The 55650-nt window shown below is 61.1% G+C and carries 54 protein-coding genes and 2 pseudogenes (1 of these 56 only partly in view); 34 read left to right on the forward strand and 22 right to left on the reverse strand.

Going from position 1 to position 55650, the window contains the following annotated elements:
- Positions 1 to 323: 323 nt before the first annotated feature.
- The 3 genes from Q8O29_RS05060 to Q8O29_RS05070 all read left to right on the forward strand — a co-directional run bounded on the left by Q8O29_RS05060 (position 324) and on the right by Q8O29_RS05070 (position 2760).
- Positions 324 to 842: a hypothetical protein gene (locus Q8O29_RS05060; RefSeq protein ID WP_371134157.1), complete on the forward strand. Its 519-nt coding sequence runs from the start codon at positions 324 to 326 to the stop codon at positions 840 to 842.
- Between the two features lie 5 nt (positions 843 to 847).
- Positions 848 to 2107, forward strand: a complete 1260-nt coding sequence (locus Q8O29_RS05065; RefSeq protein ID WP_305561091.1) for an Hsp70 family protein — start codon at positions 848 to 850, stop codon at positions 2105 to 2107.
- Positions 2108 to 2301: 194 nt separating this feature from the next.
- Complete coding sequence (locus Q8O29_RS05070) at positions 2302 to 2760, forward strand: Lrp/AsnC family transcriptional regulator (protein ID WP_305560971.1); 459 nt, start codon at positions 2302 to 2304, stop codon at positions 2758 to 2760.
- 18 nt (positions 2761 to 2778) lie between these two features.
- On the opposite strand, the gene Q8O29_RS05075 is transcribed toward Q8O29_RS05070, so the two are convergent.
- Both Q8O29_RS05075 and Q8O29_RS05080 read right to left on the reverse strand, forming a co-directional pair.
- Entirely contained in the window at positions 2779 to 3666 is an 888-nt protein-coding gene (locus tag Q8O29_RS05075) for a DMT family transporter (protein ID WP_305560972.1), read from the reverse strand.
- Positions 3667 to 3802: 136 nt separating this feature from the next.
- Positions 3803 to 4516: a hypothetical protein gene (locus Q8O29_RS05080; RefSeq protein WP_305560973.1), complete on the reverse strand. Its 714-nt coding sequence runs from the start codon at positions 4514 to 4516 to the stop codon at positions 3803 to 3805.
- A 303-nt stretch (positions 4517 to 4819) separates the two neighbouring features.
- Between Q8O29_RS05080 and Q8O29_RS05085 the strand changes: the two genes are divergently transcribed.
- Positions 4820 to 5284: a DUF2721 domain-containing protein gene (locus tag Q8O29_RS05085; RefSeq protein WP_305560974.1), complete on the forward strand. Its 465-nt coding sequence runs from the start codon at positions 4820 to 4822 to the stop codon at positions 5282 to 5284.
- A gap of 75 nt (positions 5285 to 5359) precedes the next feature.
- Here Q8O29_RS05085 and Q8O29_RS05090 read toward each other — a convergent pair whose 3' ends face one another.
- On the reverse strand, positions 5360 to 7006 hold the full coding sequence (locus Q8O29_RS05090) for a 4-hydroxyphenylacetate 3-hydroxylase family protein (RefSeq protein WP_305560975.1): 1647 nt from the start codon (positions 7004 to 7006) through the stop codon (positions 5360 to 5362).
- Between the two features lie 284 nt (positions 7007 to 7290).
- Between Q8O29_RS05090 and Q8O29_RS05095 the strand changes: the two genes are divergently transcribed.
- The 3 genes and pseudogenes from Q8O29_RS05095 to Q8O29_RS05105 form a co-directional block, all read left to right on the forward strand.
- Entirely contained in the window at positions 7291 to 7935 is a 645-nt protein-coding gene (locus Q8O29_RS05095) for an isochorismatase family protein (RefSeq protein ID WP_305560976.1), read from the forward strand.
- Positions 7936 to 8050: 115 nt separating this feature from the next.
- The gene (locus tag Q8O29_RS05100; protein ID WP_305560977.1) at positions 8051 to 12271 is read left to right on the forward strand and encodes an ATP-binding protein; all 4221 of its coding nucleotides are present in this window, start codon (positions 8051 to 8053) and stop codon (positions 12269 to 12271) included.
- A 22-nt stretch (positions 12272 to 12293) separates the two neighbouring features.
- Positions 12294 to 12441 (forward strand): annotated as a pseudogene (locus Q8O29_RS05105) (isochorismatase); the annotation flags it as partial.
- Between the two features lie 68 nt (positions 12442 to 12509).
- On the opposite strand, the pseudogene Q8O29_RS05110 reads toward Q8O29_RS05105, so the two are convergent.
- The 6 genes and pseudogenes from Q8O29_RS05110 to Q8O29_RS05135 all read right to left on the reverse strand — a co-directional run.
- Positions 12510 to 13106, reverse strand: a pseudogene (locus Q8O29_RS05110) (integron integrase); the annotation flags it as partial.
- 232 nt (positions 13107 to 13338) lie between these two features.
- Positions 13339 to 13839 carry a hypothetical protein gene (locus Q8O29_RS05115; protein WP_305560978.1) on the reverse strand — a complete coding sequence of 167 codons (501 nt, stop codon included), beginning with the start codon at positions 13837 to 13839 and terminating at the stop codon, positions 13339 to 13341.
- Positions 13840 to 13939: 100 nt separating this feature from the next.
- Positions 13940 to 14323, reverse strand: coding sequence for a RidA family protein (locus Q8O29_RS05120; RefSeq protein ID WP_305560979.1), 384 nt, complete (start codon positions 14321 to 14323; stop codon positions 13940 to 13942).
- 167 nt (positions 14324 to 14490) lie between these two features.
- Positions 14491 to 14871 (reverse strand): cation transporting ATPase C-terminal domain-containing protein, encoded by a 381-nt coding sequence (locus tag Q8O29_RS05125; protein WP_371134152.1) that lies wholly within the window; start codon positions 14869 to 14871, stop codon positions 14491 to 14493.
- Positions 14769 to 16874, reverse strand: a complete 2106-nt coding sequence (locus Q8O29_RS05130) for an HAD-IC family P-type ATPase (protein ID WP_305560981.1) — start codon at positions 16872 to 16874, stop codon at positions 14769 to 14771. Before Q8O29_RS05130 ends, Q8O29_RS05125 begins: the two co-directional genes overlap by 103 nt.
- Before the next feature lie 102 nt (positions 16875 to 16976).
- Positions 16977 to 17324 carry a diacylglycerol kinase gene (locus Q8O29_RS05135; protein WP_305560982.1) on the reverse strand — a complete coding sequence of 116 codons (348 nt, stop codon included), beginning with the start codon at positions 17322 to 17324 and terminating at the stop codon, positions 16977 to 16979.
- Positions 17325 to 17461: 137 nt separating this feature from the next.
- On the opposite strand from Q8O29_RS05135, the gene Q8O29_RS05140 reads away from it, so the two are divergent.
- The 9 genes from Q8O29_RS05140 (at position 17462) to Q8O29_RS05180 (ending at position 27628) form a co-directional block, all read left to right on the forward strand.
- On the forward strand, positions 17462 to 19081 hold the full coding sequence (locus Q8O29_RS05140) for an LssY C-terminal domain-containing protein (RefSeq protein WP_305560983.1): 1620 nt from the start codon (positions 17462 to 17464) through the stop codon (positions 19079 to 19081).
- Positions 19082 to 19193: 112 nt separating this feature from the next.
- A complete protein-coding gene (locus Q8O29_RS05145) occupies positions 19194 to 21077 on the forward strand; it encodes an acyl-CoA dehydrogenase (RefSeq protein ID WP_305560984.1) in 1884 nt (627 codons plus the stop codon).
- The gene (locus Q8O29_RS05150) at positions 21077 to 21307 is read left to right on the forward strand and encodes a hypothetical protein (RefSeq protein WP_305560985.1); all 231 of its coding nucleotides are present in this window, start codon (positions 21077 to 21079) and stop codon (positions 21305 to 21307) included. Before Q8O29_RS05145 ends, Q8O29_RS05150 begins: the two co-directional genes overlap by 1 nt.
- An 80-nt stretch (positions 21308 to 21387) precedes the next feature.
- Positions 21388 to 22179, forward strand: a complete 792-nt coding sequence (locus tag Q8O29_RS05155) for an SDR family oxidoreductase (protein WP_305560986.1) — start codon at positions 21388 to 21390, stop codon at positions 22177 to 22179.
- A 7-nt stretch (positions 22180 to 22186) separates the two neighbouring features.
- Positions 22187 to 22618 (forward strand): PaaI family thioesterase, encoded by a 432-nt coding sequence (locus Q8O29_RS05160; RefSeq protein ID WP_305560987.1) that lies wholly within the window; start codon positions 22187 to 22189, stop codon positions 22616 to 22618.
- An 87-nt stretch (positions 22619 to 22705) separates the two neighbouring features.
- Positions 22706 to 23722: an NADP-dependent oxidoreductase gene (locus Q8O29_RS05165; RefSeq protein WP_305560988.1), complete on the forward strand. Its 1017-nt coding sequence runs from the start codon at positions 22706 to 22708 to the stop codon at positions 23720 to 23722.
- A gap of 26 nt (positions 23723 to 23748) precedes the next feature.
- Positions 23749 to 25530, forward strand: a complete 1782-nt coding sequence (locus tag Q8O29_RS05170; RefSeq protein ID WP_305560989.1) for an acyl-CoA dehydrogenase family protein — start codon at positions 23749 to 23751, stop codon at positions 25528 to 25530.
- A 210-nt stretch (positions 25531 to 25740) separates the two neighbouring features.
- Positions 25741 to 26691, forward strand: a complete 951-nt coding sequence (locus Q8O29_RS05175; protein ID WP_305560990.1) for a glutathione S-transferase family protein — start codon at positions 25741 to 25743, stop codon at positions 26689 to 26691.
- Positions 26692 to 26722: 31 nt separating this feature from the next.
- Positions 26723 to 27628 (forward strand): SDR family oxidoreductase, encoded by a 906-nt coding sequence (locus tag Q8O29_RS05180; RefSeq protein WP_305560991.1) that lies wholly within the window; start codon positions 26723 to 26725, stop codon positions 27626 to 27628.
- A 14-nt stretch (positions 27629 to 27642) separates the two neighbouring features.
- Here Q8O29_RS05180 and Q8O29_RS05185 read toward each other — a convergent pair whose 3' ends face one another.
- Positions 27643 to 28161: a hypothetical protein gene (locus Q8O29_RS05185; protein ID WP_305560992.1), complete on the reverse strand. Its 519-nt coding sequence runs from the start codon at positions 28159 to 28161 to the stop codon at positions 27643 to 27645.
- Positions 28162 to 28303: 142 nt separating this feature from the next.
- On the opposite strand from Q8O29_RS05185, the gene Q8O29_RS05190 reads away from it, so the two are divergent.
- From Q8O29_RS05190 to Q8O29_RS05230, 9 genes are all read left to right on the forward strand, one after another.
- Positions 28304 to 30652: a Tex family protein gene (locus tag Q8O29_RS05190; protein WP_305560993.1), complete on the forward strand. Its 2349-nt coding sequence runs from the start codon at positions 28304 to 28306 to the stop codon at positions 30650 to 30652.
- 117 nt (positions 30653 to 30769) lie between these two features.
- Positions 30770 to 31897, forward strand: a complete 1128-nt coding sequence (locus tag Q8O29_RS05195) for a phospholipase (protein ID WP_305560994.1) — start codon at positions 30770 to 30772, stop codon at positions 31895 to 31897.
- Between the two features lie 82 nt (positions 31898 to 31979).
- Entirely contained in the window at positions 31980 to 32333 is a 354-nt protein-coding gene (locus tag Q8O29_RS05200) for a type II toxin-antitoxin system prevent-host-death family antitoxin (protein ID WP_305560995.1), read from the forward strand.
- Between the two features lie 9 nt (positions 32334 to 32342).
- Positions 32343 to 32831 (forward strand): DUF3368 domain-containing protein, encoded by a 489-nt coding sequence (locus Q8O29_RS05205; protein ID WP_305560996.1) that lies wholly within the window; start codon positions 32343 to 32345, stop codon positions 32829 to 32831.
- 86 nt (positions 32832 to 32917) lie between these two features.
- A complete protein-coding gene (locus tag Q8O29_RS05210; protein WP_305560997.1) occupies positions 32918 to 33190 on the forward strand; it encodes a BrnT family toxin in 273 nt (90 codons plus the stop codon).
- The gene (locus tag Q8O29_RS05215; RefSeq protein ID WP_305560998.1) at positions 33171 to 33479 is read left to right on the forward strand and encodes a BrnA antitoxin family protein; all 309 of its coding nucleotides are present in this window, start codon (positions 33171 to 33173) and stop codon (positions 33477 to 33479) included. Before Q8O29_RS05210 ends, Q8O29_RS05215 begins: the two co-directional genes overlap by 20 nt.
- A 281-nt stretch (positions 33480 to 33760) precedes the next feature.
- A complete protein-coding gene (locus Q8O29_RS05220) occupies positions 33761 to 34045 on the forward strand; it encodes a type II toxin-antitoxin system Phd/YefM family antitoxin (RefSeq protein ID WP_305560999.1) in 285 nt (94 codons plus the stop codon).
- Positions 34042 to 34464 carry a PIN domain-containing protein gene (locus tag Q8O29_RS05225; RefSeq protein ID WP_305561000.1) on the forward strand — a complete coding sequence of 141 codons (423 nt, stop codon included), beginning with the start codon at positions 34042 to 34044 and terminating at the stop codon, positions 34462 to 34464. Before Q8O29_RS05220 ends, Q8O29_RS05225 begins: the two co-directional genes overlap by 4 nt.
- A 271-nt stretch (positions 34465 to 34735) precedes the next feature.
- Positions 34736 to 35017, forward strand: coding sequence for a BrnT family toxin (locus tag Q8O29_RS05230; protein ID WP_305561001.1), 282 nt, complete (start codon positions 34736 to 34738; stop codon positions 35015 to 35017).
- 426 nt (positions 35018 to 35443) lie between these two features.
- On the opposite strand, the gene Q8O29_RS05235 is transcribed toward Q8O29_RS05230, so the two are convergent.
- A complete protein-coding gene (locus Q8O29_RS05235; RefSeq protein WP_305561002.1) occupies positions 35444 to 36580 on the reverse strand; it encodes an iron-containing alcohol dehydrogenase in 1137 nt (378 codons plus the stop codon).
- A gap of 211 nt (positions 36581 to 36791) precedes the next feature.
- Here Q8O29_RS05235 and Q8O29_RS05240 point away from each other — a divergent pair, with 211 nt between their 5' ends.
- Positions 36792 to 37658: a YbgC/FadM family acyl-CoA thioesterase gene (locus Q8O29_RS05240; RefSeq protein ID WP_305561003.1), complete on the forward strand. Its 867-nt coding sequence runs from the start codon at positions 36792 to 36794 to the stop codon at positions 37656 to 37658.
- On the opposite strand, the gene Q8O29_RS05245 is transcribed toward Q8O29_RS05240, so the two are convergent.
- Together Q8O29_RS05245 and Q8O29_RS05250 are read right to left on the reverse strand one after the other, a co-directional pair.
- Complete coding sequence (locus Q8O29_RS05245; RefSeq protein ID WP_305561004.1) at positions 37655 to 38455, reverse strand: NRDE family protein; 801 nt, start codon at positions 38453 to 38455, stop codon at positions 37655 to 37657. The two genes, Q8O29_RS05240 and Q8O29_RS05245, sit on opposite strands and share 4 nt — an antisense overlap.
- Before the next feature lie 6 nt (positions 38456 to 38461).
- Positions 38462 to 39415 carry a folate-binding protein YgfZ gene (locus Q8O29_RS05250; RefSeq protein ID WP_305561005.1) on the reverse strand — a complete coding sequence of 318 codons (954 nt, stop codon included), beginning with the start codon at positions 39413 to 39415 and terminating at the stop codon, positions 38462 to 38464.
- A gap of 47 nt (positions 39416 to 39462) precedes the next feature.
- On the opposite strand from Q8O29_RS05250, the gene mltG reads away from it, so the two are divergent.
- The 6 genes from mltG to Q8O29_RS05280 all read left to right on the forward strand — a co-directional run bounded on the left by mltG (position 39463) and on the right by Q8O29_RS05280 (position 44342).
- Positions 39463 to 40464: an endolytic transglycosylase MltG gene (gene mltG, locus Q8O29_RS05255; RefSeq protein WP_305561006.1), complete on the forward strand. Its 1002-nt coding sequence runs from the start codon at positions 39463 to 39465 to the stop codon at positions 40462 to 40464.
- 2 nt (positions 40465 to 40466) lie between these two features.
- Positions 40467 to 41279 carry a dTMP kinase gene (tmk, locus tag Q8O29_RS05260; RefSeq protein ID WP_305561007.1) on the forward strand — a complete coding sequence of 271 codons (813 nt, stop codon included), beginning with the start codon at positions 40467 to 40469 and terminating at the stop codon, positions 41277 to 41279.
- Positions 41276 to 42349 (forward strand): DNA polymerase III subunit delta', encoded by a 1074-nt coding sequence (locus tag Q8O29_RS05265; protein WP_305561008.1) that lies wholly within the window; start codon positions 41276 to 41278, stop codon positions 42347 to 42349. Before tmk ends, Q8O29_RS05265 begins: the two co-directional genes overlap by 4 nt.
- A gap of 47 nt (positions 42350 to 42396) precedes the next feature.
- Positions 42397 to 42777, forward strand: coding sequence for a PilZ domain-containing protein (locus tag Q8O29_RS05270; protein ID WP_305561009.1), 381 nt, complete (start codon positions 42397 to 42399; stop codon positions 42775 to 42777).
- 99 nt (positions 42778 to 42876) lie between these two features.
- Positions 42877 to 43674 carry a TatD family hydrolase gene (locus Q8O29_RS05275; RefSeq protein WP_305561010.1) on the forward strand — a complete coding sequence of 266 codons (798 nt, stop codon included), beginning with the start codon at positions 42877 to 42879 and terminating at the stop codon, positions 43672 to 43674.
- Positions 43671 to 44342 (forward strand): ankyrin repeat domain-containing protein, encoded by a 672-nt coding sequence (locus tag Q8O29_RS05280; RefSeq protein ID WP_305561011.1) that lies wholly within the window; start codon positions 43671 to 43673, stop codon positions 44340 to 44342. The genes Q8O29_RS05275 and Q8O29_RS05280 overlap by 4 nt, the downstream gene beginning before the upstream one ends.
- Before the next feature lie 361 nt (positions 44343 to 44703).
- Here Q8O29_RS05280 and Q8O29_RS05285 read toward each other — a convergent pair whose 3' ends face one another.
- The gene (locus Q8O29_RS05285; protein WP_305561012.1) at positions 44704 to 45033 is read right to left on the reverse strand and encodes a hypothetical protein; all 330 of its coding nucleotides are present in this window, start codon (positions 45031 to 45033) and stop codon (positions 44704 to 44706) included.
- A gap of 81 nt (positions 45034 to 45114) precedes the next feature.
- On the opposite strand from Q8O29_RS05285, the gene Q8O29_RS05290 reads away from it, so the two are divergent.
- On the forward strand, positions 45115 to 45579 hold the full coding sequence (locus Q8O29_RS05290; RefSeq protein ID WP_305561013.1) for a helix-turn-helix domain-containing protein: 465 nt from the start codon (positions 45115 to 45117) through the stop codon (positions 45577 to 45579).
- A 33-nt stretch (positions 45580 to 45612) separates the two neighbouring features.
- Positions 45613 to 46578 carry an arsenic resistance protein gene (locus tag Q8O29_RS05295; RefSeq protein ID WP_305561014.1) on the forward strand — a complete coding sequence of 322 codons (966 nt, stop codon included), beginning with the start codon at positions 45613 to 45615 and terminating at the stop codon, positions 46576 to 46578.
- An 81-nt stretch (positions 46579 to 46659) separates the two neighbouring features.
- Here Q8O29_RS05295 and Q8O29_RS05300 read toward each other — a convergent pair whose 3' ends face one another.
- The 8 genes from Q8O29_RS05300 to Q8O29_RS05335 form a co-directional block, all read right to left on the reverse strand.
- Positions 46660 to 49653, reverse strand: a complete 2994-nt coding sequence (locus tag Q8O29_RS05300; RefSeq protein ID WP_305561015.1) for a Tn3 family transposase — start codon at positions 49651 to 49653, stop codon at positions 46660 to 46662.
- A gap of 42 nt (positions 49654 to 49695) precedes the next feature.
- Positions 49696 to 50991, reverse strand: coding sequence for a site-specific integrase (locus tag Q8O29_RS05305; protein ID WP_305561016.1), 1296 nt, complete (start codon positions 50989 to 50991; stop codon positions 49696 to 49698).
- A gap of 149 nt (positions 50992 to 51140) precedes the next feature.
- Positions 51141 to 51557, reverse strand: a complete 417-nt coding sequence (locus Q8O29_RS05310) for a biopolymer transporter ExbD (RefSeq protein WP_305561017.1) — start codon at positions 51555 to 51557, stop codon at positions 51141 to 51143.
- Positions 51558 to 51582: 25 nt separating this feature from the next.
- Positions 51583 to 52296, reverse strand: coding sequence for a MotA/TolQ/ExbB proton channel family protein (locus Q8O29_RS05315; RefSeq protein WP_305561018.1), 714 nt, complete (start codon positions 52294 to 52296; stop codon positions 51583 to 51585).
- A 3-nt stretch (positions 52297 to 52299) separates the two neighbouring features.
- Positions 52300 to 53013 (reverse strand): energy transducer TonB, encoded by a 714-nt coding sequence (locus Q8O29_RS05320; RefSeq protein WP_305561019.1) that lies wholly within the window; start codon positions 53011 to 53013, stop codon positions 52300 to 52302.
- A gap of 106 nt (positions 53014 to 53119) precedes the next feature.
- Positions 53120 to 54133, reverse strand: coding sequence for a GTP-binding protein (locus tag Q8O29_RS05325; RefSeq protein WP_305561020.1), 1014 nt, complete (start codon positions 54131 to 54133; stop codon positions 53120 to 53122).
- Between the two features lie 20 nt (positions 54134 to 54153).
- The gene (locus Q8O29_RS05330) at positions 54154 to 54714 is read right to left on the reverse strand and encodes a carbonate dehydratase (RefSeq protein WP_305561021.1); all 561 of its coding nucleotides are present in this window, start codon (positions 54712 to 54714) and stop codon (positions 54154 to 54156) included.
- Positions 54715 to 55009: 295 nt separating this feature from the next.
- Positions 55010 to 55650 carry the 3' portion of a GTP-binding protein gene (locus Q8O29_RS05335; protein ID WP_305561022.1) on the reverse strand. It continues 592 nt past the right edge of the window, so only the last 641 of its 1233 coding nucleotides appear in the window; the start codon falls outside the window, past its right edge — the gene reads right to left on this strand; it ends in the stop codon at positions 55010 to 55012.

Genomic DNA, 55650 nt, shown 5'->3' on the forward strand with positions numbered 1-55650 from the left:
GGGCACTTTGATGCCGTATCCATCAGAGGATCCACCTCGATTACTCGAAGTCTCTCTTCCTGATCGACGGCTGTTCATGCCCTTGGCGTTCAACAGTCTCAATTCCTTGCCCGTGGGCAGGGAGGCATCCATAGCATCTCCAGGAAGGTGTTGCAGAACTGCATGCCCCAGCTTAGCCAGAGGCGGGCCGGCTGTCATCAAGGTTTACGCGGGGCGCAAATTCTGCACCGTGGAACCTGACCGGTTTGCCAGCGGGCGGACGTTAAAATCGATGACGCTCATCCGCAGTTTCCCTCCCCATTGAATTGACCCTTGTGACAGACATCGCTTCCTCTTTGCCTTCTTCTCCCGATTCTTCTTCCCCGCCTTTTTCAGCCGACGCCGACAGCCCGGTGCAGCAGCCCCGGCTGTGGTGCGGTGACGGCTGGACCGCCCGCGTGATCAAGAACGAAGATGACGACGGCTGGGCCGTTGCCATGGTCAAGGACGGCGAGCCCGAGCCGGCCCTGGTCGGGCCCTGGACCATGGGGCGCGACAAGAAAAACCCCAAGCCGCTGGACGGCACGGCCTTTATCACCCTGGTCAAGACCGCCTCGGAGTTTGTCCGGCGCCACGAGCAACAGCTGCATGCCACGCTGCACCAGAGCCTGGAGGTCGATTGCCGTGGTGCGCGCATCACGGTGTCGCTGGACATCGAGCCCGATGAAGATAACCCTTCTGCGCTGTTGAGCGCGCACGATGAAGCCGGCGATCAACTCGCGCAGGTGCGTGTGCCGCCGTCCTTCAAGCTGAGCCGGATCAGCGCGACAGCTTGGGCCGACAGCGGCTTTGCCAAACCTTGACGGCTTTGCCCGACGCCTGCGGCATTGACTTCGGCACTTCCAATTCCACGGCGACTTGCACCCGCGCGGACGCGCCCGGTCAGGTCGGACTGCTGGCGTTGGAGGGGGGCAAGGCCACCTTGCCCTCAGTGGTGTTTTTTCATGCCGAAGACGCACACATCAGCTACGGCCGCGCCGCGCTGGCCGACTACCTGGCGGGTGACGAAGGCCGGCTGATGCGTTCGCTCAAAAGCCTGCTCGGCACGGCGTTGGTCGACGAGCAGACCGAAGTGGCCGGCCGCGCGCTGCCGTTTCGCGAACTGCTGGCGCAGTTCATCGGCGAGCTCAAGCGCCGCGCCGAGCAGGCGGCCGGCCGCAGCTTTACGCGCGCGGTGCTGGGGTGCCCGGTATTTTTTATCGATGGCGACCCGGCGGCCGACCGGCAGGCGCAGGACACCCTGGCCGGTATCGCCCATGCGGTGGGCTTTGCGGAAGTTGCTTTTCAATACGAGCCGATTGCTGCGGCGTTCGACTACGAGTCGCAGGTCAGGCGCGAAGAGCTGGTGCTGGTGGTCGACATTGGCGGCGGCACCTCCGACTTTGCGCTGGTGCGACTGGCGCCCGAGCGCGCGGGCCGGGCCGACCGGCGCGACGACATCCTGGTCAGCGGAGGCGTGCACATAGGCGGGACCGACTTCGACAAATACCTGAGCCTGGCCAGCGTGATGCCCATGCTGGGGCTGGGCAGCCACCTGAAAAATGGATTGCTGATGCCGTCGGCGCCGTACTTCAATCTGGCTACCTGGCACACCATCAATTTTGCGTACACAAAAAAGGCGGCGGCCCAGCTTGCCGAACTGCGTCGTGAGGCTGCGGAACCGGACAAACTGGAGCGCCTGCAGGCCCTGGTGGCCCAACGCGCTGGTCACTGGCTGGCGATGCAGGTCGAGGAGGCCAAGATGGCCCTGTCGGGCGAGGCGGAAACATGCCTGGACCTGGAGCGCATCAGCGCCGGCGAAACGCTGCTGCTGAAGCGTGAAGATTTCGAGGGGGTCATCTCCGCGCTGGTGGACAACATTGCCGCGAGCGTCAATGGCCTGCTGCGCGATGCGGGTGTGTTGCCGGGTGCGGTGGACACGGTGTTTTTCACCGGCGGCTCCAGCAGCGTGCCGCTGCTGCGCGCGCGGATCGCCGCGCTGTTGCCGCATGCACGCCGCGTCGAGGGCGACCTGTTCGGCAGCATTGGCGCCGGCCTGGCGCTCGATGCGCTGCGCAAGTTCGGCTGATCCCACCATGCCCAAGCACACCTGCGGGCGGTAACCCGCGGGTGTATTTGCCTTGCAACACGGACCGGTAAGTCCGTTTGCCAGCAGCAAGTATCGGCTTCACAGCGAAGAAAGTGCTTCCGTATTTCCGGTCATTGCGCTTCATATCAGTAATAATTACTTCAAATTATTGTAAATAAAGGAAATATTTTTATATGGATAAAATTGATCGAAAAATTCTTCAAGTGCTGCAAGCCAATGCGCGCGCCAGCCTGCAGGAGATCGGCCAGGCGGTCTGCCTGAGCCACACGCCGTGCTGGAGCCGCATCAAGAAGATGGAAGAGTCGGGCGTGATTGAGGGCTACACCGTGCGCATCAATGCTGCGGCGCTGGACCTGGCCGACACCGTGCTGGTGCAGGTCACGCTGGACAGCCACTCTGACAACACGCTGGAAAAATTTGGCGAGATGCTGGCGAAGATCCCCGAAGTGATCGAGGCCTACCTGGTGTCGGGCGACTACGACTATTTGCTGCGCATTGCGGTCAGCGGCACCCAGGACTACGAACGGCTGCTGCGCGAGCGCCTCTATAAGATCAAGGGCATACGCCACAGCAAGTCCAGCTTTGTGCTGCGCACCCTGAAGAAGGCCGACTTGCCGCTGTTTCCCGCCTGAGAAGGCGCCGACGCCGGGTCAGCCGCGCTCGCGCAGGGCCCGCGTGCGCACCCAGGCCATGCGCGCCTCGGTCAGCGCCACACCGAGCCCGGCCAGGCAGATCAGCGCGATGCCAAGCGCCGTGGTTTGGCCCGGCACCTGGCCAAACACCAGCCAGCCCAGAATTGCGGCGCTGATGATCTGCAGGTAGCTGAAGGGTGCCAGCAGGGTTGCCGGGCTTTTGCTGAAGGCTGCCGCCTGCAGCCAATGGCCGAAGAAGCCGGTGACACCGGTGGAGACCAGCAGCACCCACGCCCAGAAGGACAAGTCGGGCGTGACCCAGAACCAGGGCAGCGCCAGGGAAAGCGCTGCCGTGCCGAACAGGCCGCCGTAGTAGTTGGTGGTCAGTGGGTCGTCATGGGCCACGCGCCGCGTGGAAATCTGGAACAGTGCAAATGTAAAGGCGGTCAGCAGGCCCAGCGCCACACCGACCGGGTCGAGCTGCGCGCCGGGCCGCACCACCACCAGCATGCCGGCAAAACCGAGCAGCACACCCAGCCAGCGGTGCAGGCGGTGCTCCTCTTTGAGCAGCCAGGGCGCCATCGCCATCACAAAAAGCGGGGCCATGAAGTTGATGGCGGTGGCTTCGGCCAGCGGCAGGCGCGCCAGCACCGAGAAAAACAGCACGGTGGTGGCAATCATCAAAAAGCCCCGGACCAGTTGGCGCGGCAGCGACTGTGTTTTAAAAATTGCCTTGCCGCGCCGAGGCAGCACCACGGCAGTCATCAGCGCGGTGTGCACGGCATACCGCATCCAGGACACCATCAGCACCGGCACACCAGCCAGCACCAGCCACTTGCCGGACGCGTCGAGCGCGGAGAGCAGCCACAGGCCAGCGATGTGAAGGAGGATTCCGCTCTTGTTCATGGGTGCATGGTGCGTCGGCGGCAGGAAGAGCCGGGCTGACCACGAAATTATAAGTAAAAATCCCCTCCGCCCCATGTCCGGAAAGGACTTCTAGCTATCAAATAAGTAGCATCGAAGGATCGACACAGCGTCCCGCTCAAACGGTGACGTCGGCATTCTCCGCTGCCATGAAGTGCATTTCCGCGCGGCCCGCCTCATGGCTCAGGCCGACCTGCTCGGCAGTGGCCAGGGCCTGCACATCGTCCCAGCCGAGTTTTCGGTAAGACGGCGGGTCTTCGGCGGCAACCGCGCCCGGCTCGCTGCTGACGCTGATCACCACGCCGAGCTGGCCGTCGGTCGCATGGCTGCTGATCACGATGCGGGCCGGTGTCAGCGCGGCGTCGGTCAGGGCAATCAGGGCGGCGGTGAAGACGCTGCGCAGCGCGAAGACCGAGGCCGCCATGTCGGAGGTGGCGATGGTGTTGGACACACTGAAACCGCGAAAAGCCAGGTCGGTGGTCAGCATGCCTAAGCATTCCTCTACGCTGGCATGAAGCGGCCCCACGCTGCTTTCTTTGGGCGCAAGCCAGGTCAGCAGGCCCATGCTGGCGCCGGCGGCCGAGCGCGTCAGGGTGCTGATGGACTTGCTGCTTTCGCGTATCGCCGTGAGATCAGGTTGCGCGGCCTGCAAGCGCCTGTCCATGATGGCCGCCACCATACCGATGGGCTGCAGCGTTCCCGCCAGATGATGGCGCAGCGCGGGGGCAACGCGGCGCAACAGCGCATAACGGGCGGCTTCTTCCGAGAGCACTTCCTGGGGTGTGCGTGCCGGTGCCGCAGCGGGAGCCTGTTGCAGGTCGCGAGCTGTCATACAGCCCTGCCGCAGTTCAACAGGGGCGCGTCGCATCGGGTGTCCGGAGAGTGGGTCGTTCGGTACAAATGCATGGTTGTCAAGAATGTTGAGAGCACGACTCGCTGCGGGAGGGGAGGCTGAATCATCGCACTAAGGCCATCGTCAAGCCAGATCAGCGCTGAAGGTCTGTTCGCACCCGTGACATTAACGCGAACAGATTGAGAGTGTGCCGGACCGGCTCTGGCCCGCGTGTCAGACGGCACCCACAGTTTACAGGCGCATGACAGAATGCGCGGGTCTTTGTTTTGATGTGGAGCCCGTATGAATTTTGCGCCCGACCTGTCCACCGTGACCCACGGCATCCAGTTGGCCGTGGCGCCGGTGTTTCTGCTGACCGCCGTCTCCGGAATGATCGCCGCCGTGGCGGGACGGCTGGCCCGCATCATCGACCGCGCGCGTTTTCTGGAAAACCGGCTCGAAAGCGGGGGGGTGGAGCCCGCCAAAGCCATCCGGATGTATGCCGAGCTGAGGGAGCTCAGGCAACGCGGCTGGCTGGTCAACAGTTGCATCGCGCTGCTGACTTTTTGCGCCATGCTGATTGGCACCACCATCATTTTGCTGTTTTTGGGCGAAACCAGCGCGCTGAACATCTTGCGCACCGCCACCGTGTGTTTTCTGGCTGGCGTGGTGTTCTTTTTGCTGGCGCTGCTGTGTTTTCTGGCCGAAACGCTGCTCGCGACGCGTCTGCTCAAATTTGCGGAGTTACCGGTTCGGCCCCCCAATTAGTGGTCAAAAAGGACTCCAGCCCATAGCGGGTGGGCGCGAGCAGCTATCAAAAAAGTAGCGTATCGAGGCCCGCCTTTATTCAGCGGTGCGCCGCGACGGCAGCCTGGCCTGCACCGTTGGCAGGTCGATCATGACCGGCTGGCCCGGTGTGGTGCAGCCGGTATCGCAGCATTTGCCAGGTTGGCGGTTTTTGGTGATGGCGCGGTCCGGGTTGTGCGGCACACCTTCGCCACTGCCGTCGGCGTTCAGGCCGCGCTCCAGAATGCGTTCGACCAGCTCCACCTTGGAGCCGACCGGGTAGTTGCGGTAGATCTCCTGCTTCATCGCCGCCGGCGAGCCGCCGCCGTGCAGGCTGATCACGCTGTACCAGCCACCCTGGTAGCCCGCCGTCAGGTCTTCAATAAAACGCGCGGTCTCGATGCGCTGCTCATACGGCACGTCGGGGTTGGCGCGCAGCACTTCGGACAGTTTGGCACCGGTCTCGGGGTTGTGGTCCTCGTCGGGGCCGGGCAGGGTGACGATGAGGCCGCCGCTGACGTAATGCGCAATCCGGTGCATGTCGTAAATCTTGGTGGCCAACAGCAGCTTGCCAATGTTGGCAAACACCGGGTCGGGCATGAAGGTTTTGCTGTGTTCGTTGGGCTTGCCGTACACGCTGGCGGCCACCCCGCAGGCGTAAAAACTCTCGGTGATGGTGATGAGTTCGACCATCTGCTCGCGCAAATGCGTCTCCTTGCCCGGATCGAAGCCGTTGGCCTCGCACATCAGCGCGCCGGCACCAATCAGCAAATCACCAAAGCCGGCGCGTGCGCCTATGCAGGTGTGGCGGTGGTGCGTGGCGTAGCTGTAGGTGAGGTGGCCCGAGTGTTCCCACTCGCCCGCATAAAACACGTTGTCATAAGGCACGAACACCTTGTCGAACATCACCACGCCAGTGCTCTGGCCGTACTTGCGGCTGAACAGGGCGGCGCCATGCTCGACCTTTTCACCGGGCCGGCCCGCTGGCCGCGCAATGATGGCGATACCCGGTGCGTCAATGGGCACGGCGCAGCAGACCGCAAAGTCGGCGTCTTCGTGGCCCATGTTGCGGCAGGGCATGACCAGCAGCTCATGCACATAGGGCGCGCCGGTGACGATGGCCTTGGTGCCGCTGATCACGATGCCTTTGGCGTTGCGCTCGACGATGTGCAGGTAGCTGTCGACATTGGCCTGCTCGTGCGGGCGCTTGCTGCGGTCACCCTTGGCGTCGGTCATGGCAATGCCCAGCGTCAGGTCCTGGTCCTGCACGCGGTGCAGGTAGTTCAGAAAGCGCGCCGTATTTTCTGTCGTGCCGCGCGCATCGTCGATGCGGCTGGATACCTGGCCAATCGCGTTGAGCGCATCGTGCGTCAGGTAGCGCTGGGCGCAGCCGGTTTCCTGGCACACCAAGCGCACGGCCTCTAATTTGTTCAGCAGGTCCCCGCTGCTGGTGCTGATGTGGCTCAAGCGGTTGACTACTTTGTCGCTGGTGTGCTGCACCGCCGTCATGATGGGCGCGTATTTAGGCTTGAGCGCGTAGTCGTAGGTCAAGGCAATCGCATTGATGCCGGGACCGAAGCCGCGCTCGTCGGCCACGCTGTCAACCTGCCGGCCGTCGAGGAACACGCGTGGCTTGTAGCGACGCAGCGACTCGCGGAAGTCATCGCCGGACATCAGTGTGGCGCTAGGGGCTGGGGCGTTCATTGGCTTGTCTCCGGGTAGTGGGGTCTAGTACTGCAACCCGAAAATATCGAAACATGAAAGCGCGTCTTCGCACCCATGGCGGCGTTGCAACCCTTGCGAAGGCGCACAGCCTTCGCTGCGGCTTGCGCCTTGCCCTGGGCACGAATCCATCACTTTCATTTTGTCTCGCTACTTTCGGGTTGCAGTACTAGTTTAAAGAATTCCAGAAGTTAAATTGTCGGACTCATGCAAACCGCTTTGTCCGGCTTCTGCAACAATCAAAGTCAACCCATTTAGGAGAAGCCATGCTGTTAGACGCCGATGATTCCCAGCTTGTACTGGTCGACTACCAGGCCCGACTGATGCCGGTTATTTTTGAAAACGAAATGATTGTGGCTAACGCTTTGCGACTGGCGCGCATGGCCCGTTCAATGGAAGTCCCCGTGTGGGGAACCGAACAAAACCCAGACGGCCTGGGCCGCAACATGCCCGAGTTGATTGCCGCCATTGAAGCGGTCAGCAATGCAGGCGGTGGCAAGACGCTGACCAAGATGCATTTCAACGCCGTGGAAGACGGCCTGGTTGACTGGCTGCGTCCGCCCGCACGCAAGCCGCCGCAGGGAGGGAATGCGCGCAGCCTGCCCAAGCATCTGCAAAAACCAACCGAAGAACCCGAAGGCCGCAACACCATCGTCATCGCCGGCTGCGAAGCCCACGTTTGCCTGATGCAAACCGCGCTTGGGCTGCTGGAAGAAGAGTTCGAAGTCTGGGTCGTGACCGATGCCTGCAGCTCACGCAGCGAACGCAACCGTGACGCCGCCTTCGACCGGCTGGCCGGAGCGGGCGCGGAGCTGGTGACGACCGAGATGGTCGCGTTTGAATGGCTGCGAACGGCGCAACATCCGCTGTTCAGAGAGGTGCTGGGGCTAATCAAGCAGGGTGCTGCTTAAAAAATGGATGCCGGATGGTAATTAACCGTATAGCGTGCTAATTTGCGGCTTTGCGGGATCTATCAAAGTCCAGTAGCCTCTGCCATTCGCACCAGCCCAAACTTACAAAGCGCGCATGAATTTTCCTGGTGACAAGTTACCCTCCGATCTGGACCCACTGGCATTCCTGGCGGGGGGCGCAGAGATGGGCAGCTTGATCCGGGCTATGGATTGGTCAAAGACCTCGCTGGGGCCGGTGGCTGGGTGGCCGCAGAGTCTGCGCACGACGTTAAGCATCTGCCTGGCCTCGGATCTGCCCATCTGCGTCATCTGGGGGCCGGGCCTGGTCCAGCTCTACAACGACGCCTATCGGGTTATTTGCGGTGACAAGCATCCGCAGTCGATGGGGCAGAATTTCTCCGAGTGCTGGAGGGAAGCCTGGCCGGTCATTGGCGAGGCGCACAACTCGGCCTTGGCCGGCGACAAGGCCTTTCTTGAAGTGCAGCAAATTTTTCTCGAACGGCACGGGTTTGTGGAGGAGTGCTTCTTCACGTTTTCATTCAGCCCCATCCGCGACGAGGCCGGGCGGGTCGGCGGCCTGTTCCACCCCGTCATCGAGATGACGGCCCAGATGCTCAGCGAGCGGCGGACACGGGCGCTGCGTGACCTTGCCTTTCAGACGAGCAAAGCGAAGTCCGTCAGCGAAGCACTTTTGCTCTCCGCTCAGACCCTCGCCCAGTACGACCTCGACCTGCCTTTTACCTTGCTCTACGCAATGGAGCCCCATGGCGATCAAGCCCGGCTGATTGGGGCAACCGGCCTGCAGGCGGATACGGTCACCCGCCTGAGCACCGTGTATTTTGGAGAGGAAAAACAAACTCTCTGGTCCCTGGAAGAAGTTGTTCGTTCAGGGTTGGCAGTGCAGATAGACGACGTCAGGCAGTGGGTCGACTCGGCTTCCTTCGGCCCCTATCCCGAACCACCGAGCTTGGCACTGGCGCTGCCGATCATCCTGCCAGGGGTTGATCGCCCCGCCGCCATCTTTATTGCCGGTGTCAGCTCTCGCTTGCCGATGAACGAGGCCTACCGCAGCTTCTACGACCTGCTGGTTTCCAGCGTGACCAGCGCCGTCGCAAATGCCCGTGCGTATGACGACGAGCGCAGGCTCGCCAAGGCGCTGGCCGAACTGGACCGGGCCAAAACCGCCTTCTTCTCCAACGTCAGCCACGAGTTCCGCACGCCACTGACCTTGATGCTCGGGCCGGTTGAAGACGCCCTGGCCGCATCAAACGAGCCCTTGCCGCCGTTGCAACGGGAGCGGCTGGAACTTGTTTACCGCAACGGGCTGCGCCTGCAGCGCCTCGTCAACAGCTTGCTGGATTTTTCACGCATCGAGGCCGGTCGGGTCCGCGCGGCGTATGAGCCGACAGACCTTGCCGACTTCACCGCCGATCTCGCCAGCAACTTCCGCTCGGCCTGCGAGAAGGCCGGGCTGGAACTGCGCGTCGATTGCCCGCCGCTCGGCGAGCCGGTGTTCGTGGACCGGCCGATGTGGGAGAAGATCGTTCTCAACCTGTTGTCCAACGCCTTCAAGTTCACTTTCGTCGGGGAAATCGCCGTCTCGATCCGACAAGCCGACGGTACCGCTGAACTGCGCGTACGTGACACCGGTACGGGCATCCCCGTTGATGAAATCCCGCTGCTGTTTGATCGGTTCCACCGGGTCGAAAACGCGCGCGGACGCACGCACGAGGGTAGCGGCATCGGGCTGGCCCTCGTGCAAGAACTGGTCAAACTGCATGGCGGCTCGATCAGCGCCGAAAGCGAGGTCGGACGCGGGACGACGTTCACCGTTTCGATTCCACTCGGCTCGCAGCATCTGCCCCGTGATCAGGTCGGCAGCAGTCGCACCGCCGCGCAGCCCACCACGGGGGCGAGTCCGTTCGTCGAGGAAGCTTTGCGCTGGCTGCCCGACGCCGATCAGCGCCCGGCTACCGGCCTTGAGCTGCTGCGGCTTCAGGACGAACTGAACGGCGCCGCGACATCACTGCAGCAGGCCGACGGAGACCGACCCCTGGTGCTGGTGGCCGACGACAACGCCGACATGCGGCAGTACATCGTCCGTCTGCTCGGCCAGCACTACCGCACCGAGGCCGTGGCGGACGGAGAAACCGCGTTGGCGGCGGCACTGGCGCGGCCGCCCGACTTGGTCCTGACCGACGTCATGATGCCCCGGCTCGACGGCTTCGGGCTGTTGCAGGCGCTGCGCGCCGACCCGCGCACAAGCGGCGTGCCGGTCATCATGCTGTCTGCCCGTGCCGGTGAGGAAAGCCGGATTGAGGGCATGCAGGAAGGGGCCGACGACTACATGGTGAAGCCGTTCAGTGCCAAAGAGTTGCTAGCCCGTGTGACGGCCCACCTTCAAATGGTCCGAATGCGGCGGGAGAGCAGCGCGGCGATCCAGGCCAGCGAGGAACAGTTTCGGGCCTTGGTCAGTGCCAGTTCGGATGTCGTGTATCGCATGAACGCGGACTGGACCGAGATGCGCCACCTTCAGGGCCGCGAGTTCATCGCCGACACGCACGAGCCCAGCCGCTCCTGGCTGGAGAAGTACATTCATCCCGGCGACCAGCGGCACGTTATGGAAACCATACGGGATGCCGTCCGGATCAAAGGAGTCTTCGAATTGGAGCACCGGGTCTTGCGGATCGACGGCACGCTGGGCTGGACGTTCTCGCGGGCCATCCCGTTGATGGACAACGACGGCACGGTGGTCGAGTGGTTCGGCATGGCTGGCGATGTGACTGCCCGCAAGCAGGCCCAAGAGGCGCTGAAGGAGAGTGAGCAAAAGTTTCGCACGCTGTTCGAGTCGATGGATGAAGGCTATTGCTTGATCGAGATGATCTTCGACGCCGACGCCCGGCCTGCCGACTACCGGTTTCTGGAAATCAACCCCGCGTTCGAGAAACACACCGGAATTCGGAATGCGCAAGGCAAGCGAATGCGGGAGCTTGCCCCGGATCACGACGCCCACTGGTTCGAGATTTACGGGCGGGTGGCCGTCACCGGAGAGGCAATCCGGTTCGTGAACGAGGCGAAGGCGCTCAATGGCCGATGGTTCGACGTCTACGCGTTTCGCCTCGGCGACAACGGGAGTCGCAAGGTCGCCATTTTGTTCAACGACATCACCGACCGGAAGCGGGGCGAGGAGGAGCGAGAGGGGCTGGTCGCCCGTCTTCGAGAACAGGACCAGCGCAAGGACGAGTTCCTTGCCGCGCTGGCCCATGAACTTCGCAACCCGCTGGCCCCGATTCGCAACGGCTTGCAGATCATGCGCCTGGCGCCCGGCGACGCGGACGCAAGCGAGCGAATCCGCTTGATGATGGAACGCCAGCTTGGGCAGATGGTGCATCTGATCGATGACCTTTTGGACCTGAGCCGCATCAGCCGGGGCAAGATCGATCTTCGCAAGGAGCATATCGAACTGGCTGGAGCCATTGCCCAGGCCATCGAGACCAGCCGGCCGTCCATCGATCAGGCCGGGCACGAGTTGTTCATTGAAGTGCCACCCGGCCCGATCTATGTGGACGCTGACCTGACCCGGCTGACTCAAGTTTTCTCGAACCTGTTGAACAACGCCGCTAAGTTCACAGAGCGTGGGGGCCGCGTGCGATTGGCTGTGCAACTGATGGGGCTTGACGCCGTCATCTCGGTCACGGACAACGGAATCGGCATCCCGACGCACATGCTCCCGCACGTCTTCGAGATGTTCACGCAGGTTGACGGCAAGCTGGGACGGTCGCAGGGGGGGTTGGGAATTGGCCTTTCTATCGTGCAGCGGCTGGTCCAGATGCACGGTGGGTCGGTTGAGGCTCGCAGCGACGGCCTTGGCAAAGGCAGCGAGTTTGTCGTGCGACTGCCGGTGGCCTTGTTGCTCGTTGAGGACAAGCCTGCCGAAGAGGTCAACCCTGTCCGCCCCAGCGCGCACCTGCGCATTCTGGTCGCGGACGACAACCTCGACTCAGCGGAAAGCTTGGCGATGTTGCTGAGGCTTGAGGGCAACGAAACGCGGACGGCGCACGACGGCCTTGAGGCGTTGGAGGTGGCTGCGACGTTCAGGCCGGACGCCATACTTTTGGACATCGGGATGCCGAAGCTGAACGGATACGAAGTGTGCCGCCGCATCCGACAGCAGGCGTGGGGCAAGAACATGGTGGTGATCGCCCTGACCGGGTGGGGCCAGGAGGACGACAAACGCCAGTCGCTGGCAGCCGGCGTTGACGCTCACCTGGTCAAGCCGGTAGACTTTGCTGCCCTCAAGAAACTGCTGACCGGGGTGACTGCGACAAAGGATTGAATCGGCCGACCAGCGGCCGAACCGAACGTTAAGCAAAATGCATTTCAGCGCCGTGGCCGATGGCCCCGTCGACTGGCTTCGCCCGCCAGTATGCAAGGCACCGCCCGGCCCGCCGTGGCGGCAATGCCACCAGCCTGCCCAAACACCTGCAAAAGCGCGCTGAGGATGCCTACATACAGACAATTGTCTGGTTTGCCCTTTCCGGGCTTTAAGAGTTTGCTATCAAAACAGGAGCTACTCAAGCGAGCAGCACATCCAGCGGGCTGGCTGTTCCGCCTGCGGCCACCTTGAGTACGTGCGTATAAATCATGGTGGTGCTGACATCCGAGTGGCCCAGCAGCTCTTGCACGGTACGGATATCGGTGCCCGACTGCAGCAGATGCGTGGCAAAGGAATGGCGCAGGGTGTGCACGGATACGGGTTTGGCAATGCCTGCCCTCGCTACTGCGACTTTCAGCGCCCGCTGTACCCGGTTTTCGTACAAATGGTGCCGCCGCTCTACGCCGCTACGCGGGTCAATGGACAGCGTGGGGGACGGAAACATCCAGAACCATGCCCAGCTATGGCCGACGCGGGGATACTTTTGCTCCAGTGCATAGGGCGTCTCCACCCCGCCGCGTTGCACCTGCCTGTCGGCTTCCCACTGACTGCGCACAGCCAGCATCTGCATGCGCAGCGCGGGAGCCAATGAGCGAGGCAGCATCACCATCCGATCTTTGCCACCCTTGGCTTCCCGCACGATGATGACGTGCCGGTCGAAATCCACATCCTTGATGCGAAGGCGCATGCCCTCCATCAGGCGCATACCGGTGCCGTACAGCAGCCGTGCCAATAGCGCAGTTGAACTAAACCGCTACGCGGTGGTGGCCTGTGCGGACCAGCCACCGCGTAGCGGTTTAGTTCAACGTAAAGTTAACCGACTCCGCGCTTCTGCGGAGTCCGAGTTGAACGCCGGGTGGGGGGTATGGACATGATTACTTTTGATGGTCTTGTGGCTGGGGAGAAGTTTCTACGCCAGCACAACCAAGAATTTGACGATGGCACGCCAGACGGAACGCATTGGCTGTTCATTCGACAGTTACTGTCGGAGGTATTCCGCGCTTCTGGCACAGCTCTAGAAATGCCCGATAAGCGTCCAGATACGCCTTTGATGATTTCTTCAGCAGCCCATCAAGAGACGGGCCGGTTACTGGTTTTTCTGGCTGAACCTGGCGACGCGGATTGTGAGCAAGGATTTTTTTGCCGTCATGACTAGCTCTCAGAAGCGCGTGGCTCACTTCGTTTCGCTGGGTATGCGCGGAGGTTGTCGCATCCATGATGCGGCCAACGATTTCTGTTTCCTCGGAGTCGCCGACGGCCAAGAGGATTCTCTTTACAACGTTCTTTTTCGCAGGTAGAGATTCCGAGGAGAAATATATGGCACTGGCAATTGTTGCTTCGCACCCAGAAACGACCCTGAACGCCGAAAACAGAATGGCATCGCAGACGGCGGCGTTGGTGACAAGTTTCCCGACCATCATGAGATGCGCGTCGATTAGGGCGCCAGTGGCTTTGGTAGATTGGCTCAAGATGGAGACCCCCAACGTTTGACATGAGGGGTGACCAAAAGGCGCAGCCTTTTGGTCATCCCCTCGATGGAAGGGTTAGGCGTCATGTGATGCGATGACCTCAAGCCTTGATCACTGTGGTGTCAATCTCTACGAGTTGTCCCACGTAGCCCAGTCCGGCAACACCGAGCAGGGTAGCTGGCGGAACTTGGCCACCAAACCAACCTGAGACCGCTGACCATGCCGCAGAGAGACTTGCTTGATCTCCGATCACGTACACGACGATTTGTCGAATGTCGTTGACTTGAAATTCGTGTACTGCGAGGAGCCGCTCTAAGTTGCGCAAACACTGCAAGGCTTGTGCGCCTGGGTCCTGGGGGCCAACCAAGTGGCCATGGGAGTCTAGAGGCACCTGGCCAGCCACGAAAAGGTGATTGCCGAGGCGATCCGCGTAGCGGTATTGCGGCGCGGCTGAGAGTCCTGCATTGAGTTCGGCTTCATTCATCGGACTTGGTCAAGTTGGCTGCGGTTTGGGGACTTGGCTGCAGTCTCTTCAGCTACCAAGAGCGGTGCAGCATGTGTTTGTTGACGCCTAACGATTAGCGTTTATCTGCCGCGGGAGGTGTTCATGGTTTCAATCAGCATTGCAGCGCGGCAGATAAACGCTAATCGTTAAATACCCAAAAACCGCTTACGAAACTCATCTTGTAGCAAGTAATGCAGCGTCACCATCCCCAATCCTGATGCGGCCAGGATCGTGATCCAGGAGTCTGCATCCAGTGACACCATGCCCAATATGTCGCGCAGCGGTGGCCAATAAACCGCAGCACCATGCAACAGCGGTGCGCTGATCAGCAATCCCGATACCGCCAGCCGCCGTGCGGCTGACGCAGTTGGTGCGCGCTCGTTGCCGGTCAAACGGAACAGTATATACAGGCCCATCAACACAATCACAGACACGGCCGCCGTACTGCCGTACTGCCGTATTGCTCTGTGCGGTCTTGAAACAGAAAAAAATTGGCGTAAACGAATAGCGAAAATAACGCCGTGCACAGGCCCGCCAGAAGTGCGAATTTTAACGGCCCGCGCAGAAAGTTTTCCGTTGATTGCTTGCCTACGGCAGGGGCCAACAGGGTCAGTACGGTGGCCGGTATACCGATGGTCAGCACGTCGATCCACGTAATGTCACGCGGACTCAATGGAAAACTGAGTCCAACGAAGCCGACAAAGCCGACAAAAAACAGGCTGTAGACGTTCTTGGTGAGAAACAACTGCATGACGCGCTTGATGCTGTGGATGATCCGATCTCCTTCTTGCGAGAGCGCCGGCAAATGTGCAAAAGAATCTCTCAACAACACAATATCTGAGACATCGCGCGCGGCCGCTGCGCCTGAGTTCATGGCGACGCCGATGTCGGCCTGCTTTAAGGCCAAAACGTCATTAACGCCATCGCCCACCATGCCGACAAAATCGCCTGACTCCTGCAGACATTTGACGATCTGTTGCTTTTGCTGCGGTAGCAAGCGGCCAAAAAATTGGTTTTCATGAACCGCTTTCGCGAACGCCTCCGGCGCTAAAACAGCTAACTCCGGACCGCTAATGGCTGACCCGCGAAGGGTTATGCCCGCCTGGCGGGCCACCGCTGAGACGGTGTCAGGGTTGTCGCCCGACAGTACTTTTAGAGTGACGCCGCGCGCTTCGTAAAATCGGATCGCGCTGTCGACATCCTGGCGCAGTTCATCGCGCAATATCACGAAACCCAATGACAGCAAGTCGTTCTGTTGCGAGAGCACTTGTGCAGAGCGCGCAAACAGCAACACCCGCAGGCCTCGCTGCCGCAAGTCCGTCAGCTGCGCCGACTGGGCGACTGTCAGCCTGTTTTCGGCTATTGCCTCGGGCGCCCCAAGCCACAAGGACATTTCCTCGCCATTAATTCCTACTCGGACTGCACTGGTCTTGTGCTCGGTGCTGAAAGGCAATTCATCGATCACGGTACTGCTTAGACTGGGGAACGCGGATGCAATCGCCTCGGTGGTCTGGTTTTTCTCAGTCACGGCGCCGAGGAATAGCCCCAGGTAGCGCGCCAACTCGTCGTGACCCAACGCAAAGGGTAGCAAGGTTTCAAATTGCAAGCGATTGGTGCCGAGAGTACCCGTTTTGTCCATGCACAACACGGTCAGGTGCGCCAGTGACTCGACCGCACCCAGCTTTTGTACTAGCACTTGCTTCCTGGCAGCGCGTAGCGCACCCATTGCGAATGCCAGCGTGGAAATCAGGACCAGCCCCTCCGGCACCAGTGCCTTGATCACCGTGACCAGCGACAGGATGGTCTCATTCAATGGCACATGTTTGATGTAGGCCGCCATGAGCAATAAGACGACAAACAATATCAAGATCGCGGTTAGCGCCTTGACGAGGGTATTGATGCTCTTCTGAGTGGGCGTCAGTTGCAGCTTGTAAGTTCTGGCCTGCGCCGTCAGCGTGTTGACGCTGGAAGCTGCGCCAACACGTCTCGCTGCGTAATAGCCGGTCCCGCTGACACAATAGCTGCCGGACAGCACGGCATCCCCCGCACGTTTCCCGACCGCAGTGGCTTCCCCGGTCAGCAAGGATTCGTCCATGACGACTGAAGCAGAACGTGCGAGCTCGCCGTCAGCGACGACTTGATCACCGGGCGTCAAGCGCACCAGATCGTCTTTGACGACCTCGTCGCTGGGGATTTCCTGGTCGTGGCCATCGCGGCGTACCGTGACGACATGGCGTTGCAACAGCGCAAGGCGGTCCAGTGCCCATTTGGCTCGAAATTCGCTGGCAATGCCGACCAGCATGTTGGCGAGGGTGACGATGGACACAAACACCGCATCGCTATGGGCACCAACCGCCAGCAGAGCCCCAACAGACGCCGTCAGGATTGCATTGAATGCCGTCAGAACATTGTTGCGCAAGATGCCCGAGACAGTGCGCGTCGTGAATTTCTCGACCCGGTTGACTTGGCCCTGTTGTCGCCGTTCGTTGACTTCTGGCTGAGTCAGGCCGACATCTTCAGTTGGAGACATGGAGTTCAGCCTTGATCGAATATTTGAAAACAAGGATATGCCCTGCAAGTGGCGATATCCCCGGCATCTGAAAAGTGCCATGCGACCATGGGTTTACCCCGGTTACGTCGATACGAGGAAGGCGATAAAAACGCCTGCACCCGTCAGGCTCAAAAGCAGCACGGCGCCGGCTCCACAATCTTTGGCAACCTGAACAGCGGGATGGTGCTCTGGACTGAGGTGATCCAGGGCATGCTCCAAAGCTGTGTTGAAAAGCTCCGCCGCCAACACGAGGCCGCAGTTCATCAGCAATAACGCCCACCACACCATTTCGGGTTGCCGCCAGAGGAGAATGAACACGATGCCCAAGGCAACAACAGCCTGCTGACGGAAGCTTTTTTCGCCTCGCCATGCGCAGCGCACACCTTGCATGGCAAAACCAAGTCGTCGGTGAAAAGATTGATTTTTCATGGGGTGTTTCTGGTTGATTCGCTCTATGCAGGACTCGGCTGCACGCTTGAAATAGCAGCGCACCATGTTTCCAGCATCGCTCACCGCCGAGTATGCTCTGACCTAGACCCAAGTCCAATAGACCACTAAAGTGCCTCATGCCTGCCGCGTTCATTTTTTATACGATCTTGTTCTTCACACTCGTCGTTTTTCCGGCCGCATTGATTCTTGTCGTTCTGCTTTTTCTCGAACACGAGCGCAAGTTGTGGCAACGCATAAAACCGGTGATTGGACCGATTGGCCGGATGCTGGCGCGAAGCCCCAGGGTCGCGGGCATCGGAGCGCGCTTCCCGCACACGATGAGATTCCTGGCTCATCGTCTTGATCCGCGTGACCCTTGGGGAATGCCCGCGACACTCGCTGGCGTTGCCATGGTCGTGGGCCTGTGGTTCTTTCTCGGGGTGTTGCAAGACCTCGTGGCAAAAGATCCGCTGGTAATACTTGATATTCGGCTCCACAATGCGGTGCCACTTTTCCGCACCGCAGGGATGACGCGCTTCATGCTGGTGCTCACGGAGCTTGGTGGTGCCGCAGTTTTATCGCTTTTATGCCTGGGCATTGCACTTCGCGCGCTTGCCAGGGGCCGTCTGCGGCTTGCAGCCACATTTATGCTCGCCCTCGGCGGCACAGGTCTTATCTCGCTGAGTCTCAAGACGCTTATCGGCAACGCGCGGCCGATTGATGCGCTTATCAGCATGCAAGACGCGAGCTTTCCATCAGGGCATATGCTGTCGGGCGCGGTCGTGTACGGGCTGCTCGCGGCTCTGCTGCTGGGCAGTCGGGTACGCCATGGCCTGCGCGCTCTTGGCGTCACGGTTTTGCTTCTTGTTATTGTGGGCATCGGCTTGTCACGTCTGTACCTTGGCGTGCACTGGCCGTCTGACCTTTTAGGCAGTCTCGCGTTGGCGCTTATCGGTATTGCTGCGTTGCTTTTCTTTCTGTATTACCCTCAACCGATTCGAGGCATTGACACGTTCAAGCTGCCGCTCAGTCCCCGCGTCATCTGCATGGCAGGCAACACTGTGCTGGTCGTGGCACTGGGCGCCACCGCCATGCTAGCCAGCCAGGCAAAAGTAATCTTGATCGAACCACCGTTGGCCAGTCACTCGCTCGATATTCAAGCGCTGCGCGCAGCGCTACCACCGGGCCTGCCGCGTTGGTCGGAGGACCTTATCGGTGGCCGCATGGAACCTATCTCGCTGGTACTGGTCGGTTCTGAGGACGATATCCTTGGGGCGTTCACTCGTGCTGGATGGGCGCTGGCCGATCCACCGACCCCCGTGCGCGTTCTACAGGAAGGGATTGCCGCATTGCGTAACCTTCCAGACCCAACGGGGCCAGCAACGCCGGCGTTCTTCATGGACCGGCCACAAAGTTTCACGTTTGAGAAATCTGACTTGGGCTCTCCTACCATTCGCCGACGGCACCACACCCGCCTGTGGCAGACGCTGCATTGTCTTGTGCCCAACTGTCGTCGTGTGTGGGTCGCGACCGTAAGTTTTGATGTCGGAATGAGGTTCTCCGAACGTCTTTACCTGCCAACCCACCGCATTGACCCCGCTCTCGATGCTGAGCGAGCGCTTATTGCTGCCGAACTTGTGCAGGTGGGCGCGACACAAGAGGGCACTGTGACGGTGTCGCCACCGCTGCACGGGAAAAACGCCGCCGGAGACCCGTTCTGGACCGATGGCCGTGCAGTGGTGCTCGTGATGCCATGACACCCAGACGTATCACGCTACAGGCCCTGTCGTGCGGGCGTCAGCTACTTCCCGTTGAAGTCGCTACAGTGGTGTTTGCCCAGCTTCCCCATTCCTTTTGTACCTCCTTCTTATGAGCTTGCGCCCCACGCTCGATTTTTTGCTCTACCAATGGCTCAACGTCGAGTCGCTGAACCAGCGCGAGCGTTTTGCAGACCATTCGCGCGAAACCTTCGACGCGGTATTCGACACTTGTGAACGCATCGCGCGCGAAAAGTACGCGCCGTTCAACCGGCTGGTGGACACCCAGGAGCCGCATTTCGACGGCGAAAAAGTCATCCTGCCGCAAGCCACACACGACGCCCACAAGGCCTATGCCGCATCGGGCATGCTCAGCGCCGCACAGGACTACGACGAAGGCGGCATGCAGCTGCCCTACACCATCGAAGCAGCGGCCAACTGCTTTTTTGCGATGGCCTCGGTCAGCATGGGCTCCAGCCTGCTGACCAAGGGCAATGCCAATTTGTTGCTGGTGCACGGCACCGAGGCGCAGAAAGAGGTGTTTGCGCGTAACGAATTTTCCGGGCGCTTTTCCGGCACCATGTGTTTGTCCGAGCCGCAGGCTGGTTCTTCGCTGAGCGACATCACCACCCGCGCTGTCCCTGATGGCGAAGACTTTGAAGCCGAAGTACTGGGCCCGCGTTACCGGCTCAGGGGCAACAAGATGTGGATATCGGCCGGTGAACACGAGCTGACCGAAAACATCATTCACCTGGTGCTGGCCAAGATCCCCGGGGCGGATGGCAAACTGATACCGGGCACACGCGGCATCTCGCTGTTTATCGTGCCGAAGTGGCTGGTGACCGTGGAGAGCCCTCACCCCAGCCCTCTCCCAGGGGGAGAGGGTGAGAAGGGCAGCGTGAAGGTCACGCTGGGTGCCCGGAACGATGTCGCTCTGGCCGGGCTGAACCACAAGCTGGGCTGGCGCGGCACCACCAACACCCTGCTCAATTTCGGCGAGGGCAAATACCCGGTGGGCGGGCAGGCCGGCGCTGTGGGTTACCTGGTCGGCAAGCCGCACGAAGGCCTGCGCTGCATGTTCCACATGATGAACGAGGCGCGCATCGGTGTGGGCACGGCGGCGGTCATGCTGGGCATGGCCGGGTATTACGCCAGCCTGGATTACGCGAAGAACCGGCCCCAGGGCAGGCCCGTGGGTGCTGGAGGAAAAGACGCATCGCAGCCGCAGGTGCGCATCATCGAACACGCGGATGTCAAACGCATGCTACTCGCCCAAAAAGCCTATTGCGAAGGTGCGCTGGCGCTGGAGCTGTATTGCGCGCGCCTGGTTGACGAGCAACATACCGCCGAGGCGCAGGCGGCCGATGACGCGCGCCTGCTGCTGGAGGTGCTGACACCGATTGCCAAAAGCTGGCCCAGCGAATGGTGTCTGGAAGCCAACTCGCTGGCGATTCAGATCCACGGCGGTTATGGCTACACGCGCGACTTCCCGGTCGAGCAGTACTGGCGCGACAACCGGCTGAACATGATCCACGAGGGCACACACGGCATCCAGGCCACCGACCTGTTGGGCCGCAAGGTGCTGATGGAGGGTGGCAAGGGCCTGGCCCTGCTGGCGGCACGTATCAACAGCACCATCGAACGAGCGATCCAGTTGCCCGAACTGGCGGCTTACGCCAATGCTTTGGGCCACGCCCTGCAGCAGGTCGGCGCCACGACCAAAGCCGCCTGGGCCACCGGCAGCCCGACGGATGCGCTGGCCAATGCCGTGCCTTATATGCAGGGCTTTGGCCACACGGTGCTGGCCTGGATCTGGCTCGATGTTGCGCTCGCCGCCCTCAAGGCAGACGCTACAAAATCCATAGCTGTTACCGCAGGTAAGCTGGGTGCCGTGCGCTACTTTTATCACTACGAATTGCCTAAAATCGACGCCTGGCTCAACGTGGTGGCCAATCGTGACCTGACTTGCGCCGACTTGCCCGAAGAGGCTTTTTGATGGGGTTTTTCAAGGAGTCAGCCAGCAGCACGTCGAGCAAGGCCATCACCCGCCTGCAGCAGCTGATCTGGGTTCTGATTTACGGCGGACTGCTCACGCTGGTGCTGGGCCTGTCGGTGCAGCGCAGCGATGATGCGCTGGGTTGGTCGCTGGTGGTCGGCGGGGGTATGGTGGCGGCGATTGGTTTTGCCCTGATTTATGTGCGCTCACGCTTGACGGCCGGCGACTGACACGTCCGCCTCGCGACAGCCGATGAGGCCGCATTGCGCGACACTGGTTTCACATTTTCAAGCCACAAGGAGCAAGCAACATGACTCGAACCGTCCAGCAACTTTTCGACCTTACCGGAAAAACCGCGCTGGTCACCGGCGGCTCGCGCGGCCTGGGCCTGCAACTGGCGCAGGCGCTGGGCGAAGCCGGCGCCAAAATCATGCTGAGCTCGCGCAAGGCTGAAGACCTGGAAGAGTCGGCTGCCACGCTGAAGGCTGCCGGCATTGCGGTGGACTGGATTGCCGCCGATTGCTCGAAAGAGGCCGACATTCGCGGTCTGGCCGACGAGACCCTCAAGCGCTTCGGCCATGTGGACATTCTGGTCAACAATGCAGGCGCTGCCTGGGGCGCACCGGCCGAGGACCACCCGGTCGAAGCCTGGGACAAAGTCATGAACCTCAACATCCGCGGCTACTTCATCCTGAGCCAGCACATTGCCAAGCGCAGCATGATCGCGCGCCGCTCTGGCCGCATCATCAATGTGGCGTCGATTGCCGGCCTGGGCGGCAACCCGCCCGAGATGACCACTGTGGCCTACAACACGTCCAAAGGCGCAGTCATCAACTTCACCCGCGCACTCGGCTGCGAATGGGGCAAGTACAACATCACCGTCAACGCGATCTGCCCAGGCTTCTTCCCGAGCAAGATGACGGTGGGCACGCTCAAGGCCCTGGGCGAAGAAAAACTCGCCGCCCACGCGCCGCTGCGCCGCCTTGGTGATGACGAAGACCTCAAGGGCCTGTGTGTGCTGTACGCATCCGACGCAGGCAAACACATCACGGCGCAGTGGCTGGCGGTGGATGGCGGCGTGTCTTCAGTAACCGGCGGTTGATCAAGTCATGAACTTCGGCGTCGAGATTCCCTTTGTCCATCATCTGGGCTTCGAGCTGGTGCTGTTTGAAGGCGGTCATTCGCAGATTGACTACCTGCCCAAGCCCGAACACCTTAATTCTTTTTCGGTCACGCATGGCGGGGCGCTGATGACTTTGCTTGATGTGGTCATGGCGACGGCTGCGCGCAGTACGCGCCAGGAGATGGGTGTGGTCACCATCGAGATGAAAACCAGTTTCATGCAACCGGCGCGCGGCAAACTCAGCGGCAAGGGCCGGCTCATGCACAGCACGGCTACCATGGCTTTCACCGAGGGCACTGTCTATGACGCAGACGGCAAGGCCTGTGCGCACGCCACAGGTACTTTCAAGTACGTTAAACGGCTGCCTGTGGGGTCCAAAGAGGTGAACCCGCTCAATTTCGGCATTTCAACCGACTGAGGCTTATTTTTCACGTCAAATCGTGCTGTAGCCCTTATTCCACGGGCGTAAGCAGCTCCTAATATTATAGCAACTGAGGATACTTTCATGCCACTCAATCAGCAAATCCATCTCGACAACCGCCCCACCGGCGAAGCGGTAGCCAGCAACTTCAAGCTCGTCAGCAGCGACACGCCCGCATTGCAAGACGGCCAGGTGCTGGTGCGCCACCATTTCATGAGCCTGGACCCCTACATGCGTGGCCGCATGAACGACGCCAAGAGTTATGCCCAGCCGCAGGCGCTGGGCCAGGTCATGGGCGGCGGCACGGCGGGCGAGGTGGTCGACTCGAAGAACCCTAAATTTGCCGTTGGTGACAAGGTGGTCGGCATGGGCGGCTGGCAAGCGTACAGCGTGGTCGATGCGAACCAGCCCGGCGCGCTGCGCAAGGTCGATACCACCCATGTGCCGCTGTCGCATTACCTCGGCGCCGTGGGCATGCCGGGCGTGACGGCGTGGTACGGTCTGGTGAAAATCATTGAACCGAAAGCCGGCCAGACGGTGGTGGTCAGCGCCGCCACCGGCGCCGTGGGCAGCGCCTTTGGCGCCCTGGCCAAGGCACGCGGCTGCCGCACCGTGGGTATTGCCGGCGGTCCGGACAAATGCAAATACGCGGTCGATGAGCTGGGCTTCGACGTCTGCATCGACTACAAAGAGCACAAAGACGCCGCTTCGCTGTCGAAGGCGCTCAAGCAAGCCTGCCCCGATGGCATCGACGGCTACTTCGAAAACGTAGGCGGCATGATTCTGGACGCCGTGTTGAGCCGCATGAACGCCTTTGGCCGCATCGCGCTGTGCGGCATGATCGCCGGCTACGACGGCCAGCCGCTGCCCATGACCTATCCCCAGCTGATCCTGACCAACCGCCTGAAGATTCAGGGCTTCATCGTCAGTGAACACATGGAAGTCTGGCCCGAAGCCCTGAAAGAGCTCGGCATGCTGGTGGGTACCGGCAAGCTCAAACCGCGTGAGACGGTGGCGCAGGGCATTGCTGCTGCACCGGAAGCTTTCCTGGGTTTGCTCAAAGGCAAAAACTTCGGCAAACAGCTTGTGAAGCTGGTCTGAATCAGCGACTACGCCGCCGGAAGGAGATGCAGATGACCCACGAAGTCTTTAACCAGCCGACGCCGTTGGTGGACTACAACCTGTTCGATACCAACCAGGGCTTGCTTGATGCCTTGAAGTTCAACGCGCCGTCTCTGGCGACCGCTGAGCTGTCGGCACTGGGAGAGCGTCTTGGCAGCGCGGACATGCAAACCCACGCGCGCCTGGCCAACACCCACACGCCGCAACTGCACAGCCACGACCGCTTTGGCCGCCGGGTGGACCAGGTGGAGTTTCACCCGAGTTATCACGCGCTGATGTCGCTGGCCACCAGCGCGGGCCTGCACGGAACGCCCTGGGGGAGCCCTCACCCTAGCCCTCTCCCAGGGGGCGAGGGGATAACTCCTTCTGCCTTACTCCCTCTCCGACGGAGAGAGGGGATAACTCCTTCTGCCTTACTCCCTCTCCCTCTGGGAGAGGGCAGGGGTGAGGGCTCTCCCCGGCTTTTTCCATCTTCGCCACACCTCCTGCGCGCAGCAGGTTTCATGCTTTTCACCGAGCTCGAGCCTTCGACGCTTTGCCCGATCTCCATGACCTACGCGGTCACGCCGGCGCTGCGCAGCAATGCGGCCATCCATGCCGACTGGGCGCCCAAACTCACCAGCCGCGCTTACGACCCGGCCCTCAAGCTGTTTTCTGAAAAAACCGGCGTGACCATGGGCATGGGCATGACCGAAAAGCAGGGTGGCTCCGACGTGCGCGCCAATACGACGCAGGCCACAGCCGATGGCAGCGATGCTTGGGGCCAACGCTTTAGGTTGACGGGCCACAAATGGTTTTTCTCGGCCCCCATGTGTGATGCCTTTCTGGTGCTGGCGCAGGCGCCGACCGGACTCAGCTGCTTTTTTCTGCCGCGTGTTTTGCCCGATGGAACGCTCAATGCCATCCGCATCCAGCGCCTGAAAGACAAACTGGGCAACAAGGCCAACGCGAGTTCTGAAGTCGAATTTGAAGGTACCACCGCCTGGTTGGTCGGCGAAGAAGGGCGCGGCGTACCGCAAATCCTTGAAATGGGCACCATGACGCGGCTCGACTGCGCCTTGGGCACCAGCGGCTTGATGCGCCAGGCGCTGTCCATCGCGTTGAACCATTGCGCCCAGCGTCAGGCCTTTGGCAAAGCACTGATTGAGCAGCCCTTGATGCGCAACGTGCTGGCCGATCTGGCGCTCGAATCGGAAGCCGCCACCGCGCTGTCCATGCGCCTGGCCCGCGCCTTTGACAACAGCACCGATGCGCATGAGCAGGCCATGGCGCGGCTGCTCACGCCGGTGGCCAAGTTCTGGATCTGCAAACGTGGCAGCCACTTTGCGCAGGAAGCGATGGAGTGCCTGGGCGGCAACGGTTATGTGGAAGAAGGCGGCGAAGGCATCATGGCGCGTATCTACCGCGAGATGCCGCTCAACTCCATCTGGGAAGGCGCGGGCAACATCATGGCACTGGATCTGTTGCGTGCCTTGTGCAAGGCCGACGCAGCGGCGGCGCTGTCGCTTGAGCTGGCACCGGCCAAAGGCGCGCACCCGGAGCTGGACCGGCTGGCGGCCGCCTTGCCAACCAGGGTGGAAGAGATGGCGACTGAAATTGAAGCCCGGCGCCTGGCGCAAGACGTGGCGCTGGCGGTGCAGGCCGCGCTGCTGTACCAAAGTGCTCCGACTGCGGTGTTTAGTGCCTTCTGTGATTCCCGGCTGGTGGGCAACTGGGGCCAGGCCTTTGGCACGCTGGGCGCCGGTACCGACTTTGATGCATTGATTGCCCGTGCCATGCCGCACTAGAGGAGTTCGCGCTGGTCAAACTCGCCACAGCATTCACGTTTGAAGAAGTCAAGAATTGATTTCACAAAGAGATCAAGGAGGTCAAGGAGGTCAAGGAGGTCAAGGAGGAATACAAGTGTTTGAGTGTTTTTACGTCCCCCCTCCTTATCTCTTTGATCTCCTTGTTCAATTCTGTTTTTACTGTTTTTAGTATCCCCGCAGGAGACACCCATGGCCGACCTGATTCTTCACCATTACCCGAACTCGCCGTTCTCGGAAAAAATCCGCCTCATCTTCGGCTATAAAAAACTCGCCTGGAAGTCGGTGGTCATTCCCAGCATCATGCCCAAGCCGGATGTGCTGGCACTGACCGGCGGCTACCGCAAGACGCCGTTTTTGCAAGTCGGCGCCGACATTTATTGCGACAGCGCGCTGATGGCCGATGTGCTGGAGCATTTGCAACCCACACCTTCGCTGTACCCCGAGCCCGGCAAGGGGCTGGCGCGCACGTTGGCGCAGTGGGCCGACAGCACGCTGTTTTGGGCTGCCATGGCGCACAACCTGGGCCCCAAGGGCGCCGCCCAGATGTTTGCCAGCGCGCCGCCCGAAGCCGCCAAAGCTTTCAGCGAAGACCGAAAGGCCATGAGCGGCGCCATGACACGCCTGCGGCCGGCCGATGCGGCAGCGGCTTACAAATCCTACTTGCGGCGCTTGTCTGACATGCTTGATGAGCAGCCTTTTCTGCTGGGCCAGGTGCCGTGTATTGCCGACTTTGCCGCCTACCACCCGCTGTGGTTTACCAAGGTGCGCACGCCAGTGGTGGCAGACATCCTGGAGCACACACCGGCAGTGCCCGAATGGATGGACCGCATGAAGGCCATCGGGCACGGCGAGATGGAAAAGTCTGACGCCGCCAGCGCGATTGCCGTCGCGGCAGCGGCAGAGCCCATGAAGCCTGGCCACGGCCTGTTGACCGACAGCACCTTCCAGGACGAACACGGCATACCGCTCGGCAGCCGCGTCAGCATCACCGCCGAGAGTTTTGGCCCCGAGCCTACCGAGGGTGAACTTTTGGCCGCCACCCGCACCCACTACACCTTGAGCCGCACCGACGAGCGGGTGGGCAAGGTACATGTGCATTTTCCGCGCATCGGCTACGTACTGAAAAAAATTGAAGTCTGACGCGCTTCCGATAACCCAAAAAGGAAGATAAATGATCAGCGATTTCAAAGGCAAAACCGCTGTTCTCACCGGCGCAGGTTCGGGCTTCGGCCTAGAGTGCGCGCGCATAGGCGCAAAACTGGGCATGAACCTGGTGCTGGCCGATGTGCAGCAAGATGCGCTCGACAAGGCAGTGGCCGAGATCAGCGCCACCGGCGCGCAGGTGCTGCCGTTCCGTCTCGATGTCTCCAAGGCGGCGGAGGTCGAGGCGCTGGGTGCCGCAGTGCTGGCGCGTTTTGGCGCACCGCATTTTGTCTTCAACAACGCTGGCGTCGGGGCGGGGGGCCTGATCTGGGAAAACACGCTGAAAGACTGGGAATGGGTGATAGGTGTCAACCTGATGGGCGTGGCCCACGGCGTGCGGGTTTTCACACCCATGATGCTGGACGCCGCCAAAAAAGACCCGGCCTGGCAGGGCCACATCGTCAACACCGCCAGCATGGCCGGCTTGCTGAACGCGCCCAACATGGGCATTTACAACGTCAGCAAACATGCGGTGGTCAGCATGAGCGAGACGCTGTACCAGGACCTGTCATTGGTGACCGACCAGATCAGCGCGTCGGTGCTCTGCCCCTTCTTTGTGCCCACTGGCATCAGCCAGAGTCAGCGCAACCGGCCTGACGACCTGCCCGCCGCCAAACCCACCAAAAGCCAGCTGATCGGCCAGGCCATGAGCGACAAGGCGGTGGGTTCGGGCAAGGTGACGGCGGCGGATGTAGCGCAAAAAGTGTTTGACGCGGTGGCTGCCAACCAGTTTTATATCTACAGTCATCCCAAGGCGATTGGCTCGGTGCAGACGCGGCTGGAAGATATTTTGCAGGCGCGCAATCCCACCAGCCCGTTTGCGCACAAACCAGAGCTGGGTGTGGAGTTGAAAAAGGCCTTGCGCGAGGCCTGAAGAAGATGTCAAGCCTAGAGCAGCGTCGGCGTGTCCGTGCGCCGCACGCCTGTGCGCACGCCATCGCGTTTTTCCAGGCGGTCTTCCAGCTCGCCAATGTAGGCGGCCAGGGTGTTGCCGGACTGCTCGATCTTGCTGCTCAGTTGCTGCTGTGTCTGGGCCAGCCGTTCGGCCAGCACGGTGGCCTGCGCGGCTTCGCGCTGCTGGGCGGCCAGGGTCTGGGCTTCCAGGTAGTGGCGAAGCTCGGTAAAGCGCGAGGCTTCGGCCTTGTCGGCCAGCTCGCGCTGGGTAGCCAGTGCGCGGGTGGTCTGGCGCATCTCCAGCAGGTGGGTGCTCTGGATGTACAGGGTGGTGGCCAGAAACACCAGCAGCACCGCAGCCAGCAGCACCAGCATGACCAGCCCCAGCGGTACCTGCACCGTGGTAAAGCCAAGGCTCAGCACCGAGGTGCGGCTGAACTCGTCCACATTCAGCGCCGCAAAACCGGCCATAAGCACTATGACAACAATCAACGCAATGGTTCGGATACGCATGGGTGGCTCCTGAAATTGAAGTTTTGATGATGCGACCCGTCGGCTCTGCTGTCTGTAGGAAAAAAGCCTGAATGAGGCGCAGCGGCTGTGTGGCACACTCGCCCACTTTGTCTCAATTGTCACTCTCGCCATTTCAGAATACATGCAAAAAATCATTCGCCAGATCGCCTTGGAGATCAAGGTGCAGGAGCACCAGGTCAAGACCGCCGTTGAATTGCTCGACGGTGGCGCCACCGTGCCGTTTATTGCGCGTTACCGCAAAGAGGTCACCGGCGGGCTAGACGACATCCAGCTGCGCGAGCTGGAGTTTCGCCTGGGCTACCTGCGCGAGCTGCAGGAGCGGCGCGAGTCGGTGCTCAAAAGTATTGAAGAGCAGGGCAAGCTGACGCCCGAATTGCGCGCCGCGATTGAAGCCGCACCGACCAAGCAGGAGCTGGAAGACCTGTACCTGCCCTTCAAGCAGAAGCGCCGTACCAAGGGCCAGATGGCGCGTGAGGCCGGCATTGAACCACTGGCCGACCAACTGTTTGCCAACCCCACGCTGCTGCCTGCGGACGAAGCCCTGGCCTTTGTCAAGGCCGAAAAAATGGAAAGTGGCGACGACTTCACGACCGTGCAGGCGGTGCTTGACGGCGTGCGCGATATTTTGAGCGAGCGCTGGGCCGAAGACGCGGCCTTGCTGCAATTGCTGCGGCAATGGTTGTGGAGCGAAGGTTTGTTGTCGTCCAAGCTGGTTGCGGGCAAGGACGAGAACCACGCCGATCACAGCAAATTCCGCGACTACTTTGACTACCACGAGCCGATAGGCCGCGTGCCTTCACACCGGGCGCTGGCAGTGTTTCGTGGCCGGGGCCTGGAAATTCTGGACGCCAAGCTGCTGCTGCCCGAGATCCCCGAGCCAGGCAAGCCGAGCATCGCAGAGGGAAAAATCGCCATACACCTGGGCTGGAGCCACAAGGGCAGGGCAGCCGACGACCTGCTGCGCAAATGTGTGGCCTGGACCTGGCGCGTCAAGCTCAGCCTGTCGATAGAGCGCGATTTGTTCACCCGTCTGCGTGAAGAGGCCGAAAAAGTCGCCATCAAGGTGTTTGCCGACAACCTGCGCGACCTGCTGCTGGCAGCGCCCGCCGGCCCGCGCGTGGTGATGGGGCTGGACCCGGGCATACGCACCGGGGTCAAGGTGGCGGTGGTGGATGCCACCGGCAAGCTGGTTGAAACCGCCACCGTGTTCCCGCACGAGCCGCGCAAGGACTGGGACGGCGCGATACACACGCTGGCCAGACTCTGCGAAAAACACGGTGTGAACCTGATTGCCATCGGCAACGGCACGGCCAGCCGCGAGACCGACAAGCTGGCCGCCGACCTGATGAAACGCATTGATGGCATGCAGCGCGTGGTGGTCAGCGAAGCCGGTGCGTCGGTGTATTCCGCCAGTGAATTTGCCAGCCAGGAAATGCCCGACGTCGACGTCAGCCTGCGCGGCGCCGCCAGCATTGCCAGGCGACTGCAAGACCCCTTGGCCGAACTCGTCAAGATCGACCCCAAGTCCATAGGTGTCGGCCAGTACCAGCACGATGAGAACCAGAGCGACTTGATGCGCAGCCTGGACACCGTGGTGGAAGACTGCGTGAACAGCGTCGGTGTGGACCTGAACACCGCCAGCGTGCCGCTGCTCGCGCGGGTCTCGGGCCTGAGCAACGCCGTGGCCAAGGCGGTGGTGCGCTGGCGTGATGCCAACGGCGCTTTTGCCTCCCGGGCCGATTTGCTCAAGGTCAGCGGCCTGGGCGCCAAGACCTTTGAGCAAAGCGCCGGCTTTTTGCGCCTGCGCACCCAGGGGCCAAGCAGCAACCCGCTGGACATGACCGGCGTACATCCAGAAACCTATGCCGTGGTCGAAAAAATCATGGCGCACACCGGCAAACCGGTGGTAGAGCTGATGGGCCGGGCCGAGATGCTCAAAACCCTCAAGCCCGAGCTGTTTGCCAACGCGCAGTTTGGCGTGATCACCGTCCGGGACATCATTGCCGAGCTTGAGAAACCGGGCCGCGACCCGCGCCCCGATTTCAAGGTGGCGCGTTTCAACGACGGCGTGGAAGACATCAAGGATTTGAAGGAGGGCATGACGCTGGAAGGCACGGTCAGCAATGTCGCAGCCTTCGGCGCCTTCATCGACATCGGTGTGCACCAGGACGGCCTGGTGCATGTGAGCCAGCTGTCCAACAAGTTTGTCACCGACGCGCGCGAGGTGGTGAAAACCGGTGACATCGTGAAAGTGCGCGTGACCGAGGTGGACGTGGCGCGCAAACGCATCGCCCTGAGCATGAAGCTGGACGCTGCCCCGGCACGCAGCGATGCGCCGCGCGACAACCGTTTTGAGGGCGCACGACCGGGCCAGCAAAACCGGGGCGGCGGCCAGAACCGGGCGCCGCAGGCCAACACGTCGACCGCCATGGAGTCGGCTTTCAGCAAGCTGGCCGGCCTCAAGAAATAGCCGCAGGCAGTCCCCCCAGGAACTCCTACCAAAGTTGTTATAGTCAAATCGAGCTCAAGCCCATGACCGACGGGCGCAAGCAGCTACTAAAACCATAGCATTCACACATACTGACCCATGTTTGCCCTGCGCATCTACGCCGGCCCCAAGGCCCGCCAGCATATGCAAGACCACGGCTTGCAGCCGCAAGATGTGCGGGTGGTGCCGGGCGCCGCAGGTGGGCCCAAGGGCCTGGTGCTGGGGCCGCTGGACCGCTTCATCTTTGGCGACTGGCTGGCCAGCACCACGCAGCCGGTGCATCTGGTTGGCGCCTCGATAGGTGCCTGGCGCATGGCAACCGCCTGCCTGAGCGACCCCGTCACCGCTTATCAAAGGCTGGAAGACGACTACATCCGGCAGCAGTTTGAGGTCTTGCCCGGCCAGAAGCGGCCCAGCGCCGCGCGCGTCAGCGAGCAGTTTGTCCAAAGCCTGAAAGACTTTTACGGCGGCCGGGTGCAAGAGGTGTTGCAGCACCCGCGCTACCGGCTGCACATCGTCACCTCGCGCGGGCGGCATCTGCTGGGTCGCGAACATGGCTTGCGCACACCGCTGGGTTACCTGGGCGCATTTTTGACCAACACCGTGCACCGCAAAGCCATGGGCGCCTGGCTGGAGCGGGTGGTGTTTTCCAGCCACGGCGCAGCCTTGCCTTTTGGCACAGCCGACTACCGCACCCGCCAGGTGGCATTGGACGAAGCCAACTTCAACCCGTCGCTGCAGGCCAGCTGCTCCATCCCCTTCATGCTCAAAGCGGTGCACAACATTCCCGGCGCACCACCCGGCGCTTACTGGGATGGCGGCATCACTGATTACCACCTGCACCTCAACTATGCTTCTGAATTGATAGCTGGTTACCCAGGTGGGGCGGGGGCTACAGGCCAAAATGATCTGAAAAATCCGGGTTTGGTGCTGTACCCGCACTTCCAGAAGGCCGTGGTGCCCGGCTGGCTCGACAAAAGCCTGAAATGGCGCCACGGTGCGACGCATTTTCTGGACAACATGGTGCTGCTGGCACCCGACCCGGCCTGGATCAAAAAACTGCCCAACGGCAAGCTACCCGACCGCAACGACTTTTTGCGCTACGGCACCGATGTGCCCGGCCGCATCAAAGCCTGGGGTGCAGCGGCGGCGGCGAGCCGGCAGTTGGCGGACGAGTTGCAGGCTTGGCTGGCGAAGCCAGACATGGGGCGGGTAGAGGCGCTTTGACTTTCAGCAGTTCAACTTGACATATCATCCAGCCTTGGCGCAATATTGTGCCGTCATTTGATGGCACAAATTGGAGAAAATCATGGAAGCATTTGCAGTGAGGGACCTGCGCGAGCACACCGGGGAACTGGTGCGCAACGCAGAAAGCGGGCAGTTTTCTGTGGTCTCCAAACACGGCAAGCCCTTGTTTGTAGCCATGCCTTTTACCGACGAGCTGCTCAGCGCGGGCGTGTCGGTGTCATTGGCCGACAGGCTGGTGCAAAGCGGCGAGTTGTCCACCTCTTCAGGCGCCAAGCTGGCGGGCATGCCGTATGCGCGCTATTTGCAGCATCTGGGCGCCATGGGATACAGCCTGCTCGACGACAGCGCCAATCTGGACGATGAGCTGGCCTTGCTTGGCTCCATCAAGCCAGGCAGGCCCGCCACGCCGCAATAACGCTGCGCCATGCAACTGCTGGTGACCGACGCGGGGCCGCTGATTGCGCTGTCGGTGGCCAATGTTCTGTCCATCACATTGCAGAGTTTCGAGCTGCTGGTGCCCCAGGCCGTGCTGGACGAATGTCTGGCCGATCCGTACGCACCCGGCGCAACACCCATTGCCGACGCCTTGCGCCAACAAAAGCTGACGGTGGTGCCGACCACAGCCATCACCCCGCTGGACGCCGCCTACGCCATGGGGCTGGGCTCTGGCGAAGCGGCCGTGCTGGGCTACGCGGCACAGCACAAACAAGTCGCGCTGATCGACGAGCGCCGCGCCCGCCGCATTGCCCAGCGCCTGGGTGTGCAGGTGGTGGGCAGTGGGTCGGTGCTGCTGGCCCTCAAATCGCAAGGCCTGATCAGCAGCGTGCAAAGCGTTTTGACCGCCTGGCAGGCGCATGGCTATTACCTGACGCCTGAATTGCGGGCGGAGTTGCTGGTGAGGGCGGGGGAGTGATAGCGGTTGCGTGTAATGTCAGAAGGTCAACGCGCTTGAACCTACCGACGTTCTTGACATGTGAATATCGGTAGCTACAATAAATAGTGCGTTTCATATTTGCCCCTGACAAAGACAAACTGAATTTGGCCAACCACGGGCTGTCACTTTCGTTTGCTGAAAAACTGGTCTGGGATGAAGCGTATGTTTGGGTTGACCCACGGTATCCGTACGACGAATTGCGAATGATTGGGCTGGTTCCCGAGGGCAGCACGCTGTATTACGTGGCGTTTGTAGACCGTGGTGACGTGCGCAGAACCATCAGCCTGCGCCTTGCCGAGCGACGAGAGGTGAAAAAATATGGCGAAAATATCCAGTAAGCGAGTCATCCTGATGCCATCGGTCAAGGACAACGCGAAAATTGTCGCAGCGGCCAGGGCTGATCCAGATGCCAAGCCCATGACGAAGCGTCAACTAGATGCATTGGTGCCCATTCGCACGGTGCGGGGCAGGCCTAAATCCGAGAATAAAAAGCTGTTACTTTCTGTGCGTTATAGCGTCGAAGTGGTGGAGTATTTCCGCTCGACGGGGGATGGCTGGCAGGCGCGCATGGACAGTGTGCTCCGGCAATACGTGAGCCAGCATGAAGCTCGCAGCAATGTGACATGACTGGTTGTTCGTCGCGGACACGCTACACAAGTATTTGAGCCGCTTGAATCACTGACGGCGCAGCGGCGGCGAGCCGGCAAGTTGGCAGACGAGTTGCAGGCCTGGCTGGCAAGCCGGACATGGGGCGGGTAGAGGCGCTTTCACAAGCGCACGTTGGGCTTCAAGTGGCCCGTACAGGCCCTGCCTCCTTTGTCGGCACTTGCGATTTGCCTCATGGCAATGCATAATGTGTACACAATGATTCGCAAAATCCGGATGCAAACTCAATAAGGCACAGCCACATGGAAACGACAAAAGTTGGAATTCGTGAGTTTCGAGCAGACCTGGCGGAATACATCGCCTCCAGCACCCCGGTGGCCGTGACGCGCCATGGTCAGACAGTAGGCTACTTCATCCCGACACAAGGGCAGGTCGATGCTGACCTGGCGGCATTGAAAAAAGCCAGCAAAACCCTGGATCGACTGCTTGAAGCGCGCAGCGTTGATGTCGATGAGGTGGTCGCAGAGTTCAAAGTTGCCCGTAAAAACGCCACGCAACCCAAAAAGTCAAAAGCCAAGGTCGCATGAGCAACAAGGCCATCGTCCTTGATGCCAATATTCTGATCAGAGCTGTGCTGGGAAAGCGGGTACGGGAGCTGATTGTTGACAACGCCTCGACCATCAAGTTCTTCGCCCCGGACGTGGCCTATGCAGATGCCAGAAAGTATCTGCCCCCGTTATTGGAGAAGCGTGGCGTTATGAGCGATGCGGCCATGATGGTTCTGGATGGTCTCGAAGGTGTTGTGCAGGCCATCGAGTTTGAGCTCTATGTCGGAATGCAACAGCAGGCTCTACAGCGAATCGCCATTCGCGATGCCGAGGATTGGCTGGTGCTTGCTTGTGCAATGACCATTGGCTGTCCGGTCTGGACCGAGGACGCAGATTTTTTCGGAACAGGCGTTGCAACCTGGACAACCGACCGTGTGGAGCTTTACTTGTGCAACTGATGGCGCCACTTATTCACCGATTCGCACCGAAGCCGATTATCAAGCCGCGCTGAAGTTGGTAGCGCCCTATCTTGAAAACGGGCCCGAGATCAAAAGTGATATGGTCGCGCTGATTGAGGCGTGTGAGGCCGCGCACTACCTGAATAACTGGTGGCTCCATGCTCGCCTTCGGCGCCGCCTGAGCGCCAACGTTATAGGGCGGCGTAGCGCTCAGCCGTGGCTGCCATAAGCTAGTATGGCAAAAACTATGGCTGTCTGGTAAACTGCCGCCATGAACTTCGATTGGGACGATGGCAAGAACACGGCGAACCTTGCCAAGCACAACGTCTCCTTCTTCGAAGCCCAGTCAGCGTTCGCCGACCCGCTTCGCGTAATCGCCCGAGATCTCACGCACAGCAAGACCGAAGAACGTTTTTACTGCTTCGGAAAAGTTCAGGGTGGCGTTCTCACGGTGCGTTTTACTTATCGAGGCGGCGTGGTTCGCATCATCGGCGCTGGGCATTGGCGCAAGGGAAAGGCAGTATATGAAACGGAAAATCACTTACACGAATGAGCTCCTGGGCGACATTGAGGTCGTTCCTGACTTTTTGCCGCCACCTAGCGAATTGGCCTTTCGTGAAGAGGGGGTCAAGGTAACGCTCGCGCTAAGTAAGAAGAGCGTGGAGTTTTTCAAGTTTGAAGCTTCGAAGCACCAAACTCAGTACCAGAGAATGATTCGGCGTCTCCTTGATGCGTATGTCGAGGCGCAGGGGGCGCGCCCTATAACTGGTCGCTCAAAGCGGTCGGCTCGCAAGCGAGTCGCCGTTTAGCTTCGATGTTGAACGACTGCTACTGAGAAAAGTGAGTGGCCGGTTTCAGTCTTTTGCAGACATAGGTGAGTGTCAGGCGCACGTCGGCACTTGACCGAAAACAGCCGTGCCCCCCAATTGATGAACTATCAAAAAGTCGAATGTTCGCGGCCCCTCTGACGCGCGCATCATCAAAGCGACTCTTCCAACATCTCCGCATACTCCCCAGCAGTAGCAATCCGCGGATTGGTCTTGTGGCAATGGTCGGCCATCGCGCCCACGATGATCTGGTCGAACTGCTCGCGCTGCACGCCCATCTCGGCCAGGCCCTTGGGCAACCCCAGGCGCGCATTCATGTCCTTGATCGCTTCCGGGATGTCGCTGCCTGAAGCCAAACCCATGGCCTGCGCCATACGCTGCAACCGGTTTTCTTTCTGAATTGACTCCGCGCTGGCGTTGAAGCGCACCACCGCCGGCAAAAACATCGCGTTCAGCATGCCGTGGTGCAGGCGCGGGTCGACCCCGCCCAGGCTGTGGCTCAGGCTGTGCACGCAGCCCAGGCCTTTCTGGAAGGCCATCGCACCCTGCATGGATGCGCTCATCATGTTGAATCTAGCTTCACGGTCGCTGCCGTCACGGGTGGCACGTTCGATATGCGCCCAGCCGCGCTGCAGGCCGTCCAGGCCAATGCCGTCGGCCGGCGGGTTGAAGGCGGGCGCCATGAAGGTTTCCATGCAGTGCGCTATCGCGTCCATGCCAGTGGCCGCAGTCAATTTGGCGGGCAGGCCCAGTGTCAGTTCGGGGTCGCAAATGGCGGTTTTAGGCACCAGGTGCCAGGAGTGAAAGCCCAGCTTGCGGTGGTCGTCCAGGATGATGATGGCGCCGCGTGCCACCTCGCTGCCGGTGCCGCTGGTGGTGGGCACCGCAATCAGCGGCACCGCGCGGTCGGTGATTTTCAGCGAGCCGCCTTCAATGGTGGCGTAGGTCTTGAGCGGGCCTTCGTGGGTGGCGGCTATCGCCACGCCTTTGGCGCAGTCGATGGCCGAGCCGCCGCCGACGGCAATCAGGCCATCGCAGCCGCTGGCCTTGTACATCGCTGTGGCGGCGCGCACGGCGGCTTCGGTCGGATTCGACGGGGTCTGGTCAAACACGGCCACCGTCATGCCGGGCAGGGCATCGAGTGCTTTTTGCAGCACACCTGCCGCCTTGACCCCGGCGTCGGTGACGATCAGCGGCTTGCTGATGCCGACGCGCTCGCACTCCTGCTTGAGCAGCTTGACCGCACCGTAGTCAAACTGGATTTGCGTCACGTAGTAAATAAAGGCCATGCGGTGTTGTCTCTTTGTAGCGTTGTACGATCTGATGACCTTACTTTAATGGCTGGATGCGCCTTGATAAACAAGCAAACCCTGATCGCCGTCACGTTGGTGATAGCGGCGCCGACACCGTACTTCTTCATCTGATGACACGTCCCGCTGAGTCCACAGACCTGCTGACCCCGGCCATGCGCCAGGCTTTTCACCTCACAAAAAACGCACCATGAAACGACAAAATTTCCGATTCTTCCACCGCTTGCGCGTGCGCTGGGCCGAGGTGGACATGCAAAAAATAGTCTTCAACGCGCACTACCTGATGTACTTTGACACGGCGGTGGCCGACTACTGGCGCGCGCTGGCCCTGCCTTACGAAGAAGCCATGCACCAGCTAGGCGGCGACCTGTATGTGAAGAAGGCCACGGTCGAATACCACGGCTCGGCGCGGTATGACGACCAGATCGACATTGGCCTGAAGTGCGCGCGCATCGGCAACTCGTCGATGGTGTTCACCGGCGCCATCTTCCGGGGCGATGCGCTTTTGATCACCTGTGAGCTGGTTTACGTGTTTGCCGATCCGGCGACGCAGACCTCGCGGTCCGTGCCAGACGACTTGAGAAAAATCCTGACCGGCTTTGAGGCGGGCGATGCCATGGTCAGTATCAAAACCGGATCATGGGCCGAGCTGGGCACGCATGCCGCCGCCATCCGCACCGAGGTGTTTGTGCAGGAGCAGGGCATTCCCATGGACATGGAATGGGACGAGGCCGACGCCACCGCCATTCACGCTGTCGCCTACAACGGCCTGGGTCAGCCGATTGCTACCGGCCGCTTGCTGCAACACGCACCAGGCACCGGAAAAATCGGCCGCATGGCCGTCAACCGCGTGTTGCGTGGAGCCAGCCTGGGGCGCGAGCTGCTTGAGGTATTGATGGCCCAAGCCGCGCAGCGCGGCGACACCGAAGTGCTGCTGCACGCACAGCGCAGCGCAGAGGGCTTTTACGCCCGACTCGGCTTTGCGCCGCGCGGCGAAGCTTTTGAAGAGGTGGAGATTGCCCACATCGAGATGGTGCGAACCCTGCGCGGCTCCTAGGACCAGCGCAGCCGGACCTTTTGCCTGCCGGGCACGTCGTCCGCGCGGTGCGCGTGCGTGACCTCCTGCACCGCGAGGTCCCAGCCCTTTGAATCGGCAGAAGCCACCAGCACCGTACTGCAACGCGTGCCGTAGCCGTGTTCCGGAAAATCCACGAACGCACTCGACAGCGCTTCCTCCAGCGCCAGCGGCACGCCAGTGCAGGGCAAGTCCTTGCGGTCGGCGCGGCGCCTGTCCCTGAGGGCTGTCATCAGTTCCTGCTCCAGAGCGTCCTCGCTGGAGGCCGTTAGCGCAGAGTGCAAAGCTTTTTTCAGGCCCAGGGTTTTGGGCCAGGGCGTGTCGAGTGCGCCGTTGGACAGGCCATAGATACCTGGCGCGAGCGCGCGCGATTCGAGACCGGGGCCGGGCTTGTTGCTGAGCCATTGCCAGGCGCGGCTTTTGAAGTCACCGAGCACGAGGTTGAAGCCGCCGTAAGCTTCAGGCTCAATCTGCGCCATGAAGCTGGCCGCGTCGGTATCGCTGTCCAGCCAGCGTGTGACCAGTTCGCCGCGCGACTTGTCGCCGGTCAGCGAGGCCGGGCCACGCACATTGGTCAGCATCGCGATCCGACCGGCAGCCGTCAGACCCAGCCAGGTGCCGCCGGCGCGGATATCGCGGCCCGAAATGATTTCTGCGTCGGCATCGCTTTGCCAGCGTGTGAGGGGCAGGGTGGGGCGGTCCAGGAACTCATCGCGGTTCGCGGCCACCAGCAGCGGCCAGCGCGCGGAGGCGCCGATGGCAAAAGCAATCAAACACATGCCGGTCTAAATATCTTCGAGCAGCGGATACGGCAGCGGAAGCAGCGACAACGCCAGTCCGCCGGAACTGCCCAAGGTCAAGCGCCCGCCTTCGGCATCGGCCGCAGCCGAGGTCTGCATGGACACGATGGCGTCGAAACCGCCGCCAGGACGCGGCGCGCAAGCGGCCACCAGGCCGCAGGGCTGTTCAGCGTCAAGTGCATGAAACAGCTCCTGGCCGACCACTGGCTCGCCCTCCATGTGCGCCAGGTAAGCCCGGCGTTTAAGCGTGCCTCGGAACTGGCTGCGTGCCACGATTTCCTGGCCGGGGTAACAGCCCTTCTTGAAATTCACGCCACCCACCGATTCGTAATTCAGCATCTGAGGCACAAAGGCTTCAAAAATCGGCTGGGTGATCATCGCGATGCCCGATTGAACATCCAGCCAATGCCATTGCGCCAACGGCAAGGCGTCACCAGTGGGAACCGGCGTACCGGCAGGTGCACACCACAAAGCGCGCGGCTGGCCGTTGCCGGGGTAGAGGAACACCACATTTGCAGCATCAATATCGGCCTTGACCCATGCCGGATGGGCACCAACCGCTATTGATTCGATAGCGCTTCCAGCCAGCCCGAAGAGGGCGTAATCGGCCGTCGCGTCGCTGAGTTTGGCCTTGGCGCGCAGCACAAACATCGACAGGCGCTTGAGCGTCGTCGCCAGGATGTCCTGGCTGCAAACCATCAGGATCTCGTTCGGGCTGCGTTTGAAGACGATAAAGCTGGCCTGCATGCGGCCCTTGGCGTTGCAGAAGGCCGCCAGCCGCGCTTCGGACAAACCAAGCAGCGCCACATCCTGCGTCAACTGGCCTTGCAGAAATTTGACGGCTTCCTCGCCGGCCACGCGGATCACGCCGAGATGGCTCAGTCCGGCAACCCCGGAAAAGATGGAAACAACAGGCAACGCATTGAATGGGGTCTTCATGAGCTGAATTATCATGGACCCATCGTTTTCAGGAAGGCAACAGGGTTGTGCGTCGTTTTTTAATGAGTTTGCTGGTGGTCATGTTTCTCGCCGGCCTATTGGTGTTTGGTGCGGCGGGTTGGTGGCTGTTCGAGCCCCTCAAGCTGCAGCCACTGCCTGGCAGCGCTGTGGTGGACCTCGAAATCGAGCCTGGCACGCCGGCACAGCGCGTGGCCGACTCCGTCGCCTCCAGCGGCGTGGCTGTCGAGCCGACCTTGCTTTACGCCTGGTTCCGTCTGTCCGGCCAGGCCCGCCAGATCAAGGCCGGCAGCTACGAGATCACCCCCGGCACCACCCCGCGCAGCTTGCTGAGCATGCTGGTGCGCGGCGAGGAAAGCCTCAAAAGTGTGGTCATCGTCGAAGGCTGGAATTTTCGCCAGGTGCGTGCGGCGCTGCAAAAGGCCGAGGCGCTCAAACCCGACAGCATGGGCCTGAGTCAGGAGGCCATCATGGCGCAGCTGGGCAAGCCGGGTGTCCACCCCGAGGGCCGCTTTTTCCCAGACACCTACACCTACGCCAAGGGCTCCAGCGACCTGGCCGTGCTCAAACGCGCGGCGCGGGCGATGGAGCGGCGGCTTGAAGCCGCCTGGGCACTGCGCGACGCGGGCACACCGCTGAAAACACCGGACGACGCCCTCATCCTGGCCAGCATCATCGAAAAGGAAACTGGCAAACCCGCAGACCGGCCCGAAATCGGCGGCGTGTTTAGCAACCGACTGCGCATCGGCATGCTGCTGCAGACCGACCCGACCGTGATTTACGGCCTGGGCGAGCAGTTCGACGGTAATCTGCGCCGGCGCGACCTGCAGGCCGACACACCTTACAACACCTACACCCGCGGTGGTCTGCCGCCCACGCCTATCGCCATGCCCGGCAAGGCGTCGCTGTTGGCGGCCGTCAAACCGGCGACGACCAAGGCCCTGTATTTTGTGGCGCGCGGCGACGGCAGCAGCCAGTTCAGCAGCAGCCTGGACGAGCACAACCGCGCCGTCAACAAATACCAACGCTGAATATGGCCCCCACGCTCCGCACTGACGCGTCGTCGCTACACCTTGCAGGCCGCCGCTCGCCTGAGGCTTCGCTTCTGTCACCCGGCAAAGCCGGTTCTGTTGCCCCGGCTGATTGGGAGGGTACCCCCACGCGTGTCTCTCCTGGTCTTTTCATCAGCTTCGAAGGCATAGACGGCGCGGGTAAGTCCACCCACATCGCCGCGCTGGCCGACGCATTCAAGGCACGGGGCAGGGCCGTCACCCTGAGCCGCGAGCCGGGCGGCACGCCACTGGCCGAGAAGCTGCGCACGCTGATCCTCAACGACGTGATGGACCCGCTGACCGAAGCGCTGCTGATTTTTGCGGCACGGCGCGACCATTTGACGACCGTGATCGCGCCAGCGCTGGCGCGCGGTGACGTGGTTTTGTGCGACCGTTTCACTGACGCCACCTTTGCCTATCAGGGCGGCGGTCGCGGTTTCGACCTCGAAGTGCTATCAAAACTGGAGCTGTGGGCCCAGGCAGCACAAGGGCTGGGGCCCAATTTTGTTCATGAACTGGGTAAAAAAGGCGCCGCCCCTGCGATTGTCCAGCCGGACCTGACGGTCTGGTTCGACCTGGCGCCCGAGGAAGCCGCGCAGCGCCTGGCCGGCGCCCGTGTGCCGGACAAGTTCGAGGCCCAGTCGGTTGAATTTTTCCGCCGGGTGGCCCAGGGCTACGCCGACCGCATGGCGCAGGACCCGGCGCGTTTTGCCCGCATCAACGCCGCGCGCTCACGCGATGAGGTCTGGCACGCGGTCTACCAGGTCTTCGCCGACAAGGGCTGGCTGCCATGAGCGACATCAGCGACGAGGCAGTGAACGCGAACCCGCCCCTGGCGCCCTGGCTGCAAACCCAGTTGCGCACCCTGCTGGCTCAGCGCGGCCACGCCTGGTTGCTCAGCGGTCCGTCCGGCCTGGGCCAGTTCGACCTGGCGCTGGCGCTGGCGCGCGCCTGGCTGTGCGAGCAGCCCACAGCCGACGGCGCCTGCGGTGTCTGCGGCAGTTGTCATGCGATTGCCGTGCACACCCATGCCGACCTGTGTTTGCTGATGCCCGAAACCCTGTCGCTTGCGCTGGGCTGGCCGCTGGACGAAAAAACCCAGGACGACCTGGACGCCAAAAAACGCAAGCCGAGCAAGGAAATCAAGGTCGATGCGGCGCGCGAAGCAGTCAGTTTTACCCAGTTCACGCGATCACGCGGAACCACCAAGGTGGTGCTGGTATATCCGGCCGAGCGCATGAACACGATCACCGCCAACACCCTGCTGAAAACGCTGGAAGAACCGCCCGGCGCGGTGCAGTTCATTCTGGCGACCGAAGCCGCGCACCAGTTGCTGCCGACCATTCGCAGCCGTTGCCAGGGCCATACCATGCACTGGCCGGTTTTTGACGAAGCCCTGGCCTGGTTGTCGGAACAGGCCCAAGGCGAAGGCAAGGCGGGAGCCCGGCCAGCAGCCGCCGATCTGCAAACTCTGCTGGCCGCCGCGGGTGGCCGTCCTGCTGACGCACTCGAACGCCTGCGCGCCGGGCCCAGCAGCACCAGCGCCCAGCACTGGCAGGCCCTGCCCAAAGCCATGGCGCGTGGCGATGTCAGTGCGCTGTCCGACATGGCGCCAGCGCAGGCGGTCGATGCGCTGCAGAAGCTGTGCCACGACGTGCTGGCAGTCAAGGCCGGCGCGCAACCCCGGTTTTTCAGGGTCGCAGACCTGCCGGGCGGCAAAGCCGGTGGCCCTGGTTTCATGGCGCTGGGGACGTGGTCCAAAGAGCTGGCTGCCACCGCCCGCACTGTCGAACACCCCTACAACCCGGGCCTGATGCTGGAAACCCTCGCCAGCCGGGCGCGCCAGGCGCTGGCCGCCAAATAGGCGCGCTTTTGCTGACAACACAGTTCCCTAACCGATAAACTAGCAGCATGAGTTCATTGCCACCCGCCAGCACGGCCGGGCCCAGCGCCCCGCGGCCCAGTGTCATCCAGCTAGCCATCAAGGAAAAAGCAGCGCTGTACGCCGCCTACATTCCGCTGTTCACCGAAGGCGGTGTGTTTATTCCGTCTGCGCGCGACTACAAGCTCGGCGACGACATCTATGTGCTGCTGACCCTGCCGGACGATATCCAGCGCTACCCGGTGGCCGGCAAGGTGGCCTGGGTGACACCGGCTCGGGCCTCGGGCAACCGCACCCAAGGCGTGGGCGTGCGTTTCCCGAACGACGAAAAATCGCGCCTGCTCAAGATCAAGATCGAGGAAATCCTTGGCGCGCACCTGGCGTCCGACCGGCCGACCCAGACCATTTAGGCGCGCGATTGCGCCGTCGGTCGCGCTACTCTTTTAATAGCTGCTTACGCCCACCAGACATGGGCTGTAGGCCAATTCAATATATAAATCTCGACTCCGATGTTCACCGATTCCCATTGCCATCTGAGCTTTCCCGAGCTTCAGGCCCAGTTGCCGCAGATCCGCGAAGCCATGGCCCAGGCCCAGGTCGACCGTGCCCTGTGCATCTGCACCACGCTCGAAGAGTTTGCATCCGTTCACATGCTGGCTACGACCTATGACAATTTCTGGTGCAGCGTCGGCGTCCATCCGGACAACGAAGGGGTGACCGAACCCAGCCTGGACGACCTGGTGCGGCGCGCGGCCTTGCCCAAAGTGGTCGCCATCGGCGAAACCGGACTGGACTACTACCGCCTCGGGGAGCGCACCGTCGCCGACATGGCATGGCAGCGTGAACGCTTTCGCACCCATATCCGCGCAGCGCGCCAGACGGGCAAACCGCTGGTGATCCACACTCGCAGCGCCTCGGTCGATACGCTGGCGATCCTGAAGGAAGAGGGCAAAACGGCCGATGGAGCAGGGCGGGCCGGCGGGGTGTTTCACTGCTTCACTGAAACCGCCGAGGTGGCCCGGGCGGCGCTAGACCTCGGCTTTTACATTTCGTTTTCCGGCATCCTGACCTTCAAGAATGCCGCCGATTTGCGCGAAGTCGCCCGTTTTGTGCCGCTGGACCGGACCCTGATCGAGACCGACAGCCCCTACCTGGCGCCCATGCCTTATCGCGGCAAAACCAACAACCCGTCCTATGTGCCCTATGTGGCCAAACAAGTGGCCGAGCTCAAGCAGGTGTCTGTGGAAACCATCGCCGAGGCCACCAGCCGCAATTTCGAGCACCTGTTTTTCGGGGTTATGTCATGAAAAATTACTTCTCAAACTACATTAAAAATGCAGTCTATCTAATTGTTTTTTCTGGATATGTTTCAGCTTTCGCCGGTTCTTATGAAGACTTCTTCGTGGCTATCAAGCAGGACGATGCAGCCGTGATCCGGCAACTGCTGGGACGTGGCTTCGATCCCAACACCATCGATCCCAAGGGCCAAAATGGGCTGTATCTTGCGCTGCAGGAGCCGTCGCCAAAAGTGACACAGGTTCTGGCCGAGTGGCCAAAAACCGATGTCAACCTGCTCAACGCCCAGGGCGAAAGCGTGCTGATGATTGCGGCTCTCAAGGGCAATGTGGAGGCTGCCGCCAGCCTGGTCAAACGCGATGCCGACGTCAACAAGACCGGCTGGGCGCCGCTGCACTACGCGGCCACCAGCGGCAGCCTGGCGATCCTGAGCCTGCTGCTGGACAATCATGCCTACATTGACGCCGAATCGCCGAACGGCTCGACGCCGCTGATGATGGCCGCGATGTACGGCACGCCGCAGGCCGTCAAGCTGTTGGTGGATGCTGGCGCCGATCCTTTGCTGAAAAACCAGCAAGGCCTGACCGCCATCGATTTCGCCCGCCGCGCCAGCCGCACAGAGTCCGTCGATTTGCTGGCCGCCGCCATCCGCAGCAAGCAGGCCACCGGCAAGTGGTAGCTGGCCGGACCGTCTGTGTTTGTCGGCCACGGCTGGGATCCAATGGGTCTGGATTTGATTATTTATTAGATTCCACGATGTATATTATGTTAATTAATAATCAGATCACGATCAGGCGTCGCTCTGTGTCTGGCCTTATCGAGGGTCGGCAGGGATTCATGTAAAAACCCGCAGAAACAGGCTTAAGTCCCTGTCATCATTGATTTTTTTGTCCCTTCTTAGCTGATTGACGCCTTCTGGCGTCGCGCGCCTCCTTCCCGACGTTGCGCGAGCAAATGCTGGCGAGCCAGTTCCGAGATCCGGTCCAATCTCGCCTTCAAGTCGTCGGTCCCGAGGGTGCAAGCGATGGGCTCTGTGCTGTTCACGAGTTTTCCTTGGATTTGGGGGAGGAAGAGCAGCCGCAGCCGCTTCCTGCCGGAGCAGGCGAGGCTGCAGCAGTGCCGGAAGGTGCTGCGCATGCAGTGGTGGCTTTGCGCTTTCGTTGCCACCAAATACCACCGCCCACCAGGACGGCAGCGACCAATCCCATTGCGGCCGTCGCCACTTCGCTGCCGAGGTTGAGGCCGTCCCAATCAATGCTGACGAGTCCCGCGACGGACAGGCCGCTGAGCAGCGGGATCGCCAGTGGGATGGTGCAGCAGGCGGCGCAGGCGCCGACCACGCCCAGGGTCGCCAATGCAGGTTTTTTCATTCGAGGTCCTTTAGCAATGCCGGGATCAATCCGGTACACTGACTCTAAAACCTCAAGTAACTTGAGATGCAAGGACTATCGATGAATAACCTACAGAACTCAGGGCAATTGACCATTGGCGCACTTGCACAGCGCACCGGTTTCAATGTCTCTGCCATCCGGTATTACGAGGAAGTCGGGTTGATTCCGGAGGCAATGCGCCGCCCTAGCGGCCACCGCGTCTACTCCCCCGAAGTTCAGGAGGTGCTCACGCTGGTGAAGCATTGCAGGGATTTCGGGTTTTCGATTGAGGAGACACGCGCGATGGTGTCGCTGTCTACCAGCAATGACCGCGACTGCGCCGAGACGCGCGAAATCGCGCAGACGCACCTGAATACCGTCAGGTTCAAACTTGCGGAGCTGCAGAATCTGGAGCGCAGTCTCTCCAAGTTCGTTCAGGCGTACACTGACCAATGTGTTGGCGGGCCGGCGCCGAAGTGCTCGATTCTGAAAGATCTCTCGGTCGCTGATTCCAAGCTGGCCGCTCCAGTTGGATGCTGCGGCTAGCCGCTCACTTCCCCACCAATTCCTCACAACCACATGCAGCAACTCCGCGATTCCCTCGAAAGCCGCCAGATTTCCATCTACTTTGTGACGGTAGTCGTGGCTGCGATCATCGCGATCATGGTCGCACCAGCGACCACGGTCCTGGAAGTGGCGGTCAATCCGGCCCTCGCTTTCATGCTGTTCGTGACGTTTCTCCAAGTTCCCATCGCCGAACTCAAGAGGTCTTTCGGTAACGCGCGCTTTCTCGGAGCTCTTCTCGTCACGAATTTCGTTTTCATCCCGCTCCTTGCCGCACTGCTGCTGATATTCGGCCCCGCTGACCCCCTGGTTCGTCTGGGAGTGCTGCTGGTGCTGCTCACGCCCTGCATCGACTACGTCGTCACCTTCTCCCACCTTGGCCGGGCGGACGCGCGCGCATTGCTGGCGGCGACTCCCATGCTTTTGATTGTTCAAATGCTCCTGCTTCCGGCATACCTGACGGTCTTCCTTGGGGAGAGTGCGAGCGGCCTGGTGCAGATGGGGCCGTTTGTCCATGCCTTTGTGTGGCTGATCGCGATACCGTTGCTGCTCGCAGCTTTCGTCCAGGTGTGGGCTTCTCGCCATGCAGCAGGCGCGAAGACGGCTGCGGTTCTGGGGGTTTTGCCAGTGCCCGCAACAGCGCTGGTGCTTTTCGTCGTGATCGCCGCTGTCGTTCCGCAGATCGGACCTGCATTGGAGATCGTGCTTCGCGTGGCGCCCTTGTACCTCGCATTTGCCGTGCTTGCGCCAATGGTCGGCTGGTTAGTCGCGCGAGCCTTTCGGCTGGAGACTACTCTGGCCCGTTCGGTCGCCTTCAGCGCGGGGACTCGAAACTCCCTGGTTGTGTTGCCCCTGGCGCTTTCAGTTCCAGGTGCGATCCCCGTACTGCCAGCAGTGATCGTCGCGCAGACGCTGGTTGAGTTGATGGCCGAGCTGGTTTACGTGCGGGTCATGCCGAAGTTGAGAGCGAGACAAGCTTAAGCTTTGGACCGCCAGCGGGGCCTTTTGCATTCCACGGCTTGAATTGACGTCTCGGGACTGAGAGAGCATTTTCCAACTCCTCTATGCCTCCATCGGGATGATGGTGGCGTCGAAGTTCAAAGGACCGATCTTGCGCCGGAAGTCCAGCGTGTAGTCCCCAAAGCGATTGATGTGCGCCGTCCGAAACGGCGCCAGGCCTGCCAGGATCTCCAACGTGATCTCCGTCCCCTCGTCGCGAAGCTCCTGCAGAACCCGCGTCATGCCGACCACGTTGTGCAGAATGATCATGTTGGCCACCAGGTGGTTGTACTTGATCACCTTGCGTTGCTCATGCCGGATGTTCTCGGCAATGATCCCCTCTCCCCCAAAAAATGACCACTGGGCAAACCCGTTGAACTGCTCACTCTTATTGGTTTCGGCATGGATCACCTTGCGCAGCCCGACATCGCCGATGTAGCTCAGCAGGAACATGGTCCGGATGACCTTGCCGAGTTCCACAAACGCGAAATACAGCTTGTTCTTGCGGCTGTAGGTGCCTAGCCGGCGCAGGATGGCCGACGGCGTGATCTTGCCGGTCTTGATGGAAACCGCCACCCGAAGCATTGCCGGCAAATGCAATTCAATCAGCCGCCAGTCGATCACGTCGCTGAACAGTGCATTGATGTTTCGGTAAGCATTGCCCGGCTCCGGGCGATGGAATTTAAGGTCCTGGATACCCCGGATGCGCGGCATGAGCTGGATGCCCAGGAGGTGCGCCAGCGCGAAGACCGGGTAACTCTGGGCCTGCGTGTCCCCATGGATCGTGTCCGGCCGGATGTCCGATTCGTTGGTCATCAGCCCATCCAGGATGTGGATGCCCTCATAGGTGCCGCAGGAAATGAAATGGCTGAACAGCGCGATGAACTTGTCGGACACATGGTAGTAGCCGATGCCGCCGTACCCGCCATAGCGAATATGGTGCTCCGACAGCAAGTTTTGCTCGTAAAGATTCCACTTGGTGCCGTCGGCCGATGCGTGCTTGCCGGTGCCCCAGTAGCCTGGCAGTTCAAACTTGTTGTACGCGTTGATCACCTTGACGATGGCCTTATCCAGAAGGTCCTCGCTGACGTATTTCAGATTCAGCCAGGAAATCTGCCGGCGGCTCAACCCTTTGATGGATTTGGCGGTCTGCACCGGCCCCAGGTTGCAGCCGTAGCAAAACAGCGTCGTGATGACGCGCATGCGCAGGTCCTCCAGGCGGCTGTCCGTCCCGGCCAGCGGCCGGAACAGCTTGTGCAGATCCAGCCAGCGCTCGGTGTCGATCATGACATCCACGATGCTCGCCGCCTCCATGCGCTCGGTGATCAGCGCGTCGATCCGCGCGGCCGCCTCGACGATTTCTGAGCGCGGCGGTTTCCGCAGGATCAGGCGGCCGTCGACGATCTCGGCATGGGCGTTTTCCGGAAAAGTGGCGTCGATGTCCCGGGCCCGCTGAGCCATGGCCGATTTGAGCATTGCCACAAAGATGCTGGGATCTGTCTCGATGCCGGTGACCTGTCCATAGTCGCCCACCTCTTTTTCAAAGGTCTCGTCATCGACCAGCTGCTCGCGGTAGTCGTCATAGCGCTCGCCGTACTTGATGAAGAGATCGCCCGACTTCAGGTCGTCCTTGACCGCATGCATGACCGCCAGCTCAAAATACCGGCGGTGTACAGCCTCCGCCCGGCCCTTGCCTGACGGCCTGACCAGCACCAACTTCTTCCACTGAGCTGACATCCAGCGGAGATCCTTGTCTTCCCTCAGGCCCAGCATGTCCAACAGGACAATGTCCGAACGGTTATCGCGCAGCCTGTAAAGGGCCTCGATCAGCCGCTCCACCACCTGGTCCTCGCTACTGGCCTTGGGTGAGGCGATGCCGATGCAGTTGAGCAGCTGGGCCCGGACCATCTTGTAGGGCTGCAGCAGGAAAGGCAGGTGGTTCCGGCCGGCATAGGCCAGATGCTGCTCGCATTCGTTCAGCAGCTCGTCCACGTCGGCCACCAGGGTCGTGCCGATGGCGTCCACGCGCTGGGTGTCCGTCCCCTCCAGCTGGTAAGCGCTCAGGATGTCTTTGAGCTGGCCAACCAGCATGTCGGTTTTCTGGACCCGATCCTGCTGGAAGGAGAGCAGTTTCTGTCTGGCATTGTTTTCCAGGTTCTGCATGAGGCGAATAAACAGGTCCGCGGCATCATCCAGCGACTGGGCATGCTGCGCCCGGATGAAGATCACCGCCAGGGCGTACCGCTTTTGCGGTTTGAGCTCGGCCATCTCGGTCGCATTGAGGGCGCGCGCCAGGTGCCGGAACTGTTTGAGCTTGGGCACCGGCACGTCGGGTTTAGGAAGCTGCTCCACCAGGTACTGCAAGCGCCGGATGTGCTGGATGTAGGTGCGCGTTTCCTTGTTGGTCGGCCGCTTGGGTTCGCGCTTGAGCATTTGCCAGGGAGAAATCGACTCGCCCGTGGCGGTTTTAAGCAAACTGTCGATCAAGGCCCGCGTATGGGTTGTCAGCTGGTTGGTAATTGCGGAGAAATACCGGTTATTGCTCTTTTCCCGGGCCCGAAACGCCATCCGGTCCAGCGTCGAGAAGGCAGGCAGCTCGTAGCGATGGTGGACCAGCTCCTCCAGCATCACGTTGATGATGTCGGCCACCGCGTGTTTGGTCTCGGCCGCCGTGTCGGCCACGACCTCCAGCCAAGCGTGGCCTGCCGGGTTCAGGGGTTTGACATTGAGGTGCCGGCGCAAAGCCGTGAAAAGCGCCGTCCGCGAGCCTGAGGCCTCGAAGCGCTTGAGGTCCGCCGCCGTGGGCGTCCGAACCACGCCTACCTGCTGCGCAATGTGCTCCCGGATCACTGGCGGCACCTCGGCCAAGGGGATGAAATAGCCCAGGCGCTGGAAGACCTTCAGGTGGATCAGCGCCGCCATGCGCGGCAAGGCGTGCTTGCCGATGCCGGCAGCCAGGCGTTGCTCATCCTCGGTCGGCGTGTAAAGCTCCGCCAACTCTCGGGGTGTCGGATCGGGTTTCAGGCTTGGATAGGCCGTCTCATGGAGCGTGGTCATTCGCGGGGACTACCCCGCCTGGCGGCTTTGCTACCCATCGCCTCAATCCCAATAGGTGTCGGTGGCGGGTTCGTGAAACGAGGTTTCCAGCAGGCACTGGTTGTCCTCGGCGATGCGGTACATATCATCCAGCAGCGTGGCGATCACCTCGTCCAGCAAGTCGCGGGACAGGTAGGGAACCGCCAGCTCGTAGAGCGTGCCCTCGGTGTTCAGGCGTTGCATGGCAAAACGCTCGAAGCAGGTCTGTTCGATCAGCCGGTGGCCGCGGGCCAGGCCGCGCGACTGCTTGCTGAAGCGGGCCAGCACCATCGTGACGCGCAGGACCGCCACGGTCGTCGTCCCTTCGGCCTGTTCGGTCAGCAGCAACAAAGGCGGCGGTGGCTGCGAAACTGCCGGAGCCAGGGCTGGCAGGCCCTGCTCGAAGCGGGCTTGCAGGCTAGCGTCCGTCGCATCCAGGTAGCGCATGGCCGATTTGACGTCCTTCCAGCCGACGTATTCCATCAGCTCCTTGATGTCCCAGCCGCTGGCGCGGGCCCAGCCGGCAAAGCCGCGGCGCATGGAGTGGCTGCTGTAGTCCTCGGGCGACTCGACACCGGCTTCGGCGAACAGGCTCCGCAGCAAGGGAATCAGGCTGTTGGCATGCAGGCTTTCGTCGGCGACATGGCCCCAACGGTCGATCTTGCGGAACACCGGACCCTCGGTCAAACCGGCCAGGCTGACCCACGCATTGAAGGCGGTCACGGGACACAGACGGGACAAGGCTGGGCAATGGTAGATCCGGCCCTGCAGCTGCCTGTCGCCTTTGCTGCGGCCCAGGTAGCAGGCCATACCCTGGCCGGGGGTGACTTCGGTGTTTTCAACGCGCAGGTTGACGAGTTCATCGGAGCGAAAGCCGCGCCAAAACCCCAGCAGCATCAAGCTGCGGTCGCGTGTATGGCGCAGTAAGGCCGGCCGGTCGCCGGAGCGTTGGGCGTTGCCGATGGCGGCATCGAGCCACTGGTCGACCTGCTGGAGCATCGCCAGTTCCAGGGGCCGCGCGCGCTTTTCTGGCACCGCGTGAATTGAGCGAATGCCTTTGAGGACTTGGCGCACCAAGGGCGACTTGGTAGGGTCTGCAAAACCTTGGTCAGTATGCCAACGGGACAGCGCTGCCAGCCTCTGGCGAAGGGTGTTGATGGCCAGTGAGCTCGCATGGTCGGCCAAATAGCGGGAGATGGCGTCAGCGGTGGAAGGCAGCAGGCCTTTCCACTCGATCTCGAAATGGCGAATGGCGGATGCGTAACTCCGGCGCGTGTTGTCGCGCTCGGCCGCCTCAATATATTGGGCAAGACGGTTCATGTCATTGTTTGGGCGTGCTTTTCTCAAACAGCCTCAAGGTGAAGATATTTGACATCTGCGGGGAGGTAGAGACTTTGAGCGAGATTACATGATTTGGCACGGCCCTGAAGACAATCTTGCGTGTCATACGCCGCGGTATAGGCGCGGAATCATGGAGTGGTGTCAGGCTCGGTAATAAAGCCAATCTTGCGCAGTCCGGAGACTTGGGCCGCCGCCATGGCCTGGGCCACACGTTCATAACGCACGGCCTTGTCGCCGCGGATGTGCAACTCGGGCTGCGGGTTCTGCGCAGCGGCCGCCTGCATGCGTGGGGCCAGTTCCCTGTCTTCTATCGGTGCTTCGTTGATGTAGTAGGTGCCCTGGGCGTCCACCGTCAGGCGCACGGTTTCGGGCTTGGTGTCCTGCGCCTCGTTGGTCGCGCGCGGCAAGTCGATGTTGACCGCGTGTTTCATCACCGGCACGGTGATGATGAAGATGATCAGCAAGACCAGCATCACGTCCACCAAAGGCGTCATGTTGATCTCGTTCATGACATCGTCGGTGTCGTCCTGTGTTCCAAAAGCCATGGTGAGGTCCTGTTCAGTTTCGGTGTCAGGCTTTTTTCATCGGAACAACTTTGGCCTGGGCGCCGTTACTGACGCGGGCACCGGTGACAAAGTAGGCATGCAGGTCATGCGCGAAGCGGTTGAGCTTTTGCAATACGCCCTTGTTGCCGCGCACCAGCGCGTTGTATCCGAGCACGGCCGGAATCGCCACGGCCAGGCCCAGCGCGGTCATGATCAGCGCCTCGCCGATCGGGCCGGCCACCTTGTCGATGGTCGCCTGGCCGGCCGTGCCTATGGCCAGCAGCGCGTGGTAAATGCCCCAGACCGTGCCGAACAGGCCGATGAAGGGCGCGGTCGAGCCGACCGAGGCTAGGATCGCCAGGCCCGACTGCAGGCGCGAGGTGAACTCGTCGATGGTGTTACGCAGGCTGCGCGTGACCCAGTCGCTGACATCTAGCGCATCATGCAGGTGCGCCTTGGTATTGCGGTGGTGGGCGGTGGCCTCGCGGCCTTCGATGGCGAGCTGGCGGAAAGGATTGGCCGGGTCGCTGCCCAGCTTGGCCAGGCCGGCGGCGAAGTCCTCGCTGTGCCAGAAGTCCTCCGCACCGCGCGCGATCTTTTTGTATTTGAGAACGTCCAGCGTCTTGATGATGATGACCATCCAGGACGCCAGCGACATGCCGATCAGCAGGACCGCCACCGCTTTGGTGACGAAATCGCCCTGCGTCCAGACGTTCATCAGGCCAAATTGTGAATTCATTTATTACTCCAGAACAAAATTAATCGGGGCCTTCAGCAGGTACTCGGTGTTGCCATCGGTACCGGCGCGGCGGAAAGGGGTGACCTGCGAACCCATCACGGCCTCATAGGCGGCGCGGTCCAGACGCTCGAAGCCGCTGGACTTGAACACACTGGCGCGCACGGCGCGGCCGGCGGCGTTGTAATACACGGCGATCACCACCACGCCGGCTTCACCGCTGCGCTTGCTCAGCGACGGATAAACCACCCGCGGCGCACGGATGTACTCGGTCTCGCCCTGGGTCACTTCGACCAGACGCGGCGGCGCGGGTGGAGCCGGGGGTGCGGGCGCAGGCGCAGGCGGCGCGGGGACGGGTGGCGCAGGCGGCTGCGGTTCGACCACCCCAGTGGGCGCATTCGGCGCCGGTGTCGGCACCGGCTCGCGCACGGCCACCGGCATGGGCGGCGGCCGGGGCACCTTGGGTGCCGCTTTGGGCGGCGGTGGTGGAGGGGGCGGCGCCACCTTGGGCGGCTCGATTTCGATGATGCGGGTCAGGATTTCCGCCGGTACCACGATCTCAGCCGCGCGGCGCAGCAGGCCGTTTTGCATGGCCCACAGCACTGCCACGTGAAAGACCACCACGCTGGCGGCGATCACGAGATTGCGGTTGAAGGGTTTAGTCACTGTGGTCTCGGCAGTGAAGGACGTGGTCGAGGTCGGAGGGGATAGAGCCTTCATGAGAATCTGGGGGCTGTTCGCACACCCGCCGCATTTGCAATAAGCTTCTGTAAATATTCATCCCCCCGCCGCCGATGAACGGTTGACCTGCTCCTGCCTAAGCTCTTCACGCCTCCGCGATGCATTGCGCCAGTCCTTTGAGCAGTAAGTCCTTGGGCAAATCCCTGCCGATGAATACCATTTTTGAAGTGCGCTGCTCATTTGGCTTCCAGGCTGGGCCGGTGTCGGCTCCCATCAGCATGTGCACACCCTGAAAAACAATGCAGTTTGGGTCATTCGCGACGTTGAGAATGCCCTTGTAACGCATCATCTGCGCGCCATAAACCTGCACCATGCCCCCGAGCATGTCTTCGAGTTTTTCCAGATCCAGCGGTTGATCTTCCCGAAAAACAAAAGAGGTGACATCGTCATCGTGCTCGTGCGAAACGTCGTTCAGGAAGTCGGGTTCGATGTCCAGAATGGCATTTAGGTTAAAACCGCGGATATCCAGCAGGTCATCGACTGCTGCCACGCCGTTTTTGGACTCGCCGATTTTTGCCCGCGGGTTCATGCGGGCCAGGCGCTGCCGCAAGGCCTGCACATCACTCGCATCAACAAGATCGGTCTTGGTCAGCAGCACGCGATCGGCAAAACCCACTTGTTCCTGCGCTTCGTGGTGTTCGTCAAGTTGCTTCGGCGCGTGTTTGGCATCGACCAGGGTGACAATCGCATCCAGCAGGTAGTTTTGCATGACCTTGTCATCGACAAAAAAGGTTTGCGCCACAGGTGCCGGGTCGGCCAAACCCGTGGTTTCAATCACGATGTGATCGAAACTAAGTTTGCCGCTTTTCCTCTTGTCGGCCAGCTCGCCCAGAATGCGCACCAGGTCCCCGCGCACCGTGCAGCAGATGCAGCCGTTGTTCATCTCGACGATTTGTTCATCGCTGTCCTGCACCAGCAATTCGTTGTCGATGCCGGCCTCACCGAACTCATTTTCGATCACGGCGATCTTGTGGCCGTGCTTTGCTTTGAGGATGTGGTTGAGCAGCGTGGTTTTGCCGCTGCCCAGGAATCCCGTCAGGATGGTGACGGGAACTAGCCCTGAAGATTGGGCCGATGAGGCGGGATTTGGAGACGTCATGACACTGATTCCTTTTTTTCTCAAAATTGGTTCTGGATGCGCTTGTAGCCTTGCACCAGTGTGTTGTTGGTGCGTGCCACGTCTTCGGAAAATTCGGAAGCCTGTGCCGTGACTTTGGCAATGGTGGACAAATCAGTCTGTGGGCCGATGCGTTCGCTTGAAGGTACGTGGAAACTGGGCGGCAGGTGGCATCCGTCGAGCACCGCGTTGTGGCGCACCACGCACCCCGTGGCCACAGTGCAGTTGAACAATACGCTGTTGAACCCAATAAAGACTCCATGGCCGACGGTGCAGGGTCCGTGCACGATGGCCCGATGGGCGATCGAGGTTCGCTGGCCCATCGTCACAGCGGCTCCTGATTTGGAGTGGATGACTACACCGTCCTGGATAGTTGAGTGGGGACCGATGCGAATCGGCTGCATCTCCCCCTGAGCGTCCACTTCATCGGCGCGTATCACGGCGTAGGGGCCGATGAATATGTTTTCTTCCACGATGATTTTTCCGCACAGGATTGCGGTGGGGTCAATGAAGGCGCTCTCGTGCACCTGCGGTAAATCGCCGCTGGGATTTCTTCGGATCATGTGTGCTACAAAACAGTGGGATTCGCCGTGTGGCCGTACACCTGCGCGACGGAAATTTTGGGATGGCTCACAAGCTTAGTTGACATCGCTTGCCTCCCTGGCGGCTTGCTCGAACCAGCCGACAACGCGCTGCCAATGATCTGTTCCATACAACGTAGCGAAGCGCCGGACTTCCTCGCTTTCGGTCTTGCGCAAGGCTGTGAGAGGTCGGCCAAATACGCAGGCGTCAACCCGATAGCGCATTCGACTTCGACGCAATATCGCCATTCGCGGTACGTGGCGGGAATGATGGCGCTCATGCTGGCACCTCTTCTTCAGTGCGTGTCCAGGAGGGAAAAGGGTCATGCAGGGTTTTCCAATGGGCTTTGCCCTTGCGGGTTTCCGTGAAGCTGAGCTGCGCATTTTTTACTGCCTGTTCAATGGCGACGCGGTTCATGTTAGTGCCGATAAAGACGATCTCGTTGATTCGGTCTCCCCAGGGTTCTTGCCAGCGTGCGTCAATCGCCTTGCGCTGCTCTCCCCCCAGTGGCGGCAGTCGGTCACGCGGAGAAGCCGCCCACCACTGGCCGACCGGCTCTACCGTGGCCTGGGTACCCGCGCGCGAATACGAGATCACCCAGTCCGGGCGGCTGGCCAGCCAGACGTAACCTTTGGCGCGCAGCAGGCCTGGAATTTTTGCTTCTGCCAACGCCGCAAAACGCATTGGGTGAAAAGGCTCGCGTGACCGGAGCACAAAGCTGCTGATACCGTACTCCTCGGTTTCGGGTGTGTGTTTGCCCTCCAGCTCTCGCGCCCAACCGGGCATGGCGCTGGCTTTTTCAAGGTCGAATTTGCCGGTGCCCAGAATTTTTTCGAGCGGGACTTGGCCTTTCTGAGCGACGATGATTTCTGCCACAGGATTGAGCGCTTTCACAGCGCCCATGACCGCCAGCAGTT

The organism is Polaromonas sp., assembly GCF_030689685.1.
In the GTDB taxonomy this organism is placed as follows: Bacteria; Pseudomonadota; Gammaproteobacteria; order Burkholderiales; family Burkholderiaceae_C; genus Polaromonas.

What these genes read in the sequence shown, in the direction of transcription:
- Q8O29_RS05135 (WP_305560982.1), bottom strand. Translation starts at nt 17,324, where the DNA reads ATGAAAAATCAATCTTTTCACCGACGACTTGGTTTTGCCATGCAAGGT.
- Q8O29_RS05070 (WP_305560971.1), top strand. Translation starts at nt 2,302, where the DNA reads ATGGATAAAATTGATCGAAAAATTCTTCAAGTGCTGCAAGCCAATGCG.
- Q8O29_RS05185 (WP_305560992.1), bottom strand. Translation starts at nt 28,161, where the DNA reads ATGCGTATCCGAACCATTGCGTTGATTGTTGTCATAGTGCTTATGGCC.
- Q8O29_RS05140 (WP_305560983.1), top strand. Translation starts at nt 17,462, where the DNA reads ATGCCTGCCGCGTTCATTTTTTATACGATCTTGTTCTTCACACTCGTC.
- Q8O29_RS05150 (WP_305560985.1), top strand. Translation starts at nt 21,077, where the DNA reads ATGGGGTTTTTCAAGGAGTCAGCCAGCAGCACGTCGAGCAAGGCCATC.
- Q8O29_RS05245 (WP_305561004.1), bottom strand. Translation starts at nt 38,455, where the DNA reads ATGTGTTTGATTGCTTTTGCCATCGGCGCCTCCGCGCGCTGGCCGCTG.
- Q8O29_RS05205 (WP_305560996.1), top strand. Translation starts at nt 32,343, where the DNA reads ATGCAACTGCTGGTGACCGACGCGGGGCCGCTGATTGCGCTGTCGGTG.
- Q8O29_RS05165 (WP_305560988.1), top strand. Translation starts at nt 22,706, where the DNA reads ATGCCACTCAATCAGCAAATCCATCTCGACAACCGCCCCACCGGCGAA.
- Q8O29_RS05160 (WP_305560987.1), top strand. Translation starts at nt 22,187, where the DNA reads ATGAACTTCGGCGTCGAGATTCCCTTTGTCCATCATCTGGGCTTCGAG.
- Q8O29_RS05120 (WP_305560979.1), bottom strand. Translation starts at nt 14,323, where the DNA reads ATGAATGAAGCCGAACTCAATGCAGGACTCTCAGCCGCGCCGCAATAC.
- Q8O29_RS05215 (WP_305560998.1), top strand. Translation starts at nt 33,171, where the DNA reads ATGGCGAAAATATCCAGTAAGCGAGTCATCCTGATGCCATCGGTCAAG.
- Q8O29_RS05295 (WP_305561014.1), top strand. Translation starts at nt 45,613, where the DNA reads ATGCAGCAACTCCGCGATTCCCTCGAAAGCCGCCAGATTTCCATCTAC.
- Q8O29_RS05090 (WP_305560975.1), bottom strand. Translation starts at nt 7,006, where the DNA reads ATGAACGCCCCAGCCCCTAGCGCCACACTGATGTCCGGCGATGACTTC.
- Q8O29_RS05230 (WP_305561001.1), top strand. Translation starts at nt 34,736, where the DNA reads ATGAACTTCGATTGGGACGATGGCAAGAACACGGCGAACCTTGCCAAG.
- Q8O29_RS05270 (WP_305561009.1), top strand. Translation starts at nt 42,397, where the DNA reads ATGAGTTCATTGCCACCCGCCAGCACGGCCGGGCCCAGCGCCCCGCGG.
- Q8O29_RS05275 (WP_305561010.1), top strand. Translation starts at nt 42,877, where the DNA reads ATGTTCACCGATTCCCATTGCCATCTGAGCTTTCCCGAGCTTCAGGCC.
- Q8O29_RS05175 (WP_305560990.1), top strand. Translation starts at nt 25,741, where the DNA reads ATGGCCGACCTGATTCTTCACCATTACCCGAACTCGCCGTTCTCGGAA.
- Q8O29_RS05170 (WP_305560989.1), top strand. Translation starts at nt 23,749, where the DNA reads ATGCAGATGACCCACGAAGTCTTTAACCAGCCGACGCCGTTGGTGGAC.
- Q8O29_RS05240 (WP_305561003.1), top strand. Translation starts at nt 36,792, where the DNA reads ATGAAACGACAAAATTTCCGATTCTTCCACCGCTTGCGCGTGCGCTGG.
- Q8O29_RS05265 (WP_305561008.1), top strand. Translation starts at nt 41,276, where the DNA reads ATGAGCGACATCAGCGACGAGGCAGTGAACGCGAACCCGCCCCTGGCG.
- Q8O29_RS05300 (WP_305561015.1), bottom strand. Translation starts at nt 49,653, where the DNA reads ATGACCACGCTCCATGAGACGGCCTATCCAAGCCTGAAACCCGATCCG.
- Q8O29_RS05325 (WP_305561020.1), bottom strand. Translation starts at nt 54,133, where the DNA reads ATGACGTCTCCAAATCCCGCCTCATCGGCCCAATCTTCAGGGCTAGTT.
- Q8O29_RS05195 (WP_305560994.1), top strand. Translation starts at nt 30,770, where the DNA reads ATGTTTGCCCTGCGCATCTACGCCGGCCCCAAGGCCCGCCAGCATATG.
- Q8O29_RS05075 (WP_305560972.1), bottom strand. Translation starts at nt 3,666, where the DNA reads ATGAACAAGAGCGGAATCCTCCTTCACATCGCTGGCCTGTGGCTGCTC.
- Q8O29_RS05280 (WP_305561011.1), top strand. Translation starts at nt 43,671, where the DNA reads ATGAAAAATTACTTCTCAAACTACATTAAAAATGCAGTCTATCTAATT.
- Q8O29_RS05100 (WP_305560977.1), top strand. Translation starts at nt 8,051, where the DNA reads ATGAATTTTCCTGGTGACAAGTTACCCTCCGATCTGGACCCACTGGCA.
- Q8O29_RS05190 (WP_305560993.1), top strand. Translation starts at nt 28,304, where the DNA reads ATGCAAAAAATCATTCGCCAGATCGCCTTGGAGATCAAGGTGCAGGAG.
- Q8O29_RS05290 (WP_305561013.1), top strand. Translation starts at nt 45,115, where the DNA reads ATGAATAACCTACAGAACTCAGGGCAATTGACCATTGGCGCACTTGCA.
- Q8O29_RS05200 (WP_305560995.1), top strand. Translation starts at nt 31,980, where the DNA reads ATGGAAGCATTTGCAGTGAGGGACCTGCGCGAGCACACCGGGGAACTG.
- Q8O29_RS05220 (WP_305560999.1), top strand. Translation starts at nt 33,761, where the DNA reads ATGGAAACGACAAAAGTTGGAATTCGTGAGTTTCGAGCAGACCTGGCG.
- Q8O29_RS05225 (WP_305561000.1), top strand. Translation starts at nt 34,042, where the DNA reads ATGAGCAACAAGGCCATCGTCCTTGATGCCAATATTCTGATCAGAGCT.
- Q8O29_RS05315 (WP_305561018.1), bottom strand. Translation starts at nt 52,296, where the DNA reads ATGAATTCACAATTTGGCCTGATGAACGTCTGGACGCAGGGCGATTTC.
- Q8O29_RS05285 (WP_305561012.1), bottom strand. Translation starts at nt 45,033, where the DNA reads ATGAAAAAACCTGCATTGGCGACCCTGGGCGTGGTCGGCGCCTGCGCC.
- tmk (WP_305561007.1), top strand. Translation starts at nt 40,467, where the DNA reads ATGGCCCCCACGCTCCGCACTGACGCGTCGTCGCTACACCTTGCAGGC.
- Q8O29_RS05080 (WP_305560973.1), bottom strand. Translation starts at nt 4,516, where the DNA reads ATGACAGCTCGCGACCTGCAACAGGCTCCCGCTGCGGCACCGGCACGC.
- Q8O29_RS05145 (WP_305560984.1), top strand. Translation starts at nt 19,194, where the DNA reads ATGAGCTTGCGCCCCACGCTCGATTTTTTGCTCTACCAATGGCTCAAC.
- Q8O29_RS05085 (WP_305560974.1), top strand. Translation starts at nt 4,820, where the DNA reads ATGAATTTTGCGCCCGACCTGTCCACCGTGACCCACGGCATCCAGTTG.
- Q8O29_RS05095 (WP_305560976.1), top strand. Translation starts at nt 7,291, where the DNA reads ATGCTGTTAGACGCCGATGATTCCCAGCTTGTACTGGTCGACTACCAG.
- Q8O29_RS05320 (WP_305561019.1), bottom strand. Translation starts at nt 53,013, where the DNA reads ATGAAGGCTCTATCCCCTCCGACCTCGACCACGTCCTTCACTGCCGAG.
- Q8O29_RS05180 (WP_305560991.1), top strand. Translation starts at nt 26,723, where the DNA reads ATGATCAGCGATTTCAAAGGCAAAACCGCTGTTCTCACCGGCGCAGGT.
- Q8O29_RS05250 (WP_305561005.1), bottom strand. Translation starts at nt 39,415, where the DNA reads ATGAAGACCCCATTCAATGCGTTGCCTGTTGTTTCCATCTTTTCCGGG.
- Q8O29_RS05155 (WP_305560986.1), top strand. Translation starts at nt 21,388, where the DNA reads ATGACTCGAACCGTCCAGCAACTTTTCGACCTTACCGGAAAAACCGCG.
- Q8O29_RS05235 (WP_305561002.1), bottom strand. Translation starts at nt 36,580, where the DNA reads ATGGCCTTTATTTACTACGTGACGCAAATCCAGTTTGACTACGGTGCG.
- Q8O29_RS05305 (WP_305561016.1), bottom strand. Translation starts at nt 50,991, where the DNA reads ATGAACCGTCTTGCCCAATATATTGAGGCGGCCGAGCGCGACAACACG.
- Q8O29_RS05310 (WP_305561017.1), bottom strand. Translation starts at nt 51,557, where the DNA reads ATGGCTTTTGGAACACAGGACGACACCGACGATGTCATGAACGAGATC.
- Q8O29_RS05330 (WP_305561021.1), bottom strand. Translation starts at nt 54,714, where the DNA reads ATGATCCGAAGAAATCCCAGCGGCGATTTACCGCAGGTGCACGAGAGC.
- Q8O29_RS05130 (WP_305560981.1), bottom strand. Translation starts at nt 16,874, where the DNA reads ATGTCTCCAACTGAAGATGTCGGCCTGACTCAGCCAGAAGTCAACGAA.